This is a genomic window from Pseudomonas sp. PDM13 (genome assembly GCF_025685765.1).
Classification (GTDB): Bacteria; Pseudomonadota; Gammaproteobacteria; order Pseudomonadales; family Pseudomonadaceae; genus Metapseudomonas; species Metapseudomonas solani.
In genome coordinates this window covers 1-56294 of sequence record NZ_JAOTQU010000030.1, presented here as the reverse complement: position 1 = coordinate 56294, position 56294 = coordinate 1, and the positions used below count along the sequence as shown (strand labels likewise).

The following is a 56294-nucleotide window of genomic DNA, read 5'->3' as shown; positions in this document are numbered from 1 at the left end:
GCCCTATTGCTGCGTCACCACCGCCCGTTCATGGCGTTCTGGTTCGCTCGCGTGTGCACCGCCAGCGGCTTCCAGATGCTTACCGTGGCCATCGGCTGGCACATCTACGAACTCACCGGCAACGTGCTCGACCTGGGCCTGGTGGGCCTGGCGGAATTCCTCCCGCGCGTGCTGTTCATGCTCCATACCGGGCACGTGGCCGACCGCTACGACCGCCGTCACGTGGCCGCGCTGTGCCAGACGGTCCAGGGGCTGATCGCCGTCGCGCTGGTACTGGGCAGCGCCACCGACAACATCAGCCGCGAGATGATCTTCCTCCTCGCCTTCGCCCTCGGCGCGGCACGCTCCTTCGAGATGCCGGCGACCCAGGCGCTGCTGCCCAACATCGTCCCGACGGAGCTGTTCCCACGCGCCGTGGCCGCGGCCGCCTCGGCGATGCAGGCGGCGACCATCGTCGCGCCGGCGGTGGGCGGCCTGCTCTACGCCTTCGGCAGCCTCTGGGTGTATGGCCCGGTGGCGGTGCTCTACGGCATCGCCTGCTGCCTGATGCTGAGCCTGTCCAGCCGCCAGCAGGTGCTGCGCAAGGAGCGCGCCTCCATGGACTCGCTGCTGGCCGGCATCCGCTTCATCCGCAGCCGCCGCGACATCCTCGGCGCCATCTCCCTCGATCTGTTCGCCGTGCTCCTCGGCGGCGCCACCGCGCTGCTGCCGGTGTTCGCCAAGGACATCCTGCTCACCGGGCCCTGGGGCCTCGGCCTGCTGCGCTCGGCACCGGCGGTGGGCGCGCTGGCCATGTCGTTCTGGCTGGCACGCTTCCCCATCGAACGCCAGGTGGGGCGCATCATGTTCACCGCCGTGGGCGTGTTCGGCGTGGCCACCATCGCCTTCGGCCTGTCCACCTCGTTCTGGTTCTCCCTCGCGGTGCTGGCGGTGCTCGGCGCGGCGGACATGATCAGTATGGTCATCCGTGGCGCGTTCGTGCAGTTGCACACGCCGGACGAGATGCGCGGTAGGGTCAGCGCCGTCAACGGCCTGTTCATCGGCGCCTCCAACCAGCTCGGTGAGTTCGAGTCCGGCGTCACCGCCGCCTGGTTCGGCACCGTGCCGGCGGTGGTCATGGGCGGGGTCGGCACCCTGCTCATCACCGGCCTGTGGATAAAGCTCTTCCCCACCCTGGCCAACCGCGACCGCCTGCACGGCGGCGATTGATCAGAGCAGCTTGTCGAGCGTGATCGGCAGGTCGCGGATGCGCTTGCCGGTGGCGTGCCAGATGGCGTTGGCCACCGCCGCCGCGACCCCGACTATGCCGATCTCGCCGACGCCCTTGGAGCCCAGGGCGTTGACCACCTCGTCCTCTTCCTCGACGAAGATCACTTCGATCTCGCCGATGTCCGCGTGCACCGGGATGTGGTACTCGGCCAGGTTGTGGTTCATGTGCCGGCCCAACGCATGGTCGGTCTGGGTCTCCTCCTGCAGGGCCATGCCGATGCCCCAGACCACGCCGCCGAGAATCTGGCTGCGCGCCATCTTCGGGTTGACCACGCGACCGGCGGCGATGGCGCTGACCACCCGGCTGACCCGCACCACGCCCAGCGCCTCGTCCACCCGCACCTCGACGAAGACCGCCGAATGGCTGGCCGTGGAATAGGCCTCGCGCTTGTCGTCCGGCTTGGCGTCCACCCGGGCTTCCAGGGCCGCGCCGCCAGCGGCACGGACGATCTCGCCATAGCCCAGCGCCAGCTCCGGCGCGCCGATGACCCGCAGTTCGCCGTCGACGAACTCCACCTGCTCCCGCGTCAGCCCTTCGAAGGGCGAGTCCTCCAGCTCCACGGCGGTCTTCAGCAGCCGGTCCTGCAGCGCCACACAGACCTGCTGCACCGCGCTGCCCACCGAGGAGACGGTGAAGGAACCGCCCTGCAGCGGCGCCTTCGGCAGGTGCGAGTCGCCCAGGCTGAAGGTCACCTGCGCCATGTCCAGCCCCAGGCTGGCGGCGGCGATCTGGGTCATCACCGTGTAGGTGCCGGTACCGATATCGGTGGTGGCGCTGCTCAGGTGCAGGTGGCCGTCGCCATCGATCACCGCGCGGGCGCTGGCCGGGCTCTGCATGGCCTCCCACACGCCGGTGGCCATGCCCCAGCCGAGCAGCTCGTGGCCCTCGCGCATACTGCGCGGCTGCGGGTCACGCGCCGCCCAGCCGAAGCGCTCGGCGCCTTGGGCGTAGCACTCGCGCAGGGCCTTGCTGGAGAAGGGCTTGCCTTCGTTCTGGTTGCGCTCGGCGTAGTTGGTCAGGCGCAGCTGCAGCGGGTCGATGGCCACGGCAGCGGCCATCTCGTCCATGGCGCACTCCAGGGCGAAGACCCCGAGGGTGGCGCCGGGGGCACGCATGTCCAGCGGCGTGTAGACGTCCAGCGGCGCCAGGCGGTAGCCCAGTTCGACGTTGTCGCACTGGTAGAGCATCCCGGACCACTCCACCACATGCTCGGTGAAGTCCTCGAAGCGCGAGGTCTGCCCCACCGCCTCGTGGCGCAGGGCGCGCAGCTCGCCATTGGCGGCGGCGCCCAGGCTTAGGCGCTGCACGGTGCGCGGGCGATAGCCGAAGCTGAACATCTGCTGCCGGGTCAGGGTCACCCGTACCGAACGCTGCAGCTTGAGCGCCGCCATCACCGCCAGCACCAGCTGGTACTGCGGGCGCAAGCCGGAACCGAAAGCGCCGCCGACGAAGGGCGCCATCACCCGCACCTGGCCCGGCTCCAGGCCGAACACCCGCTCGATGTACTGCTGGCTGTTCTGCGTGCCCTGGGTCTTGTCGTAGACCAGCAGCGCGCCATCGGGCTGCATGACCACCGTGGCGGCGTGGGGCTCCATGGGGTTGTGCTGCTCGATGGGCGAGCTGTAGCTCACGTCGATGCGCAGGGCCGCGCCGGCCAGGGCGCCGGCGCAATCGCCCCGGGGCTCGGGCAGCGAGGCCGGGGCCAGGTGGGCATCGTCGAGGGCGGCCAGCAGGTCGGTCTGGTGCGGCTCGGCCTGGTATTCCACCGTCACCAGGCGCGCGGCGTGGCGCGCCTGCTCCAGGGTCTCGGCCACCACCAGTGCCACCGGCTGGCTGCTATAGAGGATGCGCTCGTTGTACAGCGGGCGGAACGGCGAGCCGTCGGCGGCGTCGGCGTCCTCGTAGGGTTCGTCATAGCTGGCGATGGGCGGGCGGTTGGCGTGGGTCAGCACCAGTTGCACACCGGGCACCGCCTCGGCCGCGCGGCTGTCGATGGCGAGGATGCGCCCACGGGGGATGCCGGCGTTGACCACCCAGCCATGCAGCAGGCCGGGCACGGCGAAGTCGGCAGCGTAGCGGGCGCGGCCGGTGACCTTGTCGCGGCCATCCACCCGGTCATGGGCCTTGCCCAGTGGCGATGCACTCATGCCCGAGGCCCTCCCTTGGCGGCGTCGGCCAGGGCGCGGACCACCGCGCGGCGAGCCAGCTCCACCTTGAAGGTGTTGCGCCCCAGGCCCTCGGCCCCCTGCAGCAGCAGGTCGGCGGCGACACGGAAGGCCGCCGGTGTGCACGGGCGCCCCACCAGTGCCGCCTCGGCGTCCGGCAGGCGCCAGGGTTTGTGCGCCACACCGCCCAGGGCGATGCGCGCCTCGGCCACGGTGCCCTGCTCCACGCGCAGCGCCGCTGCCACCGAAACCAGGGCGAAGGCGTAGGACGCGCGGTCGCGGATCTTCAGATAGGCGCTGTGGCGGGCGAAGGGCGACGGCGGCAGCTCGACCTCGGTGATCAGCTCGTCCGCCGCCAACAGGTTGTCGCGCTGCGGCTCGTCGCCGGGCAGGCGGTGGAAGTCGGCGAAGGCGATCACCCGGGTGCCGCCGGGGCCGGCGACGTGCACCTTGGCCTCCAGCGCCGCCAGGGCCACGCACATGTCGGAAGGGTGGGTGGCCACGCAGTGTTCGCTGGCGCCGAGTATCGCGTGGTTGCGGTTGAGCCCCGCCCGCGCCGGGCAGCCGCTGCCGGGCTCGCGCTTGTTGCAGGGCGTGGCCACGTCATAGAAATACTGGCAGCGGGTGCGCTGCAGCAGGTTGCCGCCGACCGTGGCCATGTTGCGCAACTGCGGCGAAGCGCCGGCCAGCAGCGCCTCGGCCAGCAATGGGAAATGGCTCTGCACGCGCGGGTGCCAGGCCAGGTCGGCGTTGCTCACCAGGGCGCCGATGCGCAGGCCGCCATCCTCGCTGACCAGGATGCCGTGCAGCGGCAGCGCGGTGATGTCGATCAGCCGCTCGGGGCGCTCGACGTTCTCCTTCATCAGGTCCACCAGGTTGGTGCCACCGGCGATGAAGCGCGCGCCGGGGCCGGCCAGCTTCAGGGCCTGGTCCAGTTCCTCGGGGCGTTCGTAGCTGAAGGGCGTCATGCGGCGTCCCCCTTGGCGGCGCCCTGGCAGGCGGGCAGCGCCTCCTCGATGGCGTCGAGGATGTTGGCGTAAGCGCCGCAGCGGCACAGGTTGCCGCTCATCTGCTCGCGGATGGCGTCGCGGTCGTGGGCATGGTTCTCGCTGGCCAGGGCCACCGCCGAGCACAGCTGCCCCGGCGTGCAATAGCCGCACTGGAAGGCGTCGTGGCGGATGAACGCGGCCTGCATGGGGTGCAACTCGCCGCCCCGCTCCAGGCCTTCCACCGTGGTGATCTCGGCGCCGTCCTGCATCACCGCAAGGGCCAGGCAGGCATTGATCCGCACGCCGTTGCGCAGCACGGTGCAAGCGCCGCACTGGCCATGGTCACAGCCCTTCTTGGTGCCCACCAGGTCGAGGCGCTCACGCAGCAGGTCGAGCAGGGTGGTCCAGGGCTCCACCTGCAGCCGATGGGGTTCGTCGTTGATGACCAGTTGGATCGGATGGCCGACGGCGGTTTGGCCACGGCGCAGGCTGGATAAGGAACTCATGTTGACCTCAGGCTCGTCTCGTCCGGCCCCGAAGGGCGGTGCGCGGGTGTGGATACCCGCATCTTTCAGGTGGACTTGCCGGTCTTCGCCGAGGTTCAGGGTTTCTGCCCGGGCGGGCCGTCCGACGAAACCCGAGCTGCCCGTCTGGTCATAAATTCACCGCCCCCGGGGGAGCTGGTATGATGCGCGCCTTTTTTGCCGGGCTGGCAGAAACGGCGCCCAACCGCAGGCGCTGTGCTTGACTGCTATCCAGTCCGGGCCAACAGACGCGAAGACGTCACGGGGAGCGAAAATGCTGGAAAAACTGTTCCAACTCAAAGCGCACGACACCAACGTACGCACCGAGGTCCTGGCGGGCCTGACCACCTTCCTGACGATGGCCTACATTCTCTTCGTCAACCCGGCCATCCTCGGTGAAACCGGCATGGACAAGGGCGCGGTGTTCGTCGCCACCTGCCTGGCCGCCGCCATCGGCTCCACCGTCATGGGCCTGATCGCCAACTACCCCATCGCCCTCGCCCCCGGCATGGGCCTGAACGCCTTCTTCACCTACACCGTGGTGCTGCACATGGGCCACACCTGGCAGGTGGCCCTGGGCGCGGTGTTCATCTCGGCGTGCATGTTCTTCGTGCTGTCGATCTTCCGCATCCGTGAATGGATCATCAACAGCATCCCGCTGGAGCTGCGCTCGGCCATCGCCGCCGGCATCGGCCTGTTCCTCGCGCTGATCGCCCTGCAGAAGGCCGGCATCGTCGCCGCCCACCCGGTGACCATGCTCACCCTGGGCGACCTGACCAAGCCCGAGCCGATCCTCGCCGTGCTCGGCTTCTTCCTGATCATCGCCCTGGAAGCCCGCAAGGTGACCGGCGCCGTGCTGATCGGCATCCTCGCCGTCACCCTCGCCGGCATCGGCCTGGGCGTGTCCAAGTTCGGTGGCATTGTCTCCATGCCGCCGTCCCTGGCGCCCACCTTCCTGCAGCTGGACATCAAGGGCGCGCTGGAAATCGGCCTGGTCAGCGTGATCTTCGCCTTCCTCTTCGTCGACCTGTTCGACAACTCCGGCACCCTCATCGCCGTGGCCAAGAAGGCCGGCCTGATGCGCGCCGACGGCCACATGCCGAAGATGGGCCGCGCGCTGATCGCCGACTCCACCGCCGCCATGGGCGGTTCGCTGCTGGGCACCTCGACCACCACCAGCTACATCGAATCCGCAGCCGGCGTCAGCGCCGGTGGCCGCACCGGCCTCACCGCCGTCGTGGTCGCCGTGCTGTTCCTCCTGGCCCTGTTCCTCTCGCCCCTGGCCGGCAGCGTGCCCGCCTTCGCCACCGCGCCGGCGCTGTTCTTCGTCGCCGTGCTGATGGCCTCGGGCCTGGCCGAGATCGAGTGGAGCGACCTGACCACCGCCGCCCCGGTGCTGATCACCGCCCTGGCCATGCCCTTCACCTATTCCATCGCCGACGGCATCGCCTTCGGCTTCATCGCCTGGGCCGCCATCAAGACCCTGGCCGGCCGCTACAGCGAGCTGAGCCCGGCGCTGGTGATCCTCGCCGTGCTCTTCGTGATCAAGATGGGCTTCTTCCACTGAAGGAGCACCCGGAGGCGGCCCGCCGGGCATGACCGGGCCGCACGACGCACTGGAGGTGCACCATGCAACACCACGACCAACAGGTGACGATTCGAAGTCACCAGCAAGCGTAGGAAGGGCTTCCCCTCGGAAACCCGCGTGAGAAAAGGCTACCGGACCATCGGCGACAAGGTGCTCGCCGAAAAGCTTGGGCGCAACGACCTGTATCCCTGCGGTTCGCGGAGGTTGTTTCAAGCGCTGTTGCCTGAAACAGGGCGGCTTTCGATGGCGCCAACCGTAACGACTACTTCCGCTAGGCGAACACGCCTTTGAGCCCTGCGGGCCATCCCCGGATGGCCCGCCCCAGATCCCCAGAGTGAATGCCCCATGAGCCGCCCGCAGTTCGACCCGACCACCTACGCCGCCCAGCTCGCCGACAAGACCGAGCGCCTGCGGGCACTGCTGGCGCCCTTCGACGCACCGCAACCGTACGTCTTCGACTCGCCCCGCGAGCACTACCGCCTGCGCGCCGAGTTCCGCCTGTGGCGCGAGACCGGTGGTGAAACCCGCCACTACGCCATGTTCGAAGCCGGGGACAAGTTCACCCCCGTGCTGATCGAGGACTTCCCCATCGCCAGCCGCCGCATCAACGAGCTGATGCCGCGCCTGAAGGCCGGCTGGCAGGCGAGCCAGGTGCTGTCGTTCAAGCTGTTCCAGGTGGAGTTCCTCACCACCCTGTCCGGCGACGCGCTGATCACCCTCTGCTACCACCGCCCCCTGGACGATGCCTGGAAAGCCGAGGCCGAAAAGCTCGCCGCCGACCTGGGCGTGAGCCTGGTGGGCCGCTCCAAGGGCAAGCGCATCGTCATCGGCCGCGACTACGTGGAAGAAGAGCTGACCGTCGCCGGCCGCGCCTTCCGCTACCGCCAGCCCGAAGGCGCCTTCACCCAGCCCAACGGCGAGGTGTGCCAGAAGATGCTGGCCTGGGCCTTCGAAGCCATGGGCGAGCGCAGCGACGACCTGCTGGAGCTGTACTGCGGCAACGGCAACTTCACCCTGCCCCTGGCCACCCGCGCCCGCAAGGCGCTGGCCACCGAGATCAGCAAGACCTCGGTCAACGCCGCCCTGGCCAACCTCGCCGACAACGGCGTGGACAACGTCACCCTGGTGCGCCTCTCCGCCGAGGAACTGACCGAAGCCCTCAACGAAGTGCGCCCCTTCCGCCGCCTCGCCGGCATCGACCTCAAGGCCTACGAGTTCGGCACCGTGTTCGTCGACCCGCCCCGCGCCGGCATGGACCCGGACACCTGCGAGCTGACCCGCCGCTTCGAACGCATCCTCTACATCTCCTGCAACCCGGAGACCCTGGCCGCCAACATCGCCCAGCTGCACGACACCCACCGCATCGAGCGTTGCGCCCTGTTCGACCAGTTCCCCTACACCCACCATATGGAATCGGGTGTGTTGCTGGTGCGTCGCTGATTCCGGCCGGGGTCACCGCCTGGTGCCCCGATCGCGAATGAATTCGCTCCCACAAAAAGCCTGCCACCGCGCGGACATGACCGCTGCGGGCGGAGGTCGCTTTTTACCTCCACCATGGCGGAGGTGAAGCGCGCTCGGAAGCAGGCTGGGCACCGAGCCGACCAGGGAAGAGCGGTGGGCTGAAGCCCACCCTACGGCCCCCCAACACCCGCACGCCCTCCCGTTCCTGACCCGATGCGCGCTTGAGCCACGGCGGCGCTGCGCGCCGCTTGGCGACTGAAGTCGCCCCTACAGGAAGCCGCTCCAAAGCCACCCGCGTACCTCCGTAGGATGGGTAGAGCGGAGCGAAACCCATGCTGCAAAGGCACGACACCCATGCCTGAGTGAGGCTCAGCATCGATGGGTTTCGTGGAACTCTACCCATCCTACGAAAAGTGCATGTCGCCCCCACAAAGTGGCGATTCATCACGCCCCTCACCCCACGAACAGACGGTAGGCCGGGTTGTCGCTTTCGTCCCACCAGGGGTAGCCGATGGCGTCCAGCGCACCGGGCAGCAGGTGCAGCTCGTCGTCGGGCACCTGCAGGCCGGCCAGTACGCGGCCGTCGGCGGCGCCGTGGTTGCGGTAGTGGAACAGACTGATGTTCCAGCGCCCGCCCAGCTGGTTGAGGAAATTCAGCAGCGCGCCGGGCCGCTCGGGGAATTCGAAGCGCAGCAGGCGCTCGTGCAGGGCGCCGTCGGCGCGGCCGCCGACCATGTGGCGGATGTGCAGCTTGGCCAGCTCGTTGTCGGTCAGGTCCAGCACCGGGAAGCCCTGGGCCTGCAGGCCGCTCACCAGCGCATCGCGCGGGTCGTTCTCCGGGTGGGTCTGCACGCCAACGAAGATGTGCGCCTCGGCCTCGCTGTGGAAACGGTAGTTGAACTCGGTGATCTGGCGCCGCCCCAGGGCCTCGCAGAAGGCGCGGAAGCTGCCCGGGCGCTCGGGAATGGTCACGGCGATGATCGCCTCACGCTGCTCGCCCAGTTCGGCGCGCTCGGCCACGTGGCGCAGGCGGTCGAAGTTGACGTTGGCGCCCGAGTCGATGGCCACCAGGGTGCGGCCCTCGCAGCGCTCGCGGGCCACGTACTTCTTGATCCCGGCCACGGCCAGGGCACCGGCCGGCTCGGTGATGGAGCGGGTGTCGTCGTAGATGTCCTTGATCGCCGCGCAGATCTCGTCGGCGCTGACGGTGAGCACCTCGTCCACGTAATGGCGGCAGACCTCGAAGTTGTGCGCGCCGATCTGCGCCACGGCCACACCGTCGGCGAACAGCCCCACCTGCTCCAGCACTACCCGCTCGCCAGCGGCCATGGCCGCCTGCAGGCAGTTGGAATCCTCCGGCTCGACGCCGATGACCTTCACCTCGGGGCGCAGGTATTTCACATAGGCGGCGATGCCGGCGATCAGCGAACCGCCGCCCACCGGCACGAAGATGGCGTCCAGCTCGCCCGGCTGCTGGCGCAGGATCTCCATGGCCACGGTGCCTTGGCCGGCGATCACGTCGGGGTCGTCGTAGGGCGGCACGAAGGTCAGGCCCTGCTCCTCGGCCAGGCGCAGCGCATGGGCCAGGGCCTCGGGGAAGGCGTCGCCGTGGAGCACCGCCTTGCCGCCCCGGGCCAGCACGCCCTGGACCTTGAGCTCCGGCGTGGTGCGCGGCATGACGATGGTCGCCTCGATGCCCAGCTGGCGCGCCGCCAGGGCCAGGCCCTGGGCGTGGTTGCCGGCGGAGGCGGCGATCACGCCCCGTGCGCGTTGCTCGGCGCTGAGCTGGGACACGCGGTTGTAGGCGCCGCGGATCTTGAAGGAGAACACCGGCTGCAGGTCCTCGCGCTTGAGCAGCACGGCGTTGCCGAGGCGCTGGGACAGGCGCGGCGCCGGTTGCAGGGGCGTCTGGATGGCGACGTCGTAGACCGGCGCGCGGAGGATCTTCTGCACATAGCCCTTGAGCAGCGAGTCGGTCATGCCACGGCCTCCCCGGTGACGGCATCGAGCAGGTCGGTGCCATAGGAGTTGTCCACGGCGCAGCGCCAGCTGTCGTCGGCCTGGCGGCGGAACACGTAGGTGGCCTTGCGTTCGAGGAAGGACAGGAAGCCGTCGCTGGATCGCCACTGGATGCGCGCACGGCCCATCACCAGGGCGGTGTCGCCGGTCTCCACCACCTGCAGGTCGCGCTGGCTGACCCAGAGGCTGTGCTGGAAATGCGCGGCGATGGCATCGAAGGCGCGGCGGATGCCGTCGCGGCCCTGGACGTTGAGGCCCGGGCGCACCACCAGCACGGCGTCGTCGGTGTAGAAATCCATCAGCGCATCGAAGCGCCCGGCATTGATCAGCTGGTCCGCCTGTTGCACGGCCTGGACGAGGGGGGAAGGTTGCATGGCGTCTCCTGCGGTTCGCTTGGGGCCCAGGAGACAGAAAGAAGAAACCCGCCTCGAGGGCGGGTTTCTTTGTAGGTACTGGTCAACCCGCCAAGTATGTAATGGCGGTAATAATCTGTTGGCGCAGCATCAGGGAAGTCGATTTCATGGGTCTGGAAATTATTCCTGCCGTTGCGCCAAGTCAAGCGTCGGTTTTCAGGTGAGCAGTTCGGCGAAGGCCTTGTCCGCCTCCAGCACCGCCGGCAGCGCCGCGAACAGCGCGTCCAGGTCCAGGCCTTCCACCAGCGGGCCTTCCAGGGATTGCCGCGCCTCCTCGGTGGCGCCGCCATGGGCCTGCAGCGCCTCGCTGACCAGCACCGCCTGGGCCAGGATGCGCGGCAGCAAGGCATCGGCCGGCGCCTGCATCGGCCGCGCCTGGTAGGCGATGGCCTGCTGGATCACCGCCGGCAGTTGCCAACGCCGCGCCAGTTCCGCGCCCACTTCCGGGTAGCCGAACCCCAGTTGCAGCGTTTCGCTGGCAGCACGCCCGGTGGCCCCGGCCTTGCCGCTGTTGAGCTTCTCGGCGAACTCGGGGGCGCCGGTCTGGATCAGCAACTCGCCGATGTCGTGCATCATCCCGCAGGTGAACGCCGTGTCCGGGTCCACGCCCTTCTGCTTGGCCAGCAAGCGGCTGATGCTCGCCACCTGGAAGCTGTGCAACCAGAAGCCCTTGAGGTCGAAATTCGGCGAGGCCTTGAAGGCGCCGGTCACGGCCGAGGCCATCACCAGGGTGCGCAGGGTGTTGAAGCCCAGGCGCATGGCCGCATCCTCGATGCTGGTGGACTCCCGCGCCCCGCGAAAACGCGCGGAGTTGGCCAGGCGCAATACCTTGGCGGCGATCACCGGATCGAGGGCGATATTGCGCGCCACGCTGTCCAGGCTGGAGGTTGGGCTATCGAATTGCTGGATCAGGTCCTGCGCCACCTTGGGAATGCTGGGTAAGGTGTGCAGGTTGGAAAATAGGGTGTCTATATCCATGGGACCACCTCCTTCATCGGCTTGAAAACCAAAGGATAGGCAAGTTTCCCAAGCCTGCCCGACAGGCCGTCGCCCCGTGCGCGATGGCTCTGTATCAAGGCCTTTCCGGCGGCAGCGTTGCCGCTTCGTCGATGCGCTCCACCAACCCTTCGCGGATGCCACCCCGGCGCAGCGGCTCGCTGACCTCGTCGTCCAGGTCGCCGATCAGCGCGGTGTCCGCCACCGGTTCCTGGTAGCGCGCCAGCTGCATCAGGGCCACGCCGGCCAGCAGCGCGGTGGCCACCTTGTAGGCCAGGGAGCTGATGTCGAAGTTCTGCAGGGTGCCGTCGTCCAGCCACAGCGAGCCGATGCGCGCCAGGGCCAGGGCGGACTGCACCAGCAACAGCATCATCAGCGCCGCGCGCATCAGCTCGCGGCCGCGCAGGGCCCAGAGCAGGAACAGCGCCAGGCCGATCTGCAGGCCACCGTAGTAGACGCGCACGTTGCTTACCGAGGTGGTTTCCATCAGCAGCATGCCGCTGAGGTTGGCCATCTCGTAGGGGCGGAACCAGTAGGCCAGGCCGAAACCCGCGAACACCAGGATCTGGACCACCAGAATCAGCCGGGCAAGTAGCATCGCCTTTCTCCTCCGATCGGCAGCGATCTGCAAAAGACCCACCGCAGCGGGTTTCGTTCGCCCAACCCATCGCAAGGTCGGGGCCGCCGGGCCAGGGCCACGGCTAGGCTCTAGCCAGGACCATTCCAAGGAGTCACCCATGCTGCCGCCCCGCCTCAGCCTGCCGCTGCTCGCCATGCTGCTGGGCGCCTGCGCCGCGCCCCCCGACGACGGCGTCACCGTCGCCCCGGCCGCGCGCACCAGCCACTACATGACCTTCAGCATCCAGCCGGTGCGTGCCCCGGGGCACCGCCAGGACCTGGAAGAACGCTTCGACAACGCCCTGCACAAGGCCCTGGAAGCCAAGGGCTACCGCTACCAGGAGCACGGCAGCGACCTGACCATCATCTACGCCCTGGGCCTGGCGTCGGAGCCCGGCGTGACCATGCGACCGGTGGTCACCCCCGGCGGCGCCCTCTACAACCAGACCGAGCTGACCCAGGACGAACGCGCCCGCCTCGCCCTGCGCATCCTCGACGGCTTCGACGAGCGGGTGCTGTTCGAAGCGCAGATCAGCCGCCAGCTGCACGACCCCAAGCTCACCCAGCAAGGCTTCGACCAGGCCGTGGCCGAGCTGTTGAAGGACTTCCCCGCACGGCCGGCGCCTTGAGGCATCCCGCCCACCAAGGACATGACCGCTGCGTAGGGTGGAGGTCGCTTTTTACCTCCACCAGGCGGAGTCGGAGCGGCACGCCGTTTTCCCTGGCGCGCCCCATTGATGGGTTTCGCTCCGCTCTACCCATCCTACGAGGGCAACGCGCCCAGCCCTGGAAAACTGACCCATATCAACCGGCGTACATCCCGTAACAGCCGCGGCGCGCAGCGCAGCGGCGACAGGCATAAGCTGTCGCCCATTCCACGTTCAGGAGCTTTCCCATGCGCCGCGCCCTTCTCGCCTCCCTGCTCTTCGCTCCCCTCTTCGCCCAGGCGGCGGAGAGCGTTTCCATGGACGTCTACCGCGACCCCAACTGCGGCTGCTGCAAGGCCTGGATCAGCCACCTGCGGGACAACGGCATCCAGGTCAACGACCACGTCGAGAGCGACATGGCCTCGGTCAAGACCCGCCTCGGCGTGCCCCACGGCCTGGGCTCGTGCCACACCGGCGTGGTCGACGGCAAGTTCGTCGAGGGCCACGTGCCGGCCAGCGACGTGCTCAAGCTGCGCGAGCGCAAGGACCTGATCGGCGCCGCCGTGCCGGGCATGCCCATGGGCTCGCCGGGCATGGAAATGGACGGCATGCAGGACGCCTACCAGGTGATCGGCGTGTCGGCGCAAGGTCAGCAGAGCGTGCTGGCCGAGTATCCGGCACACTAGCGCTCCCCTACCCCACACAGCGCGGCCGCCCCTGGGCGGCCGCGCGCGTTTCCGAGGAACAGCAATGGATTACTGGCAAGTCGATGTATTCGCCGAACGCGTGCTGGCCGGCAACGGCCTGGCGGTGTTCCCCGACGCCCGGGGCCTGTCGCCCGCCGCCATGCAGGCGCTGACCCAGGAGCTGCGCCAGTTCGAGTCGATCTTCCTCGAGCCGGGTGCCCAGCCCGGCGAGTTCGCCGCGCGGGTATTCACCGTGGAAGAAGAACTGCCCTTCGCCGGCCACCCGATCCTTGGCGCCGCCGCCCTGCTGCACTACCTGCACGCCCCGGGCGAGCACGCCGAATGGGCCCTGCAGCTGCGCGACAAGCGCGTCACCCTGGCCACCCGTCGCCAGGGCCAGGGCTTCTACGCGGAAATGGACCAGGGCATCGCCGAGTTCGGCGCCGAGCTGGACGCCAACGCCGCCCTGGCTTTCGCCGCCGCGTTCAGCAGCGAATGGGACAGCCGCCACCCGCCGCAGGTGGTCAGCACCGGCCTGCCCTACCTGCTGTTGCCGGTGACCGGCGCCGGGCTGGCCAATGCCCGCCAGCAACGCCCGCTGGATGACGAGCTGGCGGCCATAGGCGCGGCCTTCGTCTTCCTCATCGACGTCGACGCCCGTGAAGGCCGCACCTGGGACCCCCTCGGCGTGGTCGAGGACATCGCCACCGGCAGTGCCGCCGGCCCGGTCGCCGCCTGGCTGGTGCAGCGGGGCCTGGAGCGCCGCGAGCAGGGCTTCGCCCTCAAACAGGGGCGCTTCCTCGGCCGCCCCAGCCGGCTGGATGTACAGGTCACCGGTGAGGGCCGCGTGCAGGTCGGCGGCGCCGTGCAACTGCTGGCCCACGCGCGCCTGCTGCCTGAGCCGGGCCGCCTCGGCTGACGACCGGGCTGGCGCACCCCGCCGCCAGCTACGACACTCAATGCCTCGGTGAAGACAAGGATCGGCACATGCGCTGGCAACGGGCGAGACGCAGCGACAACGTGGTGGATGCGCGCGGCAGCGGCGGTGGCGGCATGCGCCTCGGCGGCGGCAAGAGCATCGGGCTGGGCGGCATCGCCCTGGTGGTGGTGGTCGGCCTGCTCATGGGTGAAGACCCGCTGACCATCCTCGGCCAGCTCGCCGGCCAGGCCAGCCTCTCCACCGCGCCCCCTCATAGCGGCGCGCCACCGGGGGATGACCAGGAAGCGGAGTTCGTGCGCGCCGTGCTCGGTGATACCGAAGATACCTGGCAGGCCATCTTCCAGCAGGGCGGCCGCCAGTATCAGGACCCGAAACTGGTGCTGTTCAACGGCGGCGTGCAATCGGCCTGCGGCTTCGCCTCCTCGGCAGTCGGCCCCTTCTACTGCCCCGGCGATCGCCAGGTGTACCTGGACCTGGACTTCTTCCGCGAAATGGCCCAACGCTTCTCCGCCGCCGGCGATTTCGCCCAGGCCTATGTCATCGCCCACGAGGTGGGCCACCACGTGCAGACGCTCCTCGGCGTCTCCACCAAGGTCAATGCCGCGCGCCAGCGGGGCCAGAAGATGGAAGGCGCCGGCGGCCTGCTGGTGCGCCAGGAACTCCAGGCCGACTGCCTCGCCGGCGTCTGGGCCTTCCACGCACAGAAGCGCCTGGACTGGCTGGAACCCGGCGACCTGGAAGAGGCGCTCAACGCCGCCAACGCCATCGGCGATGATCGCCTGCAGAAACAGGCACGCGGCCAGGTGGTGCCCGACTCCTTCACCCACGGCACCTCGGCCCAGCGGGTGCGCTGGTTCAAGACCGGCTTCGAACGCGGCGACATCAACCGCTGCGACACCTTCACCGCACGGGACCTGTAGCCACCCGCTCCGTGCGGGGCCTTTGATGGGTTTCCACGGCTCTACCCATCCTACGACGAGGCTGCAAGGCACGCGTAGGATGGGTAGAGCGAAGCGAAACCCATGCGGTATGCGGTCTTGACCCGATCTACCGCGCCAACAGCAACAGCTGCGCACAATCCTCGGCGTACCAATCGGTGAGCTCGGGCCAGGGGTTTTCCGGCAGGTTGACCAGCACCGTGGCGCTGCCGGCGGCACGGCCGCAATCGAGGTCGAAGCGGTAGTCGCCCACCATCACCATCTCGTCCGGCGTTACGGCCCAGCGCTCGGCCAGGTGCAGCAAGCCACCCGGGTGCGGCTTGGGCGGCGCCTCGTCGCGGCCGAGGATGTCGGCCGGGGCGAAGCAATCGTCCACGCCGATGGCCTGCAACGTCAGCAGCGCCAGCTCGCGGGCGTTGCGGGTGAGGATGCCCAGGCGCACACCGAGTTCGTGGAGGTGGCGCACCAGCTCCACGGCACCGGCCGCCGGGCGCGCATTCAGCGCCAGCTCGCGCTCGTGCTCCAGCAGCCAGGCGTGCTTGGCGCGGGCCTCTTCCGCCGGCAGCGCGGCGAGGTGATGGAGGATGTCATCCTCCGGGGGAATCGCCAGCTCTCGGCGGATCGCGGCGAAATCGTGAACGGCAATCGTCAGAGTGCCATCCATGTCGAACACCCAATGGCGGAACTGCGCCAGGCCCATGTCTCTACTCCGGACGGTTCGGGAAACAGCGCGCCAGGGTACACCGTCCCGTCAGTAGTTGATGATCAGGGTCACGTTGTCGATATAGGTGCCCACCGGCACGTTGGCCTGCGTGGGGTCGATGGTCACCTGGAAGTTCACCGTCTGTAGCAATCCCGTGCCTTTCTGCGACAGGTTCTGCGTGGTGGTCCACACCGTCGTCGTGTTGGGGAAGTAGATGTTGTAGCCCAGGCGGTTGGCGCCGCTGGCCATGCGCCGCCAGGGTGCCTGGTAGTTCTGGCCGCTGTCGAAGCTCACCAGGTAGCCCTCGTCGCTGGTGCAGGTCAGGGTGATGGCGCGGGTCACCGAGGCGAACTGGCTGACCAGCGCCTGGCTGCCGAGGTCGACGTTCTGGTAGCTGTTCAGCGCGCAGGCCTTGGTTACTACGATGGTCACGGTGCTGGTGGCGGTCACCCCGGTGCCCCAGTTGGTCGGCGCGCCGCAGAGGCCGAGCGGGCAGTTCTGGGTGACGCCGGGGCTGCGCTGCCAGGAGCAGGAGTTGAGGATGCCGGATTCGCAGATGGCGTAGCGCCAGGTGAACACCACATTGGTGGTATAGGTGCCTGCAGGCACGTTGGCCGCCTGGGCCTGGAAGTACAGGTTGATGCCGGTGCTGGCGTTGGTCAGCAGCGCCAGCACCGCCAGGCTGCTCAACTGCACCGTGGAGCCGGGGGTGATCTCGGTGCCGCCGTTGGTGACGAACACCTTCAGCGGAATGCTGTTGCCATGGCCGTCGGTGAGCACCGGCGCAGCGGACTGCAGCGTCACCTGCACATAGTTGGCCGCCAGCAGGGACAGGAAGGTCGCGCAGGTCAGCCCGGCACCGCCCAGGTTGCCCTGGGCCGAGGCGTTCATGGTGAAGGAGCTGACGGTGCCCAGGCTCACCGCCGGGTTCACCGTGGTGCAGGCCGCCCACACGCGCCCCGCGCCCAGCCAGAGCAGCGCCAGCAGCAGGAGGGAGAGGATATTGCGCTTCGCATCCATGACTCGTTCCTCGTTCGTGCAGGTCAGCGGCAGGTCAGCGGGCCGATCTGCGCCAGTTCCTCGTCCAGGCTCTTTAGCTCCACCGTCACTGTGCAGTGGCTGCCGTCGGGCAGTTCCACGCGCAGCGCGTTGCGCAGCTCCAGGCCCTCGAAATACACCAGCCCGTCCCAGCCCACGTAGGCCTCCAGGTCGCGCCCCTCTACGCGGGCGATGGCGCCGCGCGGCAGCACCTCGCCACGCACGTCGATCAGCAGGATGCTCGCCGCCACCACCCGCTCCATGGGGAACTCCAGCAGGGCGCCGCTGCCCTGGTGCACGGCGATCTCCTGGGAAACATCCGGGATACGCACGTTGCCCGGCAGGCCCAGGGGGTCGATCTCGTAGTTGGCGCGGTAGTAGGACGGCACCCAGGGCACCAGCAGGTGGCCGCGGCTGTCGGTGTGGCCCAGCAACTGGTGCTCGAAGTTCACCGGCACGTCGGCGAAGCCCGAGGTGCTGACCAGCACGAAGGCATCGTTGATGCGATTGCTGGGGAACACCCCGCCGTCCATCCACACCAGCGAGCCGCTGATGTCGCCCCACTGGGTGCGCTCGCCGTCGTTGTCGTACACGCCCAGCTGCATCTGCGTGTAGGGCGTGCGCCAGGTGACGTCGGCCTGCTTGTAGCTGCCGCCGCCGGCGGCGTAGCTGAGGTTGTAGCCGACGCCGCCCTGGCTCGGTGCGGTGCGCCCGTAGTTGACCCGCTCGCGGTACTTGCCGTTGGTGTCGCGCTCGACGCTGGCGCTGAAGGTGGAGAGCATGTCGAACGGCATGATCAGCTGCACCAGGGCCGAGTAGCCCGAGGTGCCCAGCTCGCGGTTCATCGACACATACAGGCTGCTGTTGGCCCACAGGCTGCGCGACCAGGAGAGGTTCAGCACACGGGTGCGCTCGCCGCTGCGGGTCTTGCTGGAGAAGTAGCCGATGCCGAGGCTGCCGACCTCCTCCGGGCTCACCGAGAAGGTCACCTGGTCGCTGCGCCGCGCCAGGCCCAGCTCCTCGCGGCCCAGCTCCAGGGCGCTGACCTGGCTGACGTCGACGAAGCCCGAACTGCGCTGCACACGCTGGAAGGCGAAGCCGAACAGCGGCGAGTAGTAGCTGTAGCCGAGGCTGGTCTGGCGCCCGCGCAGGCCCTCATAGGTGCTCTGGGAAAACGAGGTGCCGAGGGTGCCCCAGTTGCCCAGGCCGAAGGTGCCGCCGAGCCCGCCCAGGCGCAGTTCCTCGCCCAGCTCGGCGTGGCTCTCCAGGGTGAAGGCGTCGCTGATGCCGTAGCGGAAGGTGCCGCTGCTCACGGTGCTGCCGTAGGCGAAGCTCTTCACGCCGTAGTCTTCGCGCAGCTTGCCCACGCCCAGGGAGTAGTCGTACAGGCCCCTCTGCAACAGCGTGTTGGTCACGTAGAAGGGCACGTCGGTGGACACCTGGCGCCCCAGGGCGTCGGTGGTCACCACCGTGGCGGTGCCGGCGCCGCTGATGTAGGGCACGTTGCTCACGGTGAAGGGGCCGGGCTGCAGGTCGTCGCTGCTGACCCGCGCATTGTTGATGAACAGGTCCACCGTGCTCGGCACCGCGGCATCGCCGCTGAAGCGCGGCAGGGGGTAGGTGACCAGGTCCGGGCGCAGGCCGAAGTTGCGCGACACCTGCACGCCGCCCACCCGCACCGCGCTGTTCCAGGTCAGCGCCCCGGTGACCAGGTCGCCCACCTGCAGGGTGCGCAGGCTCTCCTGGTCGTTGAGGGTCCACAGGGTGTCGTAGCGCACGTAGCCGTTCCCCTCGCCCTCGCTGTCGCCGAAGCTTTTGCGGTACACGCCTGTGTTGCCCAAGGTGCCGCGGCTACCGAACAGGCGCTGCTCCAGCCAGGTGCTGGCGTAGCGCTGCCCGGCATCGCTGTCGGTGTAGTAGAGGTCGTAGTTGAACAGCGCGCCGAAGTCGGCGCGGGCCGGGGTGCGCGCGTACACGCTGGTGTCGCCCACCTCCTGGCGCGGCAGCCATTCGCTGGGCAGCGTCAGCTTCAGGCGTTGCAGTTCCTGGTCGTACTCGCTGCCCAGGCCTTCGATGGCATCCAGCGCCTGGGGGCCGCTGGCGCCCTCGGGCAGGCGCACCCCAGCGCCGCGCAGGTCCTCGGCCTCGACCCAATAGCGGCCAGCACGGACGATCACCGGCACCACCTTGTCGGTAGGCATCTCGTTGACCACCAGCTCCAGGTAGAGGGTGTACTCCCCCGGCGCCGCGCTAGGGTCGGTGGCCGCCGGCTCGCCAGGGCCCGGGCTGGGGTCGACGGGCGCAGCAGCGACGTCGGCATCAGCGGGTGGCGGGTTGGGCTCGGCCGCCCAGGGCGCGCCACCGAGCAGCAGAGCGAGCAGCAGCCCGCCCCACGGGCGCCATGCCCATGCCGTTGTGTTGCGCCCGTTGCCCCCAATACGCGCCATCCTTCGGCAGTCGTCCGGCCGCTGTTCAATGGGCCGGTATCGGCTGGGGCTCGGCCTGCTCGTTGATCCGCGCCTCCAGCACGAAATTGCCGCTCGGCGCCCGCTCCGGCAGTTGCCAGCGCATCTGCGCGCCGGGCAGCACGTAGCCCAGCAGGCCATCGGCGATCAGTGTGCTGGCGCCCCCCTGGCGCAGCGACACCTTGGACAGCCGGGCATGGGCCGGCCCCTGGTTGCTGAGGAACAGGTAGCGCCGGCCTCCTTCCTGGCGCACCTGGTAGCTGAGCCTGGGCTGGAGGATCTGCACCCCCTCGCGGGGCTTGGCGCCGCTCACCGGCTCCGGCCCCGCGCCACCGCCGAACACGAACAGCGGCACCGAATAGCGCATCTGGAATTTCACCCCCAGCTGCGGGTCGACCTTCGCGTCGGGGCGCAGCATCTCGTCCACCAGCACCCGGTAGGCCTGCTCGGTGCCGGCCGGCGCCGGCTGGGTGGCGATCAGGCGGATCATCTGTCGCTTGCCCGGGGCGATGGTCACCACCGGCGGGCTGCCGATGATGGTGCGCTGGGCGTCGAGCTGGTCGTCGAAGTTGCCCTGGCGCCAGGCCATCACCCGCACCTGCAGGTCGACGGGTTGCTGGCCACGGTTCTCCAGCCACAGCGCGGCGGCCTTCTGCTCGGCCTCGATGGTCGGGTTGATCGGCCAGATCAGCACCGAGCTCGCCGCCATGGCCGTGTTCGCCGCCGTCAGGCCCAGCCCCAGCAAGGCGGCGATGACGCCGGTGCGCAGGCCATGTCCAAGGGCGGTTCGATGCATGGGCTTCCCCTTCTCAATAGGTCACGGTGACGGTCACCGTGTCGTTGTAGATCCCGGCGCTGGGCATGGTCGCCACCGCGAACAGCCGCGCGTACACCGGGTAGGACTGGGTGCCGCTGGTGGCGCTGTAGGTCAGGCTCATGGCCGTGGCGCCGTTGCTGCCGTCCCCCCAGACGGCGCTGTAGCCAGCATCTTTGTACAGCTGGTAACGCAGGGTCTCGGCGCCCTTGATCATGTAGCGCCCCCCGGTGACGCTGGCGGTGTTGAGCCCGGCGTTGAGGGCGATGCTCAGCGAGGTGCCGGGCGTGCACTGCAGCTGGATGGAGCCATTGCCCACCGTGCTGACCCGCGTCACGTCGCTGGGCAGGGTGCTGACCTGGCCGAAGTTGATGCTGCCGTAGGTGGTCACGTCGCTGCTGCCGCTGCCGAGGATGCAGCCGGCGGTCACCGCCGCCTTGATCTCGAACAGCTGGGTGATCTGCAGCTCGTTGAGGCCCGTGTCGGCGAAGCAACCCAGGCCCGGCAGCAGGGCCAGGCTGGCGACCAGGGGCCGGGGCAACATCACCAGCTCACCGTTACGGTGACGGTGTCGGTGTAGGTGCCCGACAGCGGCGCGGCCTGCACCGGCACGCGGCCGTACACCGGCAGCAACTGGTCCTGGCCGGTGCCGGTGCCGGTGACGCCGATGCTGTTGTCCCACACGGTGGCGTAGGTGGCGGAGGTGTAGAGGTTGTAGCTGACCTGGGCCGCCGAGGGCCCGGTCATGCGACGGGCATTGACGTTGCCGCTGCCGCCGGCGCTGATCAGTACGCGGTAGGGGGTGCTGGTCAGGCAATTGACCCGCAGTGCGCCGGCGCCGGCCGTGCCGACCACGGTGACCTGCGCGGCGAGGTTGAAGTGGGTGCCGAAATCCAGGGTGCCGAACTGGCCGAGGGTCGCTGGTACCGTGCTGCCGGCGCTGCAGGCCGGCAATACTTCAGCGGCTATTCCGATGGTGGCGCTCTTGCTGGCGGCATGGATCGACGGACAGACCGTCGTCGAAACCATCAGCACCAGCCACATCTTGCTGTCGCGACGGCAGACCATGGCGGTTCCTGAATGTGATTCTTACTTCCGTGTCGCTGTGGTCATTGGCCAGGCCTGGGGCCTGGTCACGACGCTTACCAGGTGATGGTCACCTGGACGGTATCGGTGTAGGTGCCGGTGGCGGGTGTCGTCTGCGGCGGTACGCGGCCATACACCACCAGCTCCTGGTTGGCGCCGGTGCCGGTGGCGGCCAGGGCCGTGCCGCCGTTGCTGCCGTTGCCCCAGAGCGTGGTACGCGCCGCCTCCTTGTAGAGGTTGTAGGCGATCACATCGGTGGCGCCAGCACTCATGTTGCGCTGGTTGCCGGTGGCATGCAGGCCCGAATCCAGCGCCACCGAATAGTTGGTGCCGGTGGTGCAGGTCACGCCGAACGAACTGCCCGCCGAAGCCCCCACGGACTGGGCCTCGATGATGCTGTTCAAGCTCGGGTAGGTACCGAAGGCGATGCTGCCGAATGTGTTCGCACTGCCGTTGTTGCTGCCGTTGTTCACGGTGCAACCGGCGCCGATGACGAGTTGCACACCCAACTGCCCCTGGACCGTCCCGGCGGCCTCCAGAGTGGTGGAAAGAGGCAGAAGCACGAGGGACGAAATCAAAAACTGAGCGCGGTTCATTATGAAAACTCCTACAACACCCAAGACTCCACGAGCACTTGTGTACCAATAAATGGGACCGTAGTAGAAATTCGGCGGCGTTCAAAAAGCTGAAGGTGCCAGCACGCTGGCGCAGCGTGCCATCACAGGGCCTACATGGCTTAAAACCTATGTATTGGCGGGGCTTTCAGGGTTTTGTAGGAAATAAGAGGAAGTATAAATAGCGTTTTACTTACACAACAAAGAGCAAATAGCCAGTATGTGTTTTTAAACGCATTAGCACTTTTCGAGCGGTTTTAAATTGCGATTGGCAATAACGATTTGTGAGGATTCTCCTACAGCAAATCGCCTAATAACATCGACCCGTTGGAAATATTTCACTCAGGGTCTTACAGCGGGATGAAATAACGACCTGGGGTGGACTGCAGGCCGATCCCTACAAGACAACTGCATTGCCGTCCTACAAAGCCGCTGGGTAGCTTCTCGCCCCGTCATGGCCTTGGTCATGACCGGGATTAGAGACCCCGAAATCCAACACACGCATCACACGCCATAGCAGAAAGACGGTCCCCTCGGGTTCCGGCTTCCTGGCCGTCTATGGCGGACCGTGCGGGACGGGCGTATGCCCATCCGGTTTGCGTGTTTGCCGGGGTCTCTAGCCCTGCACGGTCCGCCACCCTTCCCTTCGGTGGCGGCTCCACGTCCAGCACAGGAGTTCTGGAACATGCGAGCCATCCAGTCGCAACAGCGCATCACCTGCCGCCCCTCCACCCCGGAGGTGCGCCATGACTGACTACCGCATCGCCACGCGCTTCATCCGCTACCGCCGCCCCCTCAACGTCGTGCTGATCGACGGCCTGCCCTGGTTCTGCTGCCGCGACCTCGCCCGCCTCACCAACAGCCGCCTGGACATGCGCCTCACCGCCAAGCTCGACGCCGACCAGTGGCGCCAGGAAACCCTGCGCCACGACGCCGGGCAATTCACCGACGAGCTGCTGGTGAACGAAAGCGGCCTGCACAGCCTGCTGCTGGTGAATTTCTACCACCCGGAAAACCGCAGCCTGCGCCAGTGGATCACCCAGGAAGTGCTCCCCGCCCTGCTCGACGGCCAACGCGCGCCGGACCACCAGCCCCGTCGCCGCCTGCTGAAATGGCAGGGCCACCACCAGGTCAACCTCATGGAATGGCAAGGCCAATGGTGGATCCGCTACGAAGACATGCCCCGCGTCCTCGGCCAGAGCGAGGCGTTGAAGCAGCAGTTGTCCTGAGGCTGGCCTGAAGACACCTGTGATAACGAGGTGATGGGTTTCGCACGGCTCTACCCATCCTACGAAGCACCTGCAAGGCACACGTAGGATGGGTAGAGCGAAGCGAAACCCATGCGGTATGTGGGTCACCCAAGGTGCAGGCCGGGAACACCGATTGGTGGATGAAAAGAGCGTCATCCACCCTACCCGGGCCCGGTCGTCGTGGGGCACCGGGGCATTTCCGGGCGTAGGGTGGACATCGCTTTTTATGTCCACCACAACGGAGTCGGGCCCTACGCCGTGGTCCACCCCGTGGAGCGCTTCGCGAGCAGAGCTCGCTCCTACGGGGTGGGCGCGGGGGTTACTTCCAGTCTTCGCGCACGCGCGTCAGGCCTTCCTGGGCCACGGAGGCCACCAGCTGGCCGGCGCGGTTGAAGATGCTGCCGCGGGAGAAGCCGCGGGCGTTGCCGGACCAGGGGCTGTCCATGGAGTACAGCAGCCAGTCGTCCGCGCGCAGGTCGCGGTGGAACCACAGCGAGTGGTCGAGGCTGGCCACCTGCATGAACTTCTGCCACACCGAAACCCCGTGGGGCAGCATGGCGGTGGTCAGCAGGCCGAAGTCCGAGGCATAGGCCAGCACGTATTTGTGCAGGGCGCGGATGTCCGGGAGGTTGCCGTCGGCGCGGAACCAGACGTACTTGATCGGCTCGCCGGGCTTGGGGTCGTAGGGGTTGTTGGCGGTGACCGGGCGGATTTCGATGGGCTTGTCGCAGAGGAACTTGTCGCGCATGCGCTCGGAAATCAGGTGGGCGTTCTGCCGGGTGAGCTCCAGCTCCGAGGGCAGGTTCTCCGGCCCGGGCACCTGGGGCATGACGATCTGGTGCTCGAAGCCGTTTTCATCGGCCTGGAACGAGGCGCTGCAGGTGAAGATCGGCTGGCCCTTCTGGATCGCCGTCACCCGCCGGGTGCTGAAGCTGCCGCCGTCGCGCACCCGGTCCACGGTGTAGACCACCGGCAGGGTGGCGTCGCCCGGGCGCAGGAAGTAGCCGTGCATGGAGTGCACGTGGCGCTCCTCTTCCATCGTCTGGCTGGCCGCCGACAGCGACTGCCCGAGCACCTGGCCGCCGAACAGCTGGCGGAAGCCCAGGTCCTGGCTGGTGCCACGGAAGAGGTTCTCCTCGATGGATTCGAGGCTCAGCAAGGCGACCAGATCATCCAGCACCTGGGTCATGTGGGGTATCTCCTCTGCAAGGCGGCTGCCCCGTTCAGGGTCGGGGTCGAGTTCATTCAGGATAGGCCGGTGCCGTCGTCAGGCGCTCATCCCAGCGGGCGCGGCCAAGGGTGAAATGGTAAAGACTTTGCCAGCGGCTGTCGGCAAGTCCGAGCAGTTCATGCACCGCATCGTCGAAATAACAGCCGATGCCGGTGCCGGAAAGCCCCGCCGCTTCGGCTTCCAGGTACAGCAGTTGGCCGAGCAGGCCGCATTCCCAGAACAGCCTCGGGTAGCGCCAGGCGCCCTGCTCCAGGGCCTGGTCGAAGCGCGCCAGCATGGCCAGGGCGACGCAGCCGTCGGCAGCGATGTCCTGCCCGCAGGAAAGAAAGCCCGCCAGACCCCGTGCATCCCCTTCCAGCAGGCGGTACAGCGGCAGTTCGCCGGGCACCCGCCGCCAGAGGAAATCCTCCCGCAGCCCCTGCGCCAGCTCGGCCTCCGCCGCGGCGCCACGGGCCAGCCAGTAGAGGCCGGGCTCCAGGCCCTGCACGCGGTGCACGAACAGCAGCAGGTCCACCTGCGGCGCCCCCGCCAACGCCAGGGGCACCGGCGAGTTTTCCGGCATCAGCCGGCGCAACCAGGCCAGCAGCAAGTCGGCATGAATGCCGGTGCGCCCGTCCATGGCCTGGGCGCTGCGGCGTCGGTGCAACAGAGGGCGCAACGGCAGGCCGGGGTTGTCGTCGCTCTGCCGGCCGGGGGTGAAGGCGTCGTCGCCTTCGGCCTGTGCCGGGGCGCGGCACAGCTGCAGCACCCGTTCCAGCTCCGGCCAGTGGCGCTGCTCGCGGGACAGGCGATTGGGCACACCGTCCAGCTCCAGCGCGGCCAGGCCGTCGAGCAAGGTGCCCGGCAGCCGGGGCAGCGGCGCGCCCGGCGCACTTATCCACAGCAGCGCATCGGCCCGTTCGGCCTCCTCGAAGCCGGGCCGGTCCAGCCCCAGCAGGGCGTCCAGGCGGGCATCGGGCACCTGGCCCAGCAGGCGCACCCGCCAGCCCAGGGCGGAGGCGGCAATGGCGATGGCCGCCAGGGCGTGGCCGAGGTCGTGCTGACAGTAGCGGTAGGCGCGCTCGCCGTACTTCCAGGCCTCGCGCCAGTGAATGCTGGAAAGCCCCAGCAGCAAGCCGCCTGCCGGCAGCGCCAGGGCAGCGGGCAACTCGGCACGCACCTCAAGGCCGTGCAGGTCCGGTGCGTAGTGGGCCAGCACGGCCGGGCCCTCCAGGCTGCCGGCCGGCGCCAGCAGGTAGGCTTCGGTGGGGTGCAGGTTGCCGGAGGACGGGTTGACCCGTAGCGCCCAGCGGTTGCCGCCGTCCTCCTTCCAGGCCGAGAGGGCCAGGCTGTCGTAGAACAGCTGGCCGATGCTGGCGGAATCGAAAGGCGCGGGAGCGCCGACGGGCCCGGCGAAGGGCTGGTCGTAGCGCGGCGTCTCCTCCAGCGGCCGGCGCGGCAGGGCGATGCAACGGGCGCCCGCGTAACGGCGGAACGGCGCCGGCTGGGTCGACCACTCCAGGCGCCCGGGGCCAGGGGCCCAGGCATCCGGACGGTGCTTGCTCAGGGCGTGGTAGGCGCGAACCTCGTCGCTCATGGCCGCTCCAGCCAATCCTGGCGGTGGATGCGGTAGAGGATGTGGCGACGCAGCGGGTGGCCGACTTCCACCTTCGGGTGCTCGAAGTCACCGGCCTCGTCACGGGTCATGCCGATGCGCTCCATCACCGCGCTGGAGGCCCTGTTGGCCGGCACGGTGAAGGCCACCACCTGGGCCAGCTGCAGGGTGTCGAAGGCGCAGGCCAGGGCCGCGCGCGCCGCCTCGCTGGCGTACCCCTGGCCCCAGTGGGCGCGGGCCAGGCGCCAGCCGATCTCGGTAGCGGGGGTGAAGGGCGCCTCGAAGCCGACCTTGCCCAGCCCGGTGAAGCCGATGAACTCGCCGTTGTCCTTGCGCTCCAGGGCCCAGAGGCCGAAGCCGTGCTCGGCGGCGTGGGCGCGGGCGCGCTGGATCAGCGCGGCAGCCTCCTCGCGGCTCTGGGTGCCGGGGAAGTAGCGCATCACCTCGGGGTCGGCGCAGAGCGCGGCGAAGGGATCGAGGTCGTCGTCGCGCCAGGCGCGCAGCAACAGGCGCGGGCTCTGCGTTTCGATGGGCATGGTCGGTTCCTCCAGGCGTGACGGTGCTTACGGCATGGACAGCCAGCGGGGTACTCTTGCGCCCCGGCCGATGAAAAATAGCTCCGCATTATGCCTTTGCCGCTGGTCTACCACGACGACTACAGCCCGCCCTTCCCCGACGGGCACCGCTTCCCCATGGAGAAGTTCCGCCTGCTGCGCGACCACCTGGTAGACAGCGGGCTGGTCCGCGACGAGCAGCTGCTGCGCCCCGAGCTGTGCCCGGCCGACGTCCTCGCCCTCGCCCACTGCCCCGACTACATCGCCCGCTACCTGCAGGGCGAGCTGGCCCACGAGGACCAGCGCCGCCTCGGCCTGCCCTGGAGCGAGGCCCTTGCGCGGCGCACCATCCGCGCGGTGGGCGGCTCGGTGCTGGCCGCCGAGCTGGCCCTGGAACACGGCCTCGCCTGCCACCTGGCCGGCGGCACCCACCACGCCCATTACGACTTCCCGGCGGGCTTCTGCATCTTCAACGACCTGGCGGTGATCAGCCGCTACCTGCTGGCGGCCGGCCGGGTCGGGCGCGTGCTGATCTTCGACTGCGACGTGCACCAGGGCGACGGCACGGCGCGCATCCTCGCCGACACGCCCGAGGCCATCACCGTGTCCCTGCACTGCGAGAAGAACTTCCCCGCGCGCAAGGCCGAGAGCGACTGGGACATCCCCCTGCCGATGGGCATGGGCGACGCCGACTACCTCAAGGTGGTGGACGACGCGCTGAACTACCTGCTGCCGCTCTACCAGCCCGACCTGGTGCTCTACGACGCCGGCGTGGACGTGCACCAGGACGACGCCCTGGGCTACCTGCAGCTCACCGATGCCGGCGTCGCCGCCCGCGACGAAGCGGTGATGCGCCACTGCCTGGGCCGCGACATCCCCGTGGTCGGCGTCATCGGCGGCGGCTACAGCAAGGACCGCCAAGCCCTCGCCCGCCGCCACGGCATCCTCCACCACAGCGCCGCCCGCGTCTGGCACAGCCAGGGCCTCGCCTAACCCGCCACAAAGCCGGCGTAAGGCGGGGCACAGGATGGCCGTAGAGCGAGGCGTAGAGCGAGGCGGGTGGGCGTAGGGTGGGCTTCAGCCCACCGAATACACCTAATCCCACCCCCCCACCCACAACTCCCCCCGAACACCCCCCACCATTCCCCCGAACACCCACAACCCCCAATCCCCGCCGCCTTCATAGAATCATGGCCACCTGCTAGCAGCCGCTCCTGCCCACTGCTAGAGTCGCCGCTTCCCCCTCACAAGGATGTCTCCATGGAAGTCCATGCCTACCAGGCACCCAGCGCCAACCTCGAAGCGGAAAGCGTGTTCTGCCGTAACTGCGGTTCCTCCATCACCCCGACAGCGCAGACCTGCCCGCGCTGCAACGCCGACCAGAATCTGAATCCCAAGAACAAGATCGTCGCGGGCTTCCTCGCGCTGTTCCTCGGCGGCCTCGGCTTCCACCGTTTCTACCTGGGCCAATGGTGGGGGCTGTTCTACCTGCTGTTCATCGGCACCGGCATCCCCAGCCTGATCTCGCTGATCGAGGCCATCGTGTTCTTCTGCACCAGCGACCAGACCTGGAACGCCAAGTACGGCCGAACCAAGGGCAGCGCCTGGGTGGCCGGCCTCGTCGGTGGCTTCGCGCTGCTGTTCATAATCGGCATCCTGGCCGCCATCGCCATCCCCGCCTACCAGCAGTACGTACAGAAGGCCAAGGCCGCCCAGGCCCGTATCGAGCAGCAACACCAGCAACAACAGCAGGCCGAGCCGCAACTGCGCCAGCAGCAGTGAGCCCGCCGGGCGCCGCCCCGTGCGGCGCCCATGCCCGCTGGCGAGGCCTGCGCTAGAATGCGCGCCAGCCCAACCTCGCCAAGCCCGCCATGACCCAGAATTCCCTCCCCGTCGCCATCATCGGTGGCGGCCCCGCCGGCCTGATGGCCGCCGAAACGCTGGCGCTCGCCGGCGTGCGGGTCGACCTCTACGACGCCATGCCCTCGGTGGGCCGCAAGTTCCTCCTGGCCGGTGTCGGCGGGATGAACATCACCCACTCCGAGCCCAGCGACGCCTTCCTCTCCCGCTACGCCGAACGCCGCGACGATGTGGCCGCGCTGCTGCACGGCTTCGGCGCCGAAGAGCTGCGCGCGTGGATCCACGGCCTGGGCATCGACACCTTCGTCGGCACCTCCGGGCGCGTGTTCCCCACCGACATGAAGGCCGCGCCGCTGCTGCGCGCCTGGCTCAAGCGCCTGCGCGAAGCGGGCGTGGCCATCCACACCCGCCACCGCTGGCTGGGCTGGGACGCACAGGGCCAGCTGCGCATCGCCACGGCGGAGGGCGAACGCAACGTCGCAGCCCGCGCCACCCTGCTCGCCCTGGGCGGCGGCAGCTGGGCGCGCCTGGGTTCCGACGGCGCCTGGGTGCCGCTGCTGGAAGGCCGCGGCGTGGCCATCGCGCCGCTGCAACCGGCCAACTGCGGCTTCGAGGTGGAAGGCTGGAGCCAACTGCTGAAGGACAAGTTCGCCGGTGCGCCGCTGAAGACCGTGGCCCTGCGCCTGGACGACGAGCCGCCCCGCCCGGGCGAATTCGTGCTCACCGCCGGCGGCATCGAGGGCAGCCTGGTCTATGCGCTGTCGGCACGCATCCGCCAGCGCATCGCCCGCGACGGCAGCGCCACGGTGCGCCTGGACCTGCTGCCCAACCACCCGCTGGAGAAGGTCATCAAGGCCCTAGCCAAGCCGCGCGGCGCGCGCTCCATGGCCAAGCACCTGCACAGCCAGCTGGGTATCGACGGGGTCAAGGCCGGGCTGCTGCGCGAGCTCACCCCGGCCGAGGCATTCACCGACCCGGCGCGCCTGGCCGCCGCCATCAAGGCGCTGCCCATCATCCTGGTGCGCCCGCGCCCGCTGGACGAAGCCATCAGCTCTGCCGGCGGAGTGCCCTTCGAAGCCCTCGACGCAAACCTGATGCTCAAGGCCCTGCCCGGCCTGTTCTGCGCCGGCGAGATGCTGGACTGGGAAGCCCCCACCGGCGGCTACCTGCTCACCGCCTGCTTCGCCAGCGGCCGCCGCGCCGGGCTGGGCATGCTGGAGTGGCTGGCCCGTTAGACGTCAGGCCGGCAACGGCCGCTCGGTGGCGCTCTGCTCGCGCAGGGTTTCCAGGAAGCGCTGCAGCACCGCCGATTCATCCCCCGCCCGGTAGATGGCGTACAGCGGCACTTCCGGCAGGGGCGGCTGCAAGCGGCGGAACACCACCCCGGCCGGCGCCAGCTGCTCCAGCGAAGCCGGGAGCAGCGCCACGCCGAACCCCGCCTGGACCAGCCCGAGCAGCGTCTGCACCTCGATCACCTGCTGCAGGATCAGCGGGCTGAAGCCCACCTGCACGCAGCACTGCACGAGGAAGTTGGCGAAGCTCGACTGGTTCAGCTCCAGGGTCACGAAGAACTCCCCCGCCAGGTCGACGGGTGCCAAGGTCGGGCGCTGGGCCAGCGGGTGCTCCGCCGGCAGCACCGCGCGCAGGGGTTCGTAGAGCAGCAGTTCGTTGCGCAGGCCGGGGTCGTCATGGCCAACGCGGAACACGCAGACGTCGATGCGGTGCTCCTTCAGCGCCACCAGCTGCGCCGCCGGGGTCATCTCGTGCAGGCGCCAACGCACGTCTGGGTAGCGGATGCGGAAGCGGTGCAACGCCTTGGGCAGCACGCCGACCATCACCGAGCTGATCATGCCGATCTCCAGTTCGCCCAGTTGGCCACGGGCGGTCTGGCGGGTGAGGTCGAGTGCGCGGTTCAGTTGCTCGAATACCAGCGGCACCTGCTGCTTCAGGGTGCGGCCGGCCTCGGTCAGCTCCACCCGGTGGTGGCTGCGCTCGAACAGGCGCGTGCCCAGGGACTCCTCCAGCAGGCGTATCTGCTGGCTCAGGGGCGGTTGCGACATGTGCAGCCGGGTGGCCGCACGGCCGAAGTGCAGTTCATCGGCGAGCACCGAGAAATAGCGCAGCAGTCGTAAGTCCATGCAGCCTCCGCAACCCGTTCAGTTCACCCCGTTCAGCCGAGGCCATCCAGCGCCAGCGGCGTGTCCCGCAGGCGCTTGCCGGTGAGCCGGAACACCGCGTTGGCGATGGCCGGTGCCACCGCCGGGCTGGCCAGTTCGCCGATACCGCCGGGTTTGTCCCGCGCGCCTTCGAGCACCTGGATGTCCAGCGCCGGCATGTCCGACATGCGCGCCACCCGGTAGTCGTGGAAGTTGCTCTGCACCACCTGGCCCTGGCGGATGTCGAGGCGGTCGAACAGCGCATGGCCGAGCCCCCACATCAGCCCGCCCTGAAGCTGTTCCTCCACCCCGCCGGGGGACACCGCCAGGCCGCAATCCACCACGCAGGTGAGGCGCTCCACCTGCACCGTGCGGTTGCGCCGGGCCACCTGGGCGATCACCGCGATGAAGCTGCCGTAGCCCTGGTTGGTGGCGATGCCCAGGGCCGAGTCCGCCCCCGCCGCGTGGCCCCAGCCGGCACGCTTGGCCGCGGTGCGCAGCACCTCCACATGGCGCGGCCGTTCGTGCATATGCGCCAGGCGGAAGTCCAGCGGATCGCGGCCGCCGGCCTGGGCCAGCTCGTCCATGAAACTCTCCACCGCGAAGACGTTGGGGATGAAGCTCACCGAGCGGTACCAGCCGCTGGGCACGCCGCTCTCGTGGCGCAGCCAGGCCAGGTCCATATGCGGCGCGCGGTAGGCGAAGTCGAAGGCGGAGATGGCCTCGGTGGTGCTGTAGTCCATGTGGTCCGGGCGCTCGAAGTAGCCCGGCTCCCACATCTCCGGCGAGGCCGGGGACACCGCGCGCAGTCTGAGGGCCTGCAGGGCGCCCTCGCCATCCAGGGCCCCTTCCAGGCGGTGCAGGGTGGCGGGGTGGCCGTAGAGGGCACGCATCTCGTCCTCGCGGCTGTTCATCAGCTTCACCGGCACCTTGGCCTGGGCGGTCAGGTAGGCGACCTCGAACAGCCAGTACTTGGCCTCCCGCGCGCCGAAGCTGCCGCCGGAGACCATCTCGTCGATGTGCACTTTTTCCGGTGGCAGGCCGCAGATCACCTCGGCCGCCTCCATGGCGAAGGACGGCACCTGCACGCCGCCCTTGAAGGTGATCCCGCCCGCGTCGAGCCAGGCGATGATGCACACCGGCTCCAGGGGGTTCTGCATCTTGCCGGGCATGCGGTAGTCGGCCTTGATCACCCGCCCGGCACCGCCCAGGGCCGCAGCGGCGTCACCGGCCTGCAGCGTCGGCACCGGCGCGGCGCCGGCGGCGTCCAGCGCCTTGGCCTGGGTTGCGGCCAGCTGCTCGCTGTCGAAATCCGCCAGGCCGCCCTGCCACTCCACCACCAGCGCGGCGCGCCCCAGCTTGGCGGCCCAGTAGTCGTCGGCGAGCACCGCCACGCCTTCCTGGTTGCCGCCGAGCACCTTGTCCTGCGCGGGGATGCGGATGACCCGGTGCACGCCGGGCACCTTCAGCGCCGCGCTGTCGTCGATCCTCGCCACCCGGCCGTTGACCACCGGGCTGCGCTGCACCACCGCCACCCACATGCCCGGCACCCGGGCGTCGATGCCGTACTCGAAGCGCCCGCGCACCTTGTCCGCCGCGTGGCGCTTGTGGCGCAGCTTGCCGATGTAGCGGAACTGCGCCGGGTCCTTGAGCTTCACCTCCTTCGGCGCCGGCAATTGCGCGGCGGCGTCGGCCAGCTCTCCGTAGCCCGCGCGGCGGCCACTGGCGGCATGCAGCACCTGCCCGCCCCGGGTGGTGCAATCACTGGGCGCCACGCCCCAGCGCAGCGCCGCGGCCTCCACCAGCAGGGTGCGCGCGGTGGCGCCGGCCTCGCGCAGGCGCCCGTACTCCAGGGAAACACTGGTGCTGCCGCCGGTGGAAAACACCTTCCACAGCGGGTGCCGGTAGGCCTCGAAGAAGGGGTTCTCGGGGGTGATGACCTGCACCTCCAGCGGGTCCAGGTCCAGTTCCTCGGCGACACAGGCAGCCAGCGCGGTGTGGGTGCCGGTGCCGGAGTCGTGCTTGTGCACCACGATCCTCACGGTGCCGTCGGCCAGCACCCGCACCCAGGCGTTGGGCTCGAAGGGCGCCGTGGCCCCGGCGGCCGTGCCGAGTTCGCGCCCGGCCTGGGCGCCGCCCAGGTGGAAGCCGATGGCCAGGCCCGAGGCCAGGGTCGCCGAATGCTTGAGGAAGGTGCGCCGCGCCAGCGGCCGGGCCAGGCTCATGTGGCGTCCCCCTGTGCCGCGGCGGCACGCTTGATGGCCTTGCTGATGCGCGGGTAGGTGCCGCAGCGGCAGATGTTGCCGGCCATGGCCGAGCGGATGGCGTCGTCGTCGATGGCGGTGCCGGAGGCCAGCAATGCCGCCGCCGACATCAACTGGCCGGATTGGCAGTAGCCGCACTGGGGCACGTCCTCCTCGACCCAGGCGAGTTGCAGCGGGTGGTCGCCCTCGGCGGAAAGCCCTTCGATGGTGGTGATCGCATGGCCCGCCGCAGCCGCCAGGGGGAACTGGCAGGCGCGGATCGGCGTGCCGTCCAGGTGCACCGTGCAGGCGCCGCAGAAACCACCGCCGCAACCGAACTTGGTGCCGGTCAGGTACAGGCGGTCGCGCAGGACCCAGAGCAAGGGCGTTGACGCCAGCGTGTCTTCCAACTGATGGCCTGTACCGTTCACCACGATCTCGATCATGCCGGGCGCTCCTTGAACTGAGGCGAGAATTCGCGTGTAGTCGTGCCGCCCCATAGTGGGTGGGAGCTGCGGCGCCAGCCAGCGACGATTTCCGCCAACCCGTGTAAGCAGGACTTACAGCCATGTACAAGCGATACCCGTCGCTGCAGTCGATGAGCGCGTTTCTCCAGGCCGCCCGTACCGGCAGCTTCTCCCAGGCCGCCCGCGACCTGGACCTCAGCCACAGCGCCGTGAGCCAGCAGATCCGCACGCTGGAAGAGTTCGTCGGGCAACCGCTGTTCCTTCGCGAGAAGGGCCGCAGCAGCCTCACCGATGCCGGCCAGCTGTTCGCCGGGATGCTCGCCGACGGCCTGATGCAGATCGACAAGGCGCTGTCCTCGGTGAGCCACCGCGAGCTGCCCCGACGCCTGACCCTGGACGTGGATGCCGAGCTGGCGCAGAGCTGGCTCAACGCCCGCCTGCCGGCGCTGCTGGAGCTGTTCCCCGGCCGCGAGATCCTCTTCCTGTCCATGCCGCGCCTGGAGCGCCAGGCGTTCGAGCGCGTCGACCTGAGCCTGCGCTACGGCTACGGCGAGTGGCAGGACTGCGAGTTCGCGCCCATCTGCGACGACCGCGTCACCCCCGTCGTCTCCCCGGCGCTGCTGCAACGCCATGGCCTGGTGGCCCCCATCGAGCCGGCCGAGGTGCTCAGGCTGCCCCTGCTGGGCTACTCGCGGCGCTCGTGGATTCCCTGGCTCGACGCCGCCGGCCTGGAGCCCACCGAGCCCGCGGCGGTGATGGTGTTCGACAACGTCGCCAACCTGCTGGCCGCCGCCGAGGCCGGCACCGGCGTGGGGCTGGTGCGCGGCCTGCTGGCCGCCGACGCCCTGCGCGAAGGCCGCCTGGTGCGCCTGACCCGCACCAGCATCCCCGCGCACTACAACCTCTACGCCCTCTGGCCCCACGGCGGTGGCGAGAAGGTCGCGCCGATGATCGCCGCCATCCGCGAAATGGCGGCGAGGACGTTCGAGGCGATCGGGTGAACACCTGGAAGCCCGATCGCGACCCATCCTGCGGCGGAGCAATGCATTCGCAGGATGGGTAGAGCGGAGCGAAACCCATGCTGGCGGAGCGAGCACCGAGCCATAGGGAAAACCCGATCGCGAATGAATTCGCTCACAGGAAAAGCGGCGGCGCTGCACGGACATGACCGCTGTGTAGGGTGGATGGCGCTTTTTTCATCCACCAGGCGGAGTCGGACCGGGCACGCCGTTATTCCGGAGGCTCCGCATTGATGGGTTTCGCGGAGCTCGCGGAACGCCGCCCGACCCATCCGACGAGGTCCGTGCGCGGTGAATTCGCGGGCAACGTGGGGGTGGCGCTGTGGATAACCCCTTGCAAATCATTCCCTTGCGGGGCCGATATCCAGCGCATATCAACCCAGCGGCCAAATAGTATTGGTCGCGCTTCGAGGCCCCTCCCAATACTGCGGACCAAGCGACAGCTCAGGTCCTGTGCGCCCTGCAAGAGGCGCGGGAAGGTGCTGCGAGGCACCTAGCAATGGCCATTGCACAGGTCGATCTGTTGCGAACCGGAAGGTCTTCCTTCCCCGCACTATCAGGAGATCGAACTGTGATCATCGATATCAGTTGCTACCCCACCGATCTGGTGGACCTCGCCTGGAGGCACGACGGTGACCCCTTCACCGGCGAGCGCCTGCTGGAGATGATGGATGGCCCCTATCTGGTCAACGGCAAACCGCGCCGCATCGACAAGGCCTTCATCCAGCCGCCCCAGGGCAACACCATCTACACCTGGACCGACGGCGAGCTGTCGGGCCGCGAATCCATCGACGCCTACATGGCCTACACCCTGAAAATGGTCCAGACCTACCCGGACCGCTTCATCGGCTGCTTCGTCTACAACCCCCGCTGCGGCGTGCAGAACGGCGTCGAGGCCATCGAACGCTACGTCACCGAGCACGGCTTCAAGATGGTCCAGATGCAGGCCAACATGCATGCCTACCGCCCGGACCGCGCCCTGGACTGGGTACGCCCGGCCTTCGAGAAATGCGCCGAGCTGGGCGTGCCGGTGAAGCTGCACACCGGTGACGGCCCCTACAGCATCCCCTCCGAGTGGGTGCCGATGATCAAGGAGTTCCCCAACGTCGACTTCATCATGGCGCACTTCGGCGTGCAGACCGGTGGCGTCTACGTGTTCGAGCCCATGCAGTGGGCCATGGAGCTGCCCAACGTCTATTGCGAATCCGGCTGGTGCCTGCAATCGCGCATCGTCGAGTTCGCCAAGGTCCTGCCGACCCACAAGATCCTCTTCGGCACCGACACCCCGCCCAACGAGCCGGGCATGTGGCTGCGCCTGCTGGAGGTGCTGTGCATGGAGCCGCCCCAGGGGCTGGACCTGGACGAGGACACCCTCGAGGAATACCTCGGCAACAACACCGCCCGGATGATCGGCCTGGAGCCGACCCCGCCGCCGCGCAGCCTCGCCGAAGCCGAGGCGCTGCTGAAGAGCCCCGTCACCACGCAACTGGCCAGGAGCTGATGCGATGATCATCGACACCCACCTGCACCCCACCAACCTGGTCGACGAGGCCTGGCGCCACACCGGCACGCCCTTCACCGGCGAGCGCATGCTCAAGCTGATGGACGGCCCCTACATGATCAACGGCAAGCCGCGCCGCATCGACATGGGCTTCATCCAGCCGCCGCCGGGCAACACCGGCTACCGCGACGGCAACCGCCGTGGCCGCGAGGGCGTGCGCGACTACATGTCGTACATCGCCGAGCTGTGCGTGAACTACCCCGATCGCTTCATCGGCAACTTCACCTTCAACCCGCGCTGGGGCCCGGAAAACGGTGCGGCGGAGCTGGAATTCCACGTCAAGGAATACGGTTTCAAGATGCTCAAGCTGCACGCCAACATGCACGGCTACCGCCCGGACCGCGCCCTGGACTGGCTGCGCCCGGCGATGAAGGTCTGCGCCAAGTACAACATCGTGGTGCTGATCCACACCGGTGACGGGCCCTACACCATCCCGACCATGTTCTACCCGATCATCCGCGAGTTCCCGATGGTGAACTTCATCATCGGCCACTTCGGCATCCAGACCGGCGGCAACTACTCCTTCGAGGCCTTCTGGATGGCGATGGACACGCCCAACGTGTACTGCGAGTCGGGCTGGTGCTTCCAGTCGCGCATCGTCGAGTTCGCCAAGGAGCTGCCGCGCCACAAGATCGTCTTCGGCACCGACTCGCCGCCGAACGAACCGGGCATGTGGCTGCGCGAGCTGGAGGTGCTCTGCTCGCCCGCCCCGCAAGGGCTGGGCATAGACGAAGACCACCTCGAGGACTACCTGGGCAACAACATCGCCCGCCTGGTGGGCATCGACCCGACGCCGCCGCCCAAGGACCTGGCGGAGGCGGAGATCCGCCTGACCACCACCTACCTCTAGGGTTTCCACTGCGGTACTTACAGGCGTCCCGGGGACCGCGCGCGGTCGGCCATCGGCCGGCCGCGTGCAGGGACTCGGACACCCCGCGCCCCGGGACCGCCTGCTTTTCGAGAGGTGCACCATGACCCTGCCGAGCTTTGCCACGACCCAGGATTTCCACGCGTTCATCGAGGCCTACCGCGAGCGCTTCGCCGACGACGTGCTGACCATCAAGGAACCCCTTTCCGCCGACCAGGACGTCACCGCCCTGGTCGACGCCCTGGCCGCCCGGGGCCAGCACCCGCTGCTGATCTGCGAGCGGGTGGGCAGCCTCGGCGTGCCGGTGGTGACCAACCTGTTCGCCTCGCGAACCCGCATCGCCCGGCTCTTCGGCACCACCCCGGCGAAGCTCCACGAGGTGTTCCAGGCCCGCGCCAACGCCCCCGTTCCGCCGGTCTACCTGGCCACCGGCCCGGTGCTCGACGAGGTGATCGAGGGCGAGGCCCTGGACCTGGCGCTGCTGCCGATGCTCAAGCACTTCGACAGCGACCGCGGGCCCTACATCACCAACGCCATCATCGTCGCCCAGGACCCGGTCACGGGCGTGGCCAACATGAGCTACCACCGCTCCATGCGCCATGCCCACCAGGCCCTGGCCACCAGCCTGCACTCCCGCGGCCACCTGTGGCGCATGCTGCAGGCCGCCCGCGAACGCGGCGAGGAGCTGCCGGTGGCCATGGTGGTGGGCGCCCACCCGCTGTTCATGCTGGCCGCCGCCGCGCGCCTGCCCTATGGCGCCGACGAGCGCGCGGTGGCCGGCGGCCTGTTCGGCGCGCCCCTGGAGCTGGTGAAGACACCGCGCTACGGCATCGGCGTGCCGGCCCACGCCGAGTTCGTGCTGGAGGGCGCCATCGACCCCACCGCCTATGCCGAGGAAGGCCCCTTCGGCGAGTTCAGCGGCTACTCCTCCGACCGCTCCACCAACAACGTGCTGCGCGTCGACACCCTGCTGCGCCGGCGCGACGCCTGGCTGGTGGACGTGGTGGGCGGGCGCTACGCCGAGCACCTGACCCTGGCGCGGCTGCCCCGCGAGGCGGAGATGAGCGAGAAGCTCAAGGCGCGCTTCCCGGCGGTGACCGCCGTGCACTACCCCAACTCCGGCACCCACTTCCATTGCTACGTGGCGCTGGACCAGAGCCGCGACGGCGAGGCGCGGCAGATCATGCTCGCCCTGCTCGGCTGGGACCCGTACCTGAAGACAGTGATCGCGGTGGACAGCGACATCGACATCAGCGACGACAGCCAGGTGCTCTGGGCGCTGGCCACGCACTTCCAGCCGCACCAGGACCTGTTCACCATCGACGGCCTGCCGGGCAGCCCGCTGGACCCGTCCTCCTCGGCCAACGGCACCACCTCGCGCATGGGCCTGGACGCCACCCGCAGCAGCGGCTTCGACGGCATCCGCGCGCAGCTCGACCCGCGCATCCAGGGGCGCATGCGCCAGCTGCTGAAGGGCTACCTGCCGGGGAGCGCGTCATGACGGCCCCCCGTCGCCTGGTGGTGGGCATCAGCGGCGCCTCGGGCTTCATCTACGGCGTGCGCCTGCTGGAGCTGCTGGAACAGCTGGGGATCGAGAGCCACCTGGTGCTGAGCCGCGCGGCGCAACTGACCATGGCCCACGAGACCGACTACAAGCTGGCCGACGTCATCGCCCGCGCCAGCCACCACCACCGCGCCGACGATGTGGCCGCCGGCATCGCCAGCGGCTCGTTCCGCTGCCTGGGCATGGTGGTGGCGCCCTGCTCCATGCGCACCCTGGCGGAGATCGCCAGCGGCGCCTCCTCCAGCCTGCTGACCCGCGCCGCCGATGTGACCCTCAAGGAACGCCGGCCCCTGGTGCTGATGGCGCGGGAAACGCCGCTGACCCTGGCGCACCTGCGCAACATGACGGCGGTCACCGAGATGGGCGGGATCATCGCCCCGCCGGTGCCGGCCTTCTACGCCCGCCCGCAATCGCTTTCACAGATGGTCGACCACAGCCTCGGCCGGGTGCTCGACCTGTTCGGCCTCGACGCCGGCACCGCGCTGCGCTGGGGCGAACCCGCCCCGCAAGCCGGCGCCGCCGGTGGCCATTCCGCAACCCCGAAGGAGCTCGCATGAACAGTCCATTCAACGCCCCGACGCCCAACCGCAAGATCCCGGTGACCATCCTCACCGGCTTCCTCGGGGCCGGCAAAACCACCCTGCTCAACTACATCCTCAAGGAGAACCACGGCCACAAGATCGCCGTGATCGAAAACGAGTTCGGCGAAGTCGGCATCGACGGCGACCTGGTGCTCAGCTCCGAGAGCGAGGAGATCTACGAGATGGTCAACGGCTGCGTGTGCTGCACCGCCGAGGTCCGCGAGGACCTGGTGCGCATCATCCGCGAGCTGGTGGCGCGCCCGGTGCGCCTGGACCGCATCCTCATCGAGACCAGCGGCCTGGCCGACCCCTACCCGGTGGCGCAGAGCTTCTTCATCGACGACCCGATCGCCGCCGAGGTGGAGCTGGACGCCATCGTCACCCTGGTGGACGCCAAGCACGTCGCCCAGCACCTGGAGGACCTGCAGCTCGACGGCGTGGACAACCAGGCGGTGGACCAGATCGTCTGCGCCGACCGCATCATCATCAACAAGGTGGACCTGGTGAACGGCGAGGAACTGGCCGACCTGCAAGGCAAGGTGCGCAGCCTCAACGCCACCGCCGAGCTGGTGACCTCCAGCTACGCCCGCATCGACCTGGACGGCATCCTCGGCGTCGGCGCCTTCGAGGCCACCCGCAAGCTGATGGAGATCGGCGCGGAGCATCACGATCACGACCATGACCATGACCATGACCATGACCACCACGAGCATGCTGCGGACACCGACCACGAGCACGACCCCAGCGTCAGCTCGGTGGGCATCGCCGTGACCCAGGACATCGACCTGATGGCCTTCCACCGCTGGATCACCGACCTGCGCCAGCGCCAGGCCGACACCCTCTACCGCATGAAGGGCGTGCTCGCCGTGCAGGGCGAGGACCAGCGCTACGTGCTGCAGGGCGTGCACAGCCTGGTGGAATTCCGCGCCTCCACGCCCTGGGGCAACGAGCCGCGCACCAGCAAGATCGTGTTCATCGGCCGCGACCTCGATCGCGCCGCCCTCAACCAGGGGTTCGCCGCCTGCCTCGCAGGCTGACCACGCTCCGGGCTGCCGCTACGCCCGTGAGCCGGGCGACGGCCCTGGGCACACTGAACGGGTTCCCTCAGCAACAAGAACAATTCGCCAGAGGACTTACACCATGAATTCAGCCGTGCACCCGGTAGACCAGATTCTGCCGCTCCGTCAGATGCTCACCCTCGGCCTGCAACACATGGCCGTCTCGTACATCGGCGCCATCGCCGTCCCCCTGATCGTCGCCAGCGCCCTGAAGATGTCCCAGCCGGACACCGTGCTGCTGATCAGCACCACGCTGTTCTGCTGCGGCATCGCCACCCTGATGCAGACCCTGGGCTTCTGGAAGTTCGGCGTGCGCCTGCCGATCCTCCAGGGCGCCGCCTTCAGCAGCGTGGGGCCGGTGATCGCCATCGGCAGCAACCCCGACATCGGCGTCGCCGGCATCTGCGGCGCGGTGATCGGCGCCGGCCTCTTCACCATGCTGGTGGCGCCCTGGGTGGGGCGCCTGCGACGGCTGTTCCCGCCGGTGGTCACCGGCTGCATCGTCACGGTGATCGGCCTGCAGCTGTTCCCCATCGCCTACGAATGGGCCGGCGGCGGGCGCAACCACAGCGACTTCGGCGCCCCCGGCTTCCTGCTGGTGACGGTGGTGGTGCTGGCGGTGATCCTGCTGGTGACCCGCTACGGCAGCCCGCTGCTGCGCAACATGTCGGTGCTGATCGGCATGCTGGTGGGGGGCGGCCTGGCCTATGGGCTGGGCATGGGCAACTTCCACGGCGTGGAGGAAGCGCCCTGGTTGACGGTGCCGGTGCCCTTCCACTTCGGCGTGCCCACCTTCGCGCTGATCCCCATCGCCACCATGGTGGTGGTGATGATCGTGCAGATGGTCGAGTCCATGGGCCTGTTCGTGGCCATCGGCGACATCGTCGAGCGCCCGGTGGAAGACCGCCAGGTGGTCGCCGGGCTGCGCGCCAACGGCCTGTCCAGCGCCATCGCCGGGATGTTCGCCGCCTTCCCCTTCATCGCCTTCATGGAGAACGTCGGCCTGGTGATCCTCACCGGCGTGCGCAGCCGTTGGGTGGTGGCCGTCAGCGGGCTGATGATGTGCGCCGTGGCGCTGATTCCCAAGGCCGGCGCCGTCATCGCCTCGATGCCCACCGCCGCCCTGGGGGGCGCGGCCGTGGCCATGTTCGGCGTGGTCGCCGCCGCCGGCATCCAGACCCTGGCCAAGGTCGACTACGAGCGCAACCGCTACAACGTGCTGATCGTCGGCTTCACCATCGCCGCCGCGCTGGTGCCGGTGCTTTCCCCCGCCCTGTTCCATCAACTGCCCGAGTGGAGCCAGCCCTTCCTGCACAGCAGCGTGGTGATCGCCTGCCTGGTGTCGGTGGGCCTCAACGCCGCCCTCAATGGCGTCGGCGTGCCGGACACCGCGAACGGCAAGACCCTCCACGACGTGCTCTGACCGCAACCACGGGAACCTTCCATGAACGACATCCTGATCAAGAATCCCCAGGCGGTGATGACCGGCCTGCGCGGCGACCGCGCCCGCGCCGGTGGCGTCGACATCCGCATCCGCAACGGGCGCATCGCCGAGATGGCCAACGACCTGCAGCCGGGCGCCGGCGAGCGGGTGATCGACGCGCGCAACTGCCTGGTCTACCCGGGCTGGGTGAACACCCACCACCACCTGGCGCAGAACCTGCTCAAGGCCGTACCCGCGGGCCTCAACCAGGACCTGCAAGGCTGGCTGGCCAGCGTGCCCTACCCGCGCCTGTCGCGCTTCACCACCGAGCTGGTGCGCATCGCCGCGCGCCTGGGCATGGCCGAGCTGCTGCTGTCGGGCGTCACCACCTGCGCCGACCACCACTACCTCTACCACGCCCATGGCAGCACCGAGAGCGGCGATGCGCTGTTCGACATCGCCGAAGAATTCGGCATGCGCTTCGTGCTCTGCCGGGGCGGTGCATTGGAGTCGGCCAACGCCCACCCGGGCTTCTCCAAGACCGCGCTGCAGCCGGAGAGCCTGGAACAGATGCTCGGCGACATCGAGCGGCTCAAGGCGCGCTACCACCAGAACACTCCGGACGCCCTGCGCCGGGTGGTGGTCGCCCCCACCACGCCGACCTTCTCGCTGCCGCCGACGCTGCTCCGCGAGCTGGCGCAGAGCGCCCGGCGCATGGGCCTGCGCCTGCACACGCACCTGTCGGAGACGCAGAACTACGTGAACTTCTGCCGCGAGAAGTACAACTGCCTGCCGGTGGAGTTCGTCGCCGAGCACGAGTGGCTGGGGCCGGACGTGTGGTTCGCCCATATGGTCCATGCCCAGCCGTCGGAGATCCGCATGCTGGCGCAGACCGGCACCGGCATCTCCCACTGCCCGGTGAGCAACGCGCGCCTGGGCAGCGGCATCGCCCCGGTGCCGCAGATGGCGGCAGCCGGCGTGCCCATCTCCCTGGGGGTGGACGGCGTCGCCTCCAACGAATCCGGGAGCATGGTGGGCGAGGCCAACACCGCCTGGCTGATCCACCGCGCCAACCAGGGCGCCTCGGCCACCCTGGCCGAGGACGTCATCCACTGGGGCACCGCCGGCGGCGCCACGGTGCTGGGCCTGGGCGCAGTGGGCACCCTGGAAGTGGGCCAGGCCGCCGACCTGGTGCTCTACGGCCTCGACCACCCGCGCTTCTTCGGCTTCCACGACCCGGCCCTGGCGCCGGTGCTGGCCGGCGAGCCGATGGCGGTGCGCTACAGCCTGGTGGGCGGGCGCCTGGTGGTGGATGACGGGGTGATCCCGGGGCTCGATATCGAGCGCCTGCGCCGCGAAGCCCTGGACGGCGTGCAGCAGCTGCTGCAGGGCGACTGACGCCGGAAAGCCGCGCTGCCCGGGGCTCAGGGCGGCGCGGTGGGCGGCTCGGCGGGGCACTCGCGAAACATGGCACGAAAGTGCTAATTTCCGCATTCCCCTGCCCTTCCGAGCCCCCGCCATGGCCCTGACCTTCCGCCCCGCGACACCGGCCGATGCCCCGGCCATCGCCCCGCTGGTGTACCGCTCCGGCCCCGCCGCCTTCGATCACGCCTTCGCCCGTGGCGGGCGCAGCGCGGTGGACTTCCTGCGCTGGACCCTGGCGCGGGAGGCGGGCGAGTTCGGCTACCGCCTGCACTGGGTGGGCGAGCAGGACGGCCGCATCGTCGCCACCGGCACCGCCTTCAGCGGCGAGGCCAACCTGCGCAACAGCCTGGCGGCGCTGGGGCAGATCGTCGGCTTCTACGGCTTCGGCGCCGCCGCGGTGATCCGCCGCGGCCTGCAGCTGGAGCGCATCATCCAGCCGCCCCCCGCCGCCACCTGCTACCTCGCCCACCTGGGCGTGGCAGAGGGCCTCACCGGCCAGGGCATCGGCCAGCGGTTGATCGACCACCTGCTGCACCTGGGCCGCCATGACGGCCTGCAACGCGCGGCCCTCGACGTTTCCGCCGCCAACCCCCGCGCCCAGGCCCTCTACGAACGCCTCGGCTTCGTGGTCGAGCACGAGCGCCCCTCCCTTATCCCTGGCATCGCCGCCCATCGGTTCATGGCCCGGAGCCTGTAAAAAGCCCCCGTAGGTTGGCGCCGAGCGCAGCGAGGCCCAACGTTGCACGGCCCATGGCGAGCGCGGCGCGTGGTGGAGCTCATGGTCAGAGAAGAGCGGTGGGCTGAAGCGGAGCGCCGCCCGGCCCACCCTACGCCCCCCTTGGGGGCCCTGTCGCGTCCGCGATAAGCCGGGCTACCGGAGCGGGTATTCCTGGGTTTAGGATGCGGCTGCAGGCGCCCGCAGAGGCGCCCACCTGACCGCGACGGCCTGTTCACCGACCACAGGGATAACCCATGAGCACGCTGGAAACCGTTGAAATGAAGGCCTTCGTCCCCGCGAAGGACTACGAACAGAGCAAGGCCTTTTACCTGGACCTGGGCTTCAAGCCCGGCGGCGTCTCCGAGGAGATCGCCTATTTCAGCCATGGCGACTGCGCCTTCCTGCTGCAGAACTTCTACGAGCAGGCCCTGGCCGAGAACCTGATGATGCACCTGCTGGTGAAGGACGTTGAGGCCTGGTGGCAGCACGTGCAGGCCAGCGGCGTGATCGAGCGCTACGGCGTGCGCGCCATCCCGCCCGAGGACCAGCCCTGGCGCATCCGCGACTTCATTCTTTTCGACCCCAGCGGCGTGCTGTGGCGTATCGGCCAGAACATCTGAGCGCAATCCCGCCGGCGCCCGTGCCGGCGGGCCCCGGGCCAGCGTCTATGCTTGCTCTGACCTGAAGTGACGGCGGTGCCGCTAAGTGATTCCCCTCCTCGTCTGCGATGACTCGATGATGGCGCGCAAGCAACTGATCCGCGCGCTGCCCCAGGATTGGCCGGTGACCATCACCCAGGCCACCCAGGGTGAAGAAGCCATGGCCGCCATTCGCCAGGGTTTGGGCCAGGTGGTGCTGCTGGACCTGACCATGCCGGTGATGGATGGCTACCAGGTGCTGGCCCAGCTGCAGGCCGAGGGCCTGGTGGCCCAGGTGGTGGTGGTCTCCGGCGACATCCAGGAAGAGGCCCAGCGCCGGGTGCTGGAACTGGGCGCCCTGGCCTTCCTCAAGAAACCCGCCGACCCCGCCGAGCTGCGCGCCGTGCTGGTGCGCCTGGGCCTGCTCAAGGTGCCGGCACCGGGTGTGCCCGCCGAGCCGGTGCCCTCCCGCGAGGACCTGGTCCTCAAGGTCAACTTCCGCGATGCCCTGCGCGAGGTGAGCAACGTCGCCATGGGTCGCGCCGCCGCGCTGCTGGCCAAGGTGCTGAACGTGTTCGTGCAGCTGCCGGTGCCCCAGGTGAACATCTTCGAAGTCAGCGAGCTGCACATGACCCTGGCCGACGCCCAGAGCGGCGAGCGGCTCAGCGCGCTGTGCCAGGGCTTCATCGGCGACGCCATCGCCGGCGAGGCGCTGCTGCTGTTCCACGATTCCGAGATCGCCGACATGGCCAACCTGCTGGGCTGGCACCCGGCCGACGACAAGGAAACCTCGGAGATGCTGCTGGACCTGGCCAGCATCATCATCGGCGCCTGCCTGGCGGGCATCGCCGAGCAGATCGACGTGCGCTTCTCCCAGGGCCACCCGCAGCTGCTCGGCCAGCATGCGTCCATCGAGCGGCTGATCCACCTCAACCGCACCCGCTGGAAGAAGACCCTGGCCGTGGAGATCAGCTACAGCGTCGAGGGCCACAACGTGCACTTCGACCTGCTGCTGCTGTTCACCGAGGACTCGATCCCGCGCCTGACCCACAAGATCCGCTACCTGATGGACTGACCATGCCGGCACAGATCGATATCAAAGAGGTTCACTGGCTGCTCGACATCGTGCAGTGCATCGACGTCGGCGTGATCGTTCTCGACCGCCAGTACAAGGTGGAGGTGTGGAACAGCTTCATGGAGAACCACTCCGGCATGGGCCCGGACGAGGTCCACGGCAAGGTGCTGTTCGAGCTGTTCGACGAGATCGACGAAACCTGGCTGCGACGCAAGGTGGACAGCGTGGTACAGCTGGGCACCCGCGCCTTCAGCCTGTGGGAGCAGCGGCCCTACCTGGTGCGCTTCAAGAACTACCAGCCGATCACCGGGGAGGAGGACCTCATGTACCAGAACGTCACCCTGCTGCCGCTGATGGGCGCCAGCGGCAGCGTGGAGCACCTCTGCGTGGTGATCTACGACGTCACCGAGGTGGCGCGCTACAAGAAGCAGGTCGCCGCCATCCGCGCCGGCGACGGCGGCCCGGCATAACCCCCGCCCCCGCACGACCCGTGTAGGGGCGAATTCATTCGCGATCGGTCGATCAGGCCATGCACCCCACAGCATGGGTTTCGCTCCGCTCTACGCCATCCTACGGGCGCCGGCTGCCCTCCATCACTTGATGTACCACCCCCAGGGTTCCTGGCTGCGGTACTCGGTGACCTGCTTGACCTCCAGGTAGTTGTCCAGCCCCCAGCGGCCGAGCTCGCGGCCGATGCCACTGTGTTTCATGCCGCCCCAAGGCGCCTGGGTGAAGGTGGGTTGCGAGCAGTTGACCCAGACGATGCCGGCGCGCAGGCCGTTGGCCACCCGCGCGGCACGGTCGAGGTCGGCGCTCATCACCGCGGCGGCGAGGCCGAAGCGGCTGTCGTTGGCCAGGCGCAGGGCGTCGGCTTCGGTCTTGAAGCGTTTGACGCAGAGCACCGGGCCGAAGATCTCGTCGCGCCAGATGCTGGCGTTGTCCGCCGGCTCGTCGAAGATCGTCGGCTCCAGGAAGTAGCCGTGGGACAGGTGCCCGGGGCGCTTGCCGCCGCTGATCAGGGTCGCCTCGCGGGTCCCCTGCTCGATCATGCCCATGACCTTCTGGTACTGCCCGGCGCTGACCAGCGGGCCCAGCAGCACGCCGCGCTCCAGGCCCGGGCCGATGGTGATGCGCCGCGCCTCGGCGACCAGGCGTTCGAGCAGGCGCGGGGCGATGCCCTCCTGCACCAGCAGCCGCGAGGTGGCGCTGCACACCTGGCCCTGGTTCCAGAAGATGCCGAACATGATCCACTCCACCGCCGCCTCGATATCCGCGTCGTCGAAGACGATGAAGGCCGACTTGCCCCCCAGCTCCAGGCTGATGTTCTTGATGTCGGCCGCCGCCGCCGACATGATTTTCGCCCCCGTGGGCACGCTGCCGGTGAAAGCCAGCTTGTCCACGCCCGGGTGCTGGCTGAGGGGCCCGCCGGCATCGCCGCCGAGGCCGGTGACCACGTTGAGCACGCCCGAGGGCAGGCCGATGCGGTCCGCCGCGCTGGCCAGTTCCAGGGCGGTGAGCGGAGTCAGCTCCGAGGGCTTGAGCACGCAGGTGGCGCCGGCGGCCAGGGCCGGGGCGACCTTCCAGGCGGCCATCAGCAGCGGGTAGTTCCAGGGGATGATCTGCCCGGCCACGCCCACCGGCTCGTGGCGGATGCGGCAGCTGAAGCGCGCATCCGGCAGTTCCAGCGCCTCGTCCTGGCGGCCGTCCAGCTCCCGCGCCAGCTCGGCGTAGTAGCGGAAGCAGCCGATGGCGTCGGCGATGTCCCATTGCGCCTCGGGCAGCGGCTTGCCGTTGTCGCGCACCTCCAGCACCGCGAGGGCGTCCTGGCGGCCTTCCAGCTCGCTGGCCAGGGCCTCCAGCCAGCCGGCGCGCTCGGCGCCGGTGGTCTGCCCCCAGCCGCGGTTGAAGGCCTGGCGCGCAGCGCGCACGGCGTGGTCGATGTCTTCCTCGGTGGCCGCCGGCACGCGCTGGATCAGGTCGCCGCTGCTCGGGTCGATCACGTCGAAATGGCCACCCAGGTCCGGGCGGACCCATTGCCCGTTGATATACAGCTGGTCACGCATGGTGTTCTCCAGGTGGTCGTCAGGCGCCGGCACGGCGGTTCTGCAGGTAGCGGGAGGTGAACAGCAGCGCCAGGGAGGCGCAGATGATCACGGTCGAGATGGCGTTGATCTCCGGGGTGATGCCCCGGCGGATGGACGAGAAGATGTAGATCGGCAGCGTGGTTTCCGAGCCGGCGACGAAGAAGGCGATGATGAAATCGTCGAAGCTGAAGGTGAACGCCAGGAGGAAGCCGGCCATGATCGCCGGGGCGATCTGCGGCAGCACCACGCGGCGGAAGGTCTCCAGCGGCGGCGCGTAGAGGTCGGCGGAGGCTTCCAGCAGGGCCTTGTCCAGGGCCTCGACGCGGGTGCGGACGATGACCATCACCAGCGCCATGGTGAACAGCGAATGGGCGGCGACCACCGTGACGAAGCCCATGCGCAGGCGCGGCAGGCCGGCGCCGAGGATCATATCCAGCAGCGGGTTGAGCACCTCGAACAGGCTGATGAAGGCGATCAGCGTGGCGATGCCGATGACGATGCCGGGGATGATGATCGCGCAGTAGGTCAGGGCGTCGAAGAACATCCGCACGCGCCGCCCCACCCGCTGCAGGCCGAACACCGCGAGGGTGCCGAACAGGGTGGCGATCAGCGCCGAGCACAGGGCGATCAGCGCGCTGTTGCCCAGGGCTTCCATGATGAAGGGGTTGCCGAAGGCGCGGCCGAACCACTGCACCGAGCAGCATTCGAAGGACAGCCCGCTGCGCCCGGCGTTGAAGCTGAAGAGGATGATCAGCGCGATGGGCGCATAGAGGAACAGGTACAGCGAGGTGGAATAGCTGCGCAGCCACATGTCAGAGCATCCCGTCGGTGGAGCGCTTGCCGTAGCGCGCCACGAGCTTGAGGTAGAGGAAGATGATCACCAGCATCATCGCCACCAGGGTCATGGCCACCGCGCTGCCGAAGGGCCAGTTGCGCGATTGCAGGAACAGGTCGACCAGGGCGTTGCCGACGAAGAACACCTTGCCGCCGCCGAGGATGGCGGGGATGAGGAACTCGCCCATGAGCAGGATGAACACCAGCATGGCGCCGGTGATCACCCCCGGCGCGGAGAGCGGCAGGGTGACCCGGCGGAAGGTTTCGAAGGCGCTGGCGCCGAGGTCGGAAGAGGCTTCCAGCAGGCGCTTGTCGAGCTTCTCCAGGCTGACGTAGATGGGGAACACCATCAGCGGCAGGTAGCCGTAGACGATGCCGATCAGCACCGCCGTGGGGGTGTTGATCAGGCGCACGCCCTCCAGGCCGACGCTGGCCAGCAGCGCGGGAATGCCCTTGCCGCCGAGGATGAAGATCCAGGCGTAGGTGCGGATCAGGAAGCTGGTCCAGAACGGCACGATCACCAGGGTCAGCAGCAGCGAGCGGTTGCGCTGCACCTTCACCGCGAGGAAGTAGGCCAGCGGGTAGGCCGCCAGCAGGCACACCAGGGTGCCCACCGGGGCGAGGAACAGGGTGTTGGCGAAGGCCTTGGCCCGTGAGCCGAGGTTGAGGTAGTTGTCCAGGGTCAGCGCGGCGGCATAGCCCCCCACCGGGCTGCGCTCGCCGAGGCTGAAGACCAGGATGATCACCAGCGGCATCAGCAGCATCAGCAGGAACCACAGGGTGGAAGGCAGCAGCAGGAGCAGCGTGACGCGGCGGCCGAGGCTGCGGCTTTCAACCGGCGGGGCCTGGCCCGCATCGACCGCTGCGGGAGCGCTGAGAGCGACGTTCATGGAAGAGTCCCTACGATTCATGGAGGCGACCTGGGAGCGAGCTCTGCTCGCGAATGCGGCGTCGCGATTCACGGGTGGAGCTCGCCCCTGCGACGGCAGCGACGGTCAGGCAGCCTTGAAACGCGCCATCAGTTCGGCGCGCTCCGGGCTGGTGAGGGTGGCGGCGGCGCCGAACTCCAGGGCGCTGAGCAGCTCGGCGGCCGGGTACATGATCGGGTCGTCGAGCATCGCCTTTGGCAGCAGCGCATCCACGCGCTTGTCGCCGCTGGGGTAGCCGTGGGCTTCCACTTCCAGCTTGTTCACCTGCGGGTCGAGGAGGAAGTTGATCAGCGCGTAGGCGGCATCCGGGCGCTCGGCACCCTTGGGGATGGCGAAGAAATCGCTCCACAGCTCGCCGCCTTCCTTGCCCAGGGTGAACTGCATGTTCGGCAGGTCGCGGTGCAGCTGCGAGCCGTCGCCGGTCCAGCACATGGACATCCAGGCATCGCCGTTGCGCATCGAGGGCTGGTAGTCGGAGTTGATGGCGAACAGGTGCGGCTTGACCTCCAGCAGCAGCTTCTCGGCGTCGGCCAGCTCTTTCGGGTCCAGCGAGTTGAAGCTGTAGCCGAAGGATTTCAGCGCATTGCCGATGGCGGTGAGCTGGTAGTCGTGGACCATCACCCGGCCGGAGGCGTCGCCCTTGGCCAGTTCCCAGAACTCTTTCCAGCTGCTGGGTTTGGACTTGATCTTGTCGCTGTCGTAGACGAAGCCGGTGGTGCCCCAGTTCTTCGGCACGGCGTAGAGCTTGCCGTCGACAATGCCCTGCTCCATGAAGCGCTTCTCGTAGCTGGCGGCATCGAAGTTGGGCAGGCGCGCCAGGTCCAGCGGCTCGATCAGGCCCAGCTCGACGTAGGTGCTGATGGTGTAGTTGGTGGGCACGAAGAGGTCCCAGCCGCTGCCGCCGGCCTGGAGCTTGGCGAGCATCTCCTCGTTGGAGCCGAAGACGTTCATCTGTACGTGGGCGCCGGTCTTCTCGGCGAAGGCGGCGAAGTTCTCGGCGTTGTGATAGTTCGGCCAGGTGGCCAGCACCACGCGGTCGCCGATGGCCTTGTCGGCGCCATAGGCCTTGCTGGTGAGCAGCCCGGGCATGTGGGTGGCGACCACCGCGGCGGCCAGGCCGAGGCCGGTGCGGCCGAGGAATTCGCGTCGGGTGATGGAGCCGTTCTGCCAGCTGCGCATCTGTTTGATGAAGTCTTTACGGTCCATTGCCTGCTACCCCGCCAGTTCGTCTGTGGTTTTTATTCACTGCAGAAGCCCCCGCGATGCCTTGCAGGGGGTATGAAACCTAGAGCGCCATGGCCAGGCCGGCGGCCTGGTCCCAGCCGATGCGCACCGGCGCGCCGTGCTCGAAGGCCGCCTTGTCGCGCCCCGTGTGGCCCGGCACCCGCACGCAGACGATGCCGAAGGGCTCGGTGCGCACGCGGTATTCGGTGAGGTTGCCCAGGTAGATGCGGTCCACCACCTCGCCGGCCAGGCTGATCTCCCGGGCCAGGGCGTCGGCGGCGTTGCCGATGGCGATCTGCTCCGGGCGCACGGCGATGCAGCCGGGGTCGCTGGCGGCCAGGCGCGGGCCGGTGGGCGTGGCCGGGCTGGCCAGTTGCAGGCCCTGGGGCATGTCCAGCAGCACGCGGTCGCCGTCCACCTGGCGCACGGTGCCGGTGAACAGGTTGGATTCGCCGATGAAGTCCGCCACGTAGCGGCTGGCGGGGGTTTCGTAGAGCTGCTCGGGGGTGGCTGTCTGGATGATGCCGCCGTCCTGCATGACGCTGATGCTGTCGCTCATGGACAGTGCCTCTTCCTGGTCGTGGGTGACCAGCACGAAGGTGATGCCGACCTCGCGCTGCAGGCGCAGCAGCTCGGATTGCATCTCCTTGCGCAGCTTGCGGTCCAGCGCCGCCAGGGGTTCGTCCAGCAGCAGCACCGTGGGCTTGTTGACCAGGGCGCGGGCCAGGGCCACGCGCTGCTGCTGGCCGCCGGAGAGTTCGTGGGGCTTGCGCTGGCCGAAGCCGCCGAGGCGCACCATCTCCAGGGCTTCGTCGGCGCGGCGACGCTGCTCGTCGCGATCCGGGCGCGGGTTGAGGTAGCGCAGGCCGTAGGCGATGTTTTCCGCCACCGTGAGGTGGGGGAACAGCGCGTAGCTCTGGAACACCATGTTCACCGGCCGCTGGTGCGCCGGGATGCCCGCCACCGGGCGGCCGCCGAGCCAGACCTCACCGGCGCTGGGCTGCTCGAAGCCGGCGATCATGCGCAGGGTGGTGGTCTTGCCGCAGCCCGAGCTGCCGAGGAAGGAGTGGAAGGCGCCGCGACGGACCTTGAAGTTCAGCCCGCTGACCGCGCGCACCGAGCCGTAGCTCTTTTCCACGTTGCGGAATTCGATATCGAAGACAGCCTCTGCATCGCTCACGACCAGCCCCTTTTCCAGGTGTTCCTGCTTGTGGAGCCACGCTAGCAACCGCCGTTTCGGGCTGTATATATCCCTCCGGGGATAGGGCTGGCCGGCCACAACCAGCACCCAGTCGGTTGCCGCAGCTATGCACAGAAGCTGTGGATAACTTTGTGGACAGAGGGTGGATGGGCGCGTGCGCACCACTCCCGACAGGGGCCACCGCAAACTGCTCAAAAAACGATCAATCGCTCTACCCCGGAGTGCGTCGGTGGCTAGCAGATCGAACCCTGCCGGGCAAGGGTACGAGTGCCCACAGAAACGGTGGATGAAGCTGTGGATAACTCGTCTATAACATTCTACAGCCCACTGGATACGGGCACCTTGCGAATATGTACAAAAAATGAACAGCGGTGCAAAACTGCGATTTCAGGTCGCAGTGGCGACGAAAAGCGCCTGCCACCCGGGCCCCGCGAAGGCAAGCTTTTTTTCTGCATAAAAAGGCTTGCCGCACAGGCCGAAATGCCGCAGGGGGTGCGGTTTTCTGCTCACATTATCTGTGGAACGGATTGTGGATAACTCGTGGACAGGCGGCTCGGGGCCAAGCGCCGCGCGGCTTCCAGCATGATGGATGGTTATTGATCAGCGCCGCTAAATTCCACTTGGCGATAAGCGAAATGCCTCAGATCGCCGCGCGCAATACCGCTTCGCTGACCGCCTCCCGCTGGCCGGCGAGGTCGCGCACCAAAAGCCCGAGCAGCTCCGATTGGCTGCCGATACCGAGCTTGGCGTAGATGTTCTTGCGGTGGATCTTCACCGTGCCGGGGCTGATGGCCAGGTGCTCCGCCACCGAGGCGCTGGAGTGCCCGCGCAGGAGCATCTGCACCACTTCCTGCTCACGGGCGGTGAGCAGGTGGGCGCCGAATTGCTCGAAGGTTTCGCGGATCTTGTAGTCCAGGTCCTGGGCCGGGCGCGGCTGGTGGGCACGGCGCTGTTCCCAGGCCTCCCCCACCACCTGTTCGACCACCGCCTGGGCGCAGTCGAGCAGTTGCATCTCGTCGCGGCTGTAGGCCGGGCTGCAGGCGCTGCGCATCAGCGAGAGCACCGCCTTGGCGCCGTCGGCCAGGTCGATGAAGAAGGCGATCTCCTCGGTGAGGCCGGTCTGCTGGTAGTAGGTGACGTAGTACTCGCCCAGGTAGAAGTGGTCCGGGGCGAACTGGCGCAGGCGCCACAGGCCGGGAGCCTGGTTGCGGGTGCAGGCGAGGTAGAAGGGGTCGAGCAGGTAGGGGCCGACCTGGTAATCCTCGACGTAAACGTGGCGCTTGTCCGCCGGGAAGGTGTCGAACAGCGCCAGGGGCCGGTGGTTGCCCTCGTAGACGAAGAGCACGAAGTGGTCGACGTGGCAGATCTGCTGCAGCCACTGGGCGAGGCCGAGCAGGCGCGCACGGCCGGCGGGCTGTGACAGCAGGTGGGCGACACCGGTGGTCCAGTGCTTGAGTTCCTTGGGGCGCATCATGGAATCGTCTGACGTGGGACGGCGCTTCAAACACACTAGGCGTTCATCATTTCGCACAGAAATGCACGATTTGCGCCAATATCCCGAACTCTAGCCAATCCCGCGCCAGCCTGCGCGCCGCCTCGCTCAACGGCCTGCGCAGTGCACCTCGATGGTTCGCCTCGCCCCGCGTTGCGTCACCCGACGCTACACCGGGCGGTAGCAGTCAGCCCTTTTTCGCCTTGCCGAACCCGGGGCCCTTGCGCACGGCCTTGGCCTTCGGCGCCTCGCTGTCGATCCAGTTGCCCAGGCGCGCGCTGCCCGGCTTGCCCTGGGACTCCTTGGGTTTCTTCGGCTTCTTGGGCTTTTTCAGGATGGCGCCGGTGGCGTCGGTCTGCGGCACCCGGTGATCGGGGACGAAACCGGGCTCGTCGCGACGCTGCAGGGTCTGCTTGATCAGCACTTCGATGGCCGAGAGCAGCTGGACCTCGTCGGCGCAGACCAGGGAGATGGCCTCGCCCGTGGCGCCGGCACGGCCCGTGCGGCCGATCCGGTGCACGTAGTCCTCGGCGACGATGGGCAGGTCGAAGTTGACCACCAGGGGCAGGTCGTCGATGTCCAGGCCACGGGCGGCGACATCGGTGGCGACGAGGATCTGCACCTCGCCGGCCTTGAAGCGCTCCAGGGCGCGCAGGCGCGAGGGCTGCGGCTTGTCGCCGTGGATGGCGTCGGCGGACACGCCGGTGCGTTGCAGCTCGTCCACCAGTTCATCGACCCCCTTGCGGGTTTTGACGAAGACCAGCACCTGGCCCCAGCGGCGCTCCTGCAGCAGGTGCAGGAACAGCTCGGACTTGCGCTTCTTGTCCACGGTGGTCACCCACTGCTTGACGCTGCGGGCGGCGGCGTTGCGCGGGCTGACCTCGATGGACAGCGGGTCGCGCAGCAGCTCGCGGGCCATCTGGCGGATGGCGTCGGAGAAGGTGGCGGAGAACAGCAGGGTCTGGCGGCGGCGCGGCAGCGCGGAGAAGACATCGTCCAGCTCGCGGGAGAAGCCGAGGTCGAGCATGCGGTCGGCCTCGTCCAGCACCAGCGTCTGCACCTGGTTGAACTTGACCGCGTTCTGCCGGTACAGGTCGAGCAGGCGGCCGGGGGTGGCCACCAGCACGTCGATGCCCTTGCGCAGCTTCATCATCTGCGGGTTGATGCTGACCCCGCCGTACACCGCATAGGTGCGCAGCGGCAGGTTCTGCCCGTAGACGCGGAAGCTCTCGTGAACCTGCTCGGCCAACTCGCGGGTGGGCACCAGCACCAGGGCACGCACCGAGTTGGCGGCCACCTGCGGGCCTTCCATGGTCAGGCGCTGCAGCAGCGGCAGGGCGAAACCGGCGGTCTTGCCGGTGCCGGTCTGCGCCGCGGCCATCAGGTCGCGACCCTTGAGTACGGCGGGGATCGCCTCGGCCTGCACCGGCGATGGGGTCTGGTAGCCGAGCGTGTCGAGCGCGCGCAGCAGGGGGTCGATCAGGCCAAGGGAAGCGAAGGTCATGGAGGTAACAGCCAGGGAACGGAAAGGCGCAATTCTATCAGGCCGTTGGAAAACTACCTGCGTTCCTTGGCCGGATTCCGGCCTGCCGTCAGCTCGTCTGCTGCAGCACCGGCTCCTTGGTCTTGCGCCACTGTGGCAGGCCGATCAGCACCACGGCGCTGATGATCACCAGCATCGCCAGGCCCTCCTCGCCGCCGATGTGTTCACCGGCGAAGAGCACGCCGAGCAGTACCGCCACTGCCGGGTTGACGTAGGCGTAGCTGGTGGCCGCCGCCGGGCGCACGTTCTTCAGCAGGTAGAGGTAGGAACTGAAGGCGATGATCGAGCCGAACACCACCAGGTAGGCCAGGGCCGCCCAGCCGGCGGGGGTGGGCAGGGTTTCCATGCGCTCGCCACTCAGTGCACTGCCCAGCAGCAGCGCGGCGCCGCCGGCGAGCATTTCCACCGCGCTGGCCATGGGGCCGGCGGGCAGCGGCAGGTGCTTGCTCCACATGGAGCCGAAGGACCAGCTGGCGGCGGCGAAGATGATCAGTGCGGCGCCCAGGGGGCTGGCCTGGAGGTTGGAGCCGAGGTTGAGCAGAGCGATGCCGATCAGCCCGAGGACGATGCCGGCCCATTCCAGGCGCGTGGTGCGCTGGCCCCAGATAAGCCCGAACACCAGGGCGAACAGCGGCACCGTGGCCACCGCCAGGGCGGCGACGCCGGAGGCCACGCCCAGATGCTCGGCGAGGGTGACGCCGCCATTGCCGCAGCTGAGCAGCAGCACGCCGATCACCGCACCGGCCTTCCATTCACGCAGTGTGGGCATGGGCGCCCCGCGCCAGCGCAGCCAGGCGAACATCAGGCTGCCGGCGATGACGAAACGCACGCCGGCCATGAGCAGCGGCGGCCAGGATTCGACGCCGATGCGGATCGCCAGGTAGGTGGACCCCCAGATGATGTAGAGGGCGATGAAGGCGCCGATCAGCAGGAGGGGAAAACGTTGCGCAGGCATGGGGGGCTCGACGATCCGGTTGGCAGGGTGTTTATTCTATGCAAGGCCATATGGGGAAAATAAGCGATGAAACCTGCTTCAATGGCCACTTAACTTTCGAATCAACGCCAATAAACGCTGTTTGCCTTTTTTCCTAAACACAGCGCGTGGAGACCAACGATGGACAAGTATGATCGCCTGCTGCTCTCGGCGCTGATGGAGAACGGACGCGCCTCGTTCGCCGACCTGGCGCGCCGGGTCAACCTCTCGCCCCCGGCCGTGGCCGACCGCGTGGCCAAGCTGGAGGCCAGCGGGGTGATCACCGGCTACCACGCCGCCGTGGATCCGGCGAAGATCGGCCTGCCCATCGAGTGCGTGATCGAGCTGCGCCTCGCCGACCATGATTCCAAGCGCGCCCTGGAGGCCCTGGAGAAGATCCCGCAGATCTCCCTCTGCCACCGCATCACCGGCGACGCCTGCGTATTGATGAAAGCCGCCGTGGCGACCATGCCGGAGCTGCAGGACCTGATCGACCGCCTCAGCCAGTACGGCGCCAGCAAGACCTCGCTGATCCTCTCCACCCCCTTCGAACGGCGCATCCCGGCGGAATTGCAGGTGCACACCGGCAAGGTGGAGGCGTTGCGCAAGGTGTGAAGATGTTCCAGGCGCCGTAAACGTCGGGTTGCACCCGACCTACAGGCTGCGCGACTCCTGTAGGGGCGAATTCATTGGCTCTGTGTGCGTTAAGTGTTGCTAGAGGATTTGAGCTCAGCTGATTGCTGAGTTCTGGTGAT

52 protein-coding genes (1 of these 52 running past the window's edge) are annotated in these 56294 nt (G+C 68.5%); 24 read left to right on the top strand and 28 right to left on the bottom strand.

The features are described 5' to 3' along the window. A protein-coding gene (locus OEJ36_RS25820; protein WP_263403947.1) for an MFS transporter crosses the window boundary here: on the top strand, window positions 1-1209 show its 3' portion. 9 nt of this gene lie to the left of the window's left edge; 1209 of the gene's 1218 nt are visible here — the last part of the coding sequence; its start codon lies beyond the left edge, outside the window; its stop codon occupies window positions 1207-1209. On the opposite strand, the gene OEJ36_RS25815 is transcribed toward OEJ36_RS25820, so the two are convergent. The 3 genes from OEJ36_RS25815 to OEJ36_RS25805 are packed head-to-tail and all read right to left on the bottom strand — an operon-like array spanning window position 1210 to window position 4930. Next, complete coding sequence (locus tag OEJ36_RS25815) at window positions 1210-3417, bottom strand: xanthine dehydrogenase family protein molybdopterin-binding subunit (protein WP_263403946.1); 2208 nt, start codon at window positions 3415-3417, stop codon at window positions 1210-1212. Next, complete coding sequence (locus OEJ36_RS25810) at window positions 3414-4403, bottom strand: FAD binding domain-containing protein (RefSeq protein WP_263403945.1); 990 nt, start codon at window positions 4401-4403, stop codon at window positions 3414-3416. Before OEJ36_RS25810 ends, OEJ36_RS25815 begins: the two co-directional genes overlap by 4 nt. Then, window positions 4400-4930 carry a (2Fe-2S)-binding protein gene (locus tag OEJ36_RS25805; protein WP_263403944.1) on the bottom strand — a complete coding sequence of 177 codons (531 nt, stop codon included), beginning with the start codon at window positions 4928-4930 and terminating at the stop codon, window positions 4400-4402. The genes OEJ36_RS25810 and OEJ36_RS25805 overlap by 4 nt, the downstream gene beginning before the upstream one ends. A gap of 292 nt (window positions 4931-5222) precedes the next feature. Here OEJ36_RS25805 and OEJ36_RS25800 point away from each other — a divergent pair, with 292 nt between their 5' ends. Both OEJ36_RS25800 and trmA read left to right on the top strand, forming a co-directional pair. Beyond that, a complete protein-coding gene (locus OEJ36_RS25800) occupies window positions 5223-6515 on the top strand; it encodes an NCS2 family permease (protein WP_263403943.1) in 1293 nt (430 codons plus the stop codon). Window positions 6516-6881: 366 nt separating this feature from the next. Then, complete coding sequence (gene trmA, locus OEJ36_RS25795) at window positions 6882-7976, top strand: tRNA (uridine(54)-C5)-methyltransferase TrmA (RefSeq protein WP_263403942.1); 1095 nt, start codon at window positions 6882-6884, stop codon at window positions 7974-7976. Between the two features lie 474 nt (window positions 7977-8450). Here trmA and ilvA read toward each other — a convergent pair whose 3' ends face one another. The 4 genes from ilvA to OEJ36_RS25775 form a co-directional block, all read right to left on the bottom strand. After that, window positions 8451-9977 carry a threonine ammonia-lyase, biosynthetic gene (ilvA, locus tag OEJ36_RS25790; RefSeq protein WP_263403941.1) on the bottom strand — a complete coding sequence of 509 codons (1527 nt, stop codon included), beginning with the start codon at window positions 9975-9977 and terminating at the stop codon, window positions 8451-8453. Next, window positions 9974-10390: a YybH family protein gene (locus OEJ36_RS25785; RefSeq protein ID WP_021218821.1), complete on the bottom strand. Its 417-nt coding sequence runs from the start codon at window positions 10388-10390 to the stop codon at window positions 9974-9976. Before OEJ36_RS25785 ends, ilvA begins: the two co-directional genes overlap by 4 nt. 195 nt (window positions 10391-10585) lie before the next feature. Beyond that, a complete protein-coding gene (locus tag OEJ36_RS25780) occupies window positions 10586-11407 on the bottom strand; it encodes an HDOD domain-containing protein (protein WP_263403940.1) in 822 nt (273 codons plus the stop codon). Between the two features lie 94 nt (window positions 11408-11501). After that, complete coding sequence (locus OEJ36_RS25775) at window positions 11502-12023, bottom strand: DUF4345 domain-containing protein (RefSeq protein ID WP_263403939.1); 522 nt, start codon at window positions 12021-12023, stop codon at window positions 11502-11504. A gap of 139 nt (window positions 12024-12162) precedes the next feature. Between OEJ36_RS25775 and OEJ36_RS25770 the strand changes: the two genes are divergently transcribed. The 4 genes from OEJ36_RS25770 to OEJ36_RS25755 all read left to right on the top strand — a co-directional run bounded on the left by OEJ36_RS25770 (window position 12163) and on the right by OEJ36_RS25755 (window position 15236). Continuing rightward, window positions 12163-12672 carry a DUF4136 domain-containing protein gene (locus tag OEJ36_RS25770; protein WP_263403938.1) on the top strand — a complete coding sequence of 170 codons (510 nt, stop codon included), beginning with the start codon at window positions 12163-12165 and terminating at the stop codon, window positions 12670-12672. A 266-nt stretch (window positions 12673-12938) separates the two neighbouring features. After that, a complete protein-coding gene (locus tag OEJ36_RS25765) occupies window positions 12939-13376 on the top strand; it encodes a DUF411 domain-containing protein (protein ID WP_263403937.1) in 438 nt (145 codons plus the stop codon). A 64-nt stretch (window positions 13377-13440) separates the two neighbouring features. Beyond that, a complete protein-coding gene (locus OEJ36_RS25760) occupies window positions 13441-14295 on the top strand; it encodes a PhzF family phenazine biosynthesis protein (protein WP_263403936.1) in 855 nt (284 codons plus the stop codon). Window positions 14296-14363: 68 nt separating this feature from the next. Further along, complete coding sequence (locus OEJ36_RS25755) at window positions 14364-15236, top strand: neutral zinc metallopeptidase (protein ID WP_263403935.1); 873 nt, start codon at window positions 14364-14366, stop codon at window positions 15234-15236. A 127-nt stretch (window positions 15237-15363) separates the two neighbouring features. Here OEJ36_RS25755 and OEJ36_RS25750 read toward each other — a convergent pair whose 3' ends face one another. The 7 genes from OEJ36_RS25750 to OEJ36_RS25720 form a co-directional block, all read right to left on the bottom strand. Further along, the gene (locus OEJ36_RS25750) at window positions 15364-15954 is read right to left on the bottom strand and encodes an HAD family hydrolase (protein WP_263403934.1); all 591 of its coding nucleotides are present in this window, start codon (window positions 15952-15954) and stop codon (window positions 15364-15366) included. Window positions 15955-16005: 51 nt separating this feature from the next. Then, entirely contained in the window at window positions 16006-16977 is a 972-nt protein-coding gene (locus OEJ36_RS25745) for a spore coat U domain-containing protein (RefSeq protein WP_263403933.1), read from the bottom strand. Between the two features lie 23 nt (window positions 16978-17000). Then, complete coding sequence (locus tag OEJ36_RS25740; RefSeq protein WP_263403932.1) at window positions 17001-19442, bottom strand: fimbria/pilus outer membrane usher protein; 2442 nt, start codon at window positions 19440-19442, stop codon at window positions 17001-17003. 25 nt (window positions 19443-19467) lie between these two features. Continuing rightward, window positions 19468-20256, bottom strand: coding sequence for a molecular chaperone (locus OEJ36_RS25735; protein ID WP_411861054.1), 789 nt, complete (start codon window positions 20254-20256; stop codon window positions 19468-19470). A gap of 13 nt (window positions 20257-20269) precedes the next feature. Continuing rightward, complete coding sequence (locus OEJ36_RS25730; protein WP_263403931.1) at window positions 20270-20818, bottom strand: spore coat U domain-containing protein; 549 nt, start codon at window positions 20816-20818, stop codon at window positions 20270-20272. Beyond that, window positions 20818-21342, bottom strand: coding sequence for a spore coat U domain-containing protein (locus OEJ36_RS25725; protein WP_263403930.1), 525 nt, complete (start codon window positions 21340-21342; stop codon window positions 20818-20820). Before OEJ36_RS25725 ends, OEJ36_RS25730 begins: the two co-directional genes overlap by 1 nt. A gap of 74 nt (window positions 21343-21416) precedes the next feature. Further along, window positions 21417-21863, bottom strand: coding sequence for a spore coat U domain-containing protein (locus OEJ36_RS25720; protein ID WP_263403929.1), 447 nt, complete (start codon window positions 21861-21863; stop codon window positions 21417-21419). Between the two features lie 857 nt (window positions 21864-22720). Here OEJ36_RS25720 and OEJ36_RS25715 point away from each other — a divergent pair. Then, complete coding sequence (locus OEJ36_RS25715) at window positions 22721-23203, top strand: Bro-N domain-containing protein (protein ID WP_263403928.1); 483 nt, start codon at window positions 22721-22723, stop codon at window positions 23201-23203. 340 nt (window positions 23204-23543) lie between these two features. Here the strand turns inward: OEJ36_RS25715 and tesB are convergent, their stop codons facing one another. The 3 genes from tesB to OEJ36_RS25700 are packed head-to-tail and all read right to left on the bottom strand — an operon-like array spanning window position 23544 to window position 26585. Beyond that, a complete protein-coding gene (tesB, locus tag OEJ36_RS25710; RefSeq protein ID WP_263403927.1) occupies window positions 23544-24413 on the bottom strand; it encodes an acyl-CoA thioesterase II in 870 nt (289 codons plus the stop codon). 52 nt (window positions 24414-24465) lie between these two features. Further along, window positions 24466-26031, bottom strand: a complete 1566-nt coding sequence (locus tag OEJ36_RS25705) for a SagB/ThcOx family dehydrogenase (protein ID WP_263403926.1) — start codon at window positions 26029-26031, stop codon at window positions 24466-24468. After that, the gene (locus OEJ36_RS25700) at window positions 26028-26585 is read right to left on the bottom strand and encodes a GNAT family N-acetyltransferase (protein ID WP_263403925.1); all 558 of its coding nucleotides are present in this window, start codon (window positions 26583-26585) and stop codon (window positions 26028-26030) included. The genes OEJ36_RS25705 and OEJ36_RS25700 overlap by 4 nt, the downstream gene beginning before the upstream one ends. Before the next feature lie 90 nt (window positions 26586-26675). Between OEJ36_RS25700 and OEJ36_RS25695 the strand changes: the two genes are divergently transcribed. From OEJ36_RS25695 to OEJ36_RS25685, 3 genes are all read left to right on the top strand, one after another. Then, window positions 26676-27596, top strand: coding sequence for a histone deacetylase (locus OEJ36_RS25695; RefSeq protein ID WP_263403924.1), 921 nt, complete (start codon window positions 26676-26678; stop codon window positions 27594-27596). Between the two features lie 267 nt (window positions 27597-27863). Next, entirely contained in the window at window positions 27864-28385 is a 522-nt protein-coding gene (locus OEJ36_RS25690) for an NINE protein (RefSeq protein WP_263403923.1), read from the top strand. An 89-nt stretch (window positions 28386-28474) separates the two neighbouring features. Next, window positions 28475-29698 (top strand): TIGR03862 family flavoprotein, encoded by a 1224-nt coding sequence (locus tag OEJ36_RS25685; RefSeq protein WP_263403922.1) that lies wholly within the window; start codon window positions 28475-28477, stop codon window positions 29696-29698. Between the two features lie 3 nt (window positions 29699-29701). On the opposite strand, the gene OEJ36_RS25680 is transcribed toward OEJ36_RS25685, so the two are convergent. Genes OEJ36_RS25680 through OEJ36_RS25670 form a run of 3 tightly spaced genes read right to left on the bottom strand, consistent with a single transcriptional unit; the run spans window position 29702 to window position 33308 of the window. After that, window positions 29702-30601, bottom strand: a complete 900-nt coding sequence (locus OEJ36_RS25680; protein WP_263403921.1) for a LysR substrate-binding domain-containing protein — start codon at window positions 30599-30601, stop codon at window positions 29702-29704. Between the two features lie 32 nt (window positions 30602-30633). Then, on the bottom strand, window positions 30634-32844 hold the full coding sequence (locus OEJ36_RS25675; protein WP_263403920.1) for a xanthine dehydrogenase family protein molybdopterin-binding subunit: 2211 nt from the start codon (window positions 32842-32844) through the stop codon (window positions 30634-30636). Beyond that, entirely contained in the window at window positions 32841-33308 is a 468-nt protein-coding gene (locus OEJ36_RS25670) for a (2Fe-2S)-binding protein (protein ID WP_263403919.1), read from the bottom strand. Before OEJ36_RS25670 ends, OEJ36_RS25675 begins: the two co-directional genes overlap by 4 nt. A 122-nt stretch (window positions 33309-33430) precedes the next feature. Here OEJ36_RS25670 and OEJ36_RS25665 point away from each other — a divergent pair, with 122 nt between their 5' ends. From OEJ36_RS25665 to OEJ36_RS25610, 12 genes are all read left to right on the top strand, one after another. Next, on the top strand, window positions 33431-34330 hold the full coding sequence (locus OEJ36_RS25665; RefSeq protein ID WP_263403918.1) for a LysR substrate-binding domain-containing protein: 900 nt from the start codon (window positions 33431-33433) through the stop codon (window positions 34328-34330). A 589-nt stretch (window positions 34331-34919) separates the two neighbouring features. Beyond that, window positions 34920-35849, top strand: coding sequence for an amidohydrolase family protein (locus OEJ36_RS25660; protein ID WP_043245037.1), 930 nt, complete (start codon window positions 34920-34922; stop codon window positions 35847-35849). Window positions 35850-35853: 4 nt separating this feature from the next. Then, window positions 35854-36759 carry an amidohydrolase family protein gene (locus OEJ36_RS25655; protein WP_043245036.1) on the top strand — a complete coding sequence of 302 codons (906 nt, stop codon included), beginning with the start codon at window positions 35854-35856 and terminating at the stop codon, window positions 36757-36759. A 121-nt stretch (window positions 36760-36880) separates the two neighbouring features. After that, window positions 36881-38278, top strand: coding sequence for a UbiD family decarboxylase (locus tag OEJ36_RS25650; RefSeq protein WP_263403917.1), 1398 nt, complete (start codon window positions 36881-36883; stop codon window positions 38276-38278). Then, entirely contained in the window at window positions 38275-38898 is a 624-nt protein-coding gene (locus OEJ36_RS25645) for a UbiX family flavin prenyltransferase (RefSeq protein ID WP_263403916.1), read from the top strand. The genes OEJ36_RS25650 and OEJ36_RS25645 overlap by 4 nt, the downstream gene beginning before the upstream one ends. Beyond that, complete coding sequence (locus OEJ36_RS25640) at window positions 38895-39959, top strand: CobW family GTP-binding protein (protein ID WP_263403915.1); 1065 nt, start codon at window positions 38895-38897, stop codon at window positions 39957-39959. Before OEJ36_RS25645 ends, OEJ36_RS25640 begins: the two co-directional genes overlap by 4 nt. 103 nt (window positions 39960-40062) lie before the next feature. Next, window positions 40063-41403: a nucleobase:cation symporter-2 family protein gene (locus OEJ36_RS25635; RefSeq protein ID WP_263403914.1), complete on the top strand. Its 1341-nt coding sequence runs from the start codon at window positions 40063-40065 to the stop codon at window positions 41401-41403. Between the two features lie 21 nt (window positions 41404-41424). Continuing rightward, window positions 41425-42801: an amidohydrolase family protein gene (locus tag OEJ36_RS25630; protein WP_184489669.1), complete on the top strand. Its 1377-nt coding sequence runs from the start codon at window positions 41425-41427 to the stop codon at window positions 42799-42801. A gap of 121 nt (window positions 42802-42922) precedes the next feature. Continuing rightward, a complete protein-coding gene (locus OEJ36_RS25625) occupies window positions 42923-43525 on the top strand; it encodes a GNAT family N-acetyltransferase (RefSeq protein ID WP_263403913.1) in 603 nt (200 codons plus the stop codon). A 275-nt stretch (window positions 43526-43800) separates the two neighbouring features. Next, on the top strand, window positions 43801-44166 hold the full coding sequence (locus OEJ36_RS25620) for a VOC family protein (RefSeq protein WP_263403912.1): 366 nt from the start codon (window positions 43801-43803) through the stop codon (window positions 44164-44166). An 85-nt stretch (window positions 44167-44251) separates the two neighbouring features. Beyond that, window positions 44252-45259 carry a response regulator gene (locus tag OEJ36_RS25615; protein ID WP_263403911.1) on the top strand — a complete coding sequence of 336 codons (1008 nt, stop codon included), beginning with the start codon at window positions 44252-44254 and terminating at the stop codon, window positions 45257-45259. Between the two features lie 2 nt (window positions 45260-45261). Next, window positions 45262-45729 (top strand): PAS domain-containing protein, encoded by a 468-nt coding sequence (locus OEJ36_RS25610; protein ID WP_263403910.1) that lies wholly within the window; start codon window positions 45262-45264, stop codon window positions 45727-45729. Between the two features lie 123 nt (window positions 45730-45852). On the opposite strand, the gene OEJ36_RS25605 is transcribed toward OEJ36_RS25610, so the two are convergent. The 8 genes from OEJ36_RS25605 to yedA all read right to left on the bottom strand — a co-directional run bounded on the left by OEJ36_RS25605 (window position 45853) and on the right by yedA (window position 55521). Continuing rightward, window positions 45853-47322: an aldehyde dehydrogenase family protein gene (locus OEJ36_RS25605; protein ID WP_263403909.1), complete on the bottom strand. Its 1470-nt coding sequence runs from the start codon at window positions 47320-47322 to the stop codon at window positions 45853-45855. 19 nt (window positions 47323-47341) lie between these two features. Then, window positions 47342-48154, bottom strand: coding sequence for an ABC transporter permease (locus tag OEJ36_RS25600; protein ID WP_263403908.1), 813 nt, complete (start codon window positions 48152-48154; stop codon window positions 47342-47344). 1 nt (window position 48155) lies between these two features. Continuing rightward, a complete protein-coding gene (locus OEJ36_RS25595; RefSeq protein ID WP_263403907.1) occupies window positions 48156-49067 on the bottom strand; it encodes an ABC transporter permease in 912 nt (303 codons plus the stop codon). A gap of 105 nt (window positions 49068-49172) precedes the next feature. Next, on the bottom strand, window positions 49173-50312 hold the full coding sequence (locus OEJ36_RS25590) for a PotD/PotF family extracellular solute-binding protein (protein ID WP_021217526.1): 1140 nt from the start codon (window positions 50310-50312) through the stop codon (window positions 49173-49175). A gap of 79 nt (window positions 50313-50391) precedes the next feature. Then, window positions 50392-51510: an ABC transporter ATP-binding protein gene (locus OEJ36_RS25585; RefSeq protein ID WP_184489663.1), complete on the bottom strand. Its 1119-nt coding sequence runs from the start codon at window positions 51508-51510 to the stop codon at window positions 50392-50394. A gap of 661 nt (window positions 51511-52171) precedes the next feature. Further along, complete coding sequence (locus tag OEJ36_RS25580) at window positions 52172-53002, bottom strand: response regulator transcription factor (RefSeq protein ID WP_031287041.1); 831 nt, start codon at window positions 53000-53002, stop codon at window positions 52172-52174. A 208-nt stretch (window positions 53003-53210) separates the two neighbouring features. Then, window positions 53211-54527 (bottom strand): DEAD/DEAH box helicase, encoded by a 1317-nt coding sequence (locus OEJ36_RS25575; RefSeq protein WP_263403906.1) that lies wholly within the window; start codon window positions 54525-54527, stop codon window positions 53211-53213. Between the two features lie 88 nt (window positions 54528-54615). Further along, the gene (gene yedA, locus OEJ36_RS25570) at window positions 54616-55521 is read right to left on the bottom strand and encodes a drug/metabolite exporter YedA (RefSeq protein WP_043245023.1); all 906 of its coding nucleotides are present in this window, start codon (window positions 55519-55521) and stop codon (window positions 54616-54618) included. Between the two features lie 159 nt (window positions 55522-55680). On the opposite strand from yedA, the gene OEJ36_RS25565 reads away from it, so the two are divergent. After that, window positions 55681-56154, top strand: coding sequence for an Lrp/AsnC family transcriptional regulator (locus OEJ36_RS25565; RefSeq protein WP_021217521.1), 474 nt, complete (start codon window positions 55681-55683; stop codon window positions 56152-56154). Window positions 56155-56294: the final 140 nt, after the last annotated feature.

Coding starts and splice junctions, on each gene's coding strand:
- OEJ36_RS25815 (WP_263403946.1), bottom strand. CDS start 3,417: ATGAGTGCATCGCCACTGGGCAAGGCCCATGACCGGGTGGATGGCCGC.
- OEJ36_RS25810 (WP_263403945.1), bottom strand. CDS start 4,403: ATGACGCCCTTCAGCTACGAACGCCCCGAGGAACTGGACCAGGCCCTG.
- OEJ36_RS25805 (WP_263403944.1), bottom strand. CDS start 4,930: ATGAGTTCCTTATCCAGCCTGCGCCGTGGCCAAACCGCCGTCGGCCAT.
- OEJ36_RS25800 (WP_263403943.1), top strand. CDS start 5,223: ATGCTGGAAAAACTGTTCCAACTCAAAGCGCACGACACCAACGTACGC.
- trmA (WP_263403942.1), top strand. CDS start 6,882: ATGAGCCGCCCGCAGTTCGACCCGACCACCTACGCCGCCCAGCTCGCC.
- ilvA (WP_263403941.1), bottom strand. CDS start 9,977: ATGACCGACTCGCTGCTCAAGGGCTATGTGCAGAAGATCCTCCGCGCG.
- OEJ36_RS25785 (WP_021218821.1), bottom strand. CDS start 10,390: ATGCAACCTTCCCCCCTCGTCCAGGCCGTGCAACAGGCGGACCAGCTG.
- OEJ36_RS25780 (WP_263403940.1), bottom strand. CDS start 11,407: ATGGATATAGACACCCTATTTTCCAACCTGCACACCTTACCCAGCATT.
- OEJ36_RS25775 (WP_263403939.1), bottom strand. CDS start 12,023: ATGCTACTTGCCCGGCTGATTCTGGTGGTCCAGATCCTGGTGTTCGCG.
- OEJ36_RS25770 (WP_263403938.1), top strand. CDS start 12,163: ATGCTGCCGCCCCGCCTCAGCCTGCCGCTGCTCGCCATGCTGCTGGGC.
- OEJ36_RS25765 (WP_263403937.1), top strand. CDS start 12,939: ATGCGCCGCGCCCTTCTCGCCTCCCTGCTCTTCGCTCCCCTCTTCGCC.
- OEJ36_RS25760 (WP_263403936.1), top strand. CDS start 13,441: ATGGATTACTGGCAAGTCGATGTATTCGCCGAACGCGTGCTGGCCGGC.
- OEJ36_RS25755 (WP_263403935.1), top strand. CDS start 14,364: ATGCGCTGGCAACGGGCGAGACGCAGCGACAACGTGGTGGATGCGCGC.
- OEJ36_RS25750 (WP_263403934.1), bottom strand. CDS start 15,954: ATGGGCCTGGCGCAGTTCCGCCATTGGGTGTTCGACATGGATGGCACT.
- OEJ36_RS25745 (WP_263403933.1), bottom strand. CDS start 16,977: ATGGATGCGAAGCGCAATATCCTCTCCCTCCTGCTGCTGGCGCTGCTC.
- OEJ36_RS25740 (WP_263403932.1), bottom strand. CDS start 19,442: ATGGCGCGTATTGGGGGCAACGGGCGCAACACAACGGCATGGGCATGG.
- OEJ36_RS25735 (WP_411861054.1), bottom strand. CDS start 20,256: ATGCATCGAACCGCCCTTGGACATGGCCTGCGCACCGGCGTCATCGCC.
- OEJ36_RS25730 (WP_263403931.1), bottom strand. CDS start 20,818: ATGTTGCCCCGGCCCCTGGTCGCCAGCCTGGCCCTGCTGCCGGGCCTG.
- OEJ36_RS25725 (WP_263403930.1), bottom strand. CDS start 21,342: ATGGTCTGCCGTCGCGACAGCAAGATGTGGCTGGTGCTGATGGTTTCG.
- OEJ36_RS25715 (WP_263403928.1), top strand. CDS start 22,721: ATGACTGACTACCGCATCGCCACGCGCTTCATCCGCTACCGCCGCCCC.
- tesB (WP_263403927.1), bottom strand. CDS start 24,413: ATGACCCAGGTGCTGGATGATCTGGTCGCCTTGCTGAGCCTCGAATCC.
- OEJ36_RS25705 (WP_263403926.1), bottom strand. CDS start 26,031: ATGAGCGACGAGGTTCGCGCCTACCACGCCCTGAGCAAGCACCGTCCG.
- OEJ36_RS25700 (WP_263403925.1), bottom strand. CDS start 26,585: ATGCCCATCGAAACGCAGAGCCCGCGCCTGTTGCTGCGCGCCTGGCGC.
- OEJ36_RS25695 (WP_263403924.1), top strand. CDS start 26,676: ATGCCTTTGCCGCTGGTCTACCACGACGACTACAGCCCGCCCTTCCCC.
- OEJ36_RS25690 (WP_263403923.1), top strand. CDS start 27,864: ATGGAAGTCCATGCCTACCAGGCACCCAGCGCCAACCTCGAAGCGGAA.
- OEJ36_RS25685 (WP_263403922.1), top strand. CDS start 28,475: ATGACCCAGAATTCCCTCCCCGTCGCCATCATCGGTGGCGGCCCCGCC.
- OEJ36_RS25680 (WP_263403921.1), bottom strand. CDS start 30,601: ATGGACTTACGACTGCTGCGCTATTTCTCGGTGCTCGCCGATGAACTG.
- OEJ36_RS25675 (WP_263403920.1), bottom strand. CDS start 32,844: ATGAGCCTGGCCCGGCCGCTGGCGCGGCGCACCTTCCTCAAGCATTCG.
- OEJ36_RS25670 (WP_263403919.1), bottom strand. CDS start 33,308: ATGATCGAGATCGTGGTGAACGGTACAGGCCATCAGTTGGAAGACACG.
- OEJ36_RS25665 (WP_263403918.1), top strand. CDS start 33,431: ATGTACAAGCGATACCCGTCGCTGCAGTCGATGAGCGCGTTTCTCCAG.
- OEJ36_RS25655 (WP_043245036.1), top strand. CDS start 35,854: ATGATCATCGACACCCACCTGCACCCCACCAACCTGGTCGACGAGGCC.
- OEJ36_RS25650 (WP_263403917.1), top strand. CDS start 36,881: ATGACCCTGCCGAGCTTTGCCACGACCCAGGATTTCCACGCGTTCATC.
- OEJ36_RS25645 (WP_263403916.1), top strand. CDS start 38,275: ATGACGGCCCCCCGTCGCCTGGTGGTGGGCATCAGCGGCGCCTCGGGC.
- OEJ36_RS25640 (WP_263403915.1), top strand. CDS start 38,895: ATGAACAGTCCATTCAACGCCCCGACGCCCAACCGCAAGATCCCGGTG.
- OEJ36_RS25635 (WP_263403914.1), top strand. CDS start 40,063: ATGAATTCAGCCGTGCACCCGGTAGACCAGATTCTGCCGCTCCGTCAG.
- OEJ36_RS25630 (WP_184489669.1), top strand. CDS start 41,425: ATGAACGACATCCTGATCAAGAATCCCCAGGCGGTGATGACCGGCCTG.
- OEJ36_RS25625 (WP_263403913.1), top strand. CDS start 42,923: ATGGCCCTGACCTTCCGCCCCGCGACACCGGCCGATGCCCCGGCCATC.
- OEJ36_RS25620 (WP_263403912.1), top strand. CDS start 43,801: ATGAGCACGCTGGAAACCGTTGAAATGAAGGCCTTCGTCCCCGCGAAG.
- OEJ36_RS25610 (WP_263403910.1), top strand. CDS start 45,262: ATGCCGGCACAGATCGATATCAAAGAGGTTCACTGGCTGCTCGACATC.
- OEJ36_RS25605 (WP_263403909.1), bottom strand. CDS start 47,322: ATGCGTGACCAGCTGTATATCAACGGGCAATGGGTCCGCCCGGACCTG.
- OEJ36_RS25600 (WP_263403908.1), bottom strand. CDS start 48,154: ATGTGGCTGCGCAGCTATTCCACCTCGCTGTACCTGTTCCTCTATGCG.
- OEJ36_RS25595 (WP_263403907.1), bottom strand. CDS start 49,067: ATGAACGTCGCTCTCAGCGCTCCCGCAGCGGTCGATGCGGGCCAGGCC.
- OEJ36_RS25590 (WP_021217526.1), bottom strand. CDS start 50,312: ATGGACCGTAAAGACTTCATCAAACAGATGCGCAGCTGGCAGAACGGC.
- OEJ36_RS25580 (WP_031287041.1), bottom strand. CDS start 53,002: ATGCGCCCCAAGGAACTCAAGCACTGGACCACCGGTGTCGCCCACCTG.
- OEJ36_RS25575 (WP_263403906.1), bottom strand. CDS start 54,527: ATGACCTTCGCTTCCCTTGGCCTGATCGACCCCCTGCTGCGCGCGCTC.
- yedA (WP_043245023.1), bottom strand. CDS start 55,521: ATGCCTGCGCAACGTTTTCCCCTCCTGCTGATCGGCGCCTTCATCGCC.
- OEJ36_RS25565 (WP_021217521.1), top strand. CDS start 55,681: ATGGACAAGTATGATCGCCTGCTGCTCTCGGCGCTGATGGAGAACGGA.